Origin of the sequence: Flavitalea plasmicola, assembly GCF_030546645.1 — a bacterium.
GTDB lineage: Bacteria > Bacteroidota > Bacteroidia > Chitinophagales > Chitinophagaceae > Puia.
Genome location: NZ_JAUOTO010000003.1, coordinates 980,416 through 1,038,086 on the forward strand (window position 1 = coordinate 980,416; position 57,671 = coordinate 1,038,086).

49 protein-coding genes (2 of these 49 only partly in view) are annotated in these 57,671 nt (G+C 51.9%); 20 read left to right on the forward strand and 29 right to left on the reverse strand.

Annotation, left to right across the window (positions count from 1 at the left end; translation table 11 throughout):
• The 5 genes from Q4E93_RS13965 to Q4E93_RS13985 form a co-directional block, all read left to right on the forward strand.
• On the forward strand, positions 1 to 142 hold the 3' portion of the coding sequence (locus tag Q4E93_RS13965; RefSeq protein WP_303586142.1) for a GNAT family N-acetyltransferase. 383 nt of this gene lie to the left of the window's left edge; 142 of the gene's 525 nt are visible here — the last part of the coding sequence; its start codon lies beyond the left edge, outside the window; its stop codon occupies positions 140 to 142.
• Between the two features lie 67 nt (positions 143 to 209).
• Complete coding sequence (locus tag Q4E93_RS13970; protein ID WP_303586143.1) at positions 210 to 506, forward strand: hypothetical protein; 297 nt, start codon at positions 210 to 212, stop codon at positions 504 to 506.
• A gap of 3 nt (positions 507 to 509) precedes the next feature.
• Positions 510 to 1,301, forward strand: a complete 792-nt coding sequence (locus Q4E93_RS13975; RefSeq protein WP_303586144.1) for an NIPSNAP family protein — start codon at positions 510 to 512, stop codon at positions 1,299 to 1,301.
• A 6-nt stretch (positions 1,302 to 1,307) separates the two neighbouring features.
• Complete coding sequence (locus Q4E93_RS13980; protein WP_303586145.1) at positions 1,308 to 2,123, forward strand: N-acetylmuramoyl-L-alanine amidase; 816 nt, start codon at positions 1,308 to 1,310, stop codon at positions 2,121 to 2,123.
• Between the two features lie 44 nt (positions 2,124 to 2,167).
• Positions 2,168 to 2,704 carry an STM3941 family protein gene (locus tag Q4E93_RS13985; protein ID WP_303586147.1) on the forward strand — a complete coding sequence of 179 codons (537 nt, stop codon included), beginning with the start codon at positions 2,168 to 2,170 and terminating at the stop codon, positions 2,702 to 2,704.
• 16 nt (positions 2,705 to 2,720) lie between these two features.
• On the opposite strand, the gene Q4E93_RS13990 is transcribed toward Q4E93_RS13985, so the two are convergent.
• The 4 genes from Q4E93_RS13990 to Q4E93_RS14005 all read right to left on the reverse strand — a co-directional run bounded on the left by Q4E93_RS13990 (position 2,721) and on the right by Q4E93_RS14005 (position 5,611).
• Entirely contained in the window at positions 2,721 to 3,032 is a 312-nt protein-coding gene (locus Q4E93_RS13990) for an antibiotic biosynthesis monooxygenase (RefSeq protein ID WP_303586149.1), read from the reverse strand.
• Between the two features lie 45 nt (positions 3,033 to 3,077).
• Positions 3,078 to 3,368 carry a DUF1905 domain-containing protein gene (locus Q4E93_RS13995; RefSeq protein WP_303586151.1) on the reverse strand — a complete coding sequence of 97 codons (291 nt, stop codon included), beginning with the start codon at positions 3,366 to 3,368 and terminating at the stop codon, positions 3,078 to 3,080.
• Between the two features lie 83 nt (positions 3,369 to 3,451).
• Positions 3,452 to 4,192: a class I SAM-dependent methyltransferase gene (locus tag Q4E93_RS14000; protein WP_303586153.1), complete on the reverse strand. Its 741-nt coding sequence runs from the start codon at positions 4,190 to 4,192 to the stop codon at positions 3,452 to 3,454.
• A 12-nt stretch (positions 4,193 to 4,204) separates the two neighbouring features.
• On the reverse strand, positions 4,205 to 5,611 hold the full coding sequence (locus Q4E93_RS14005; RefSeq protein ID WP_303586155.1) for a glycine-rich domain-containing protein: 1,407 nt from the start codon (positions 5,609 to 5,611) through the stop codon (positions 4,205 to 4,207).
• A 121-nt stretch (positions 5,612 to 5,732) separates the two neighbouring features.
• On the opposite strand from Q4E93_RS14005, the gene Q4E93_RS14010 reads away from it, so the two are divergent.
• The gene (locus tag Q4E93_RS14010) at positions 5,733 to 6,905 is read left to right on the forward strand and encodes a TlpA disulfide reductase family protein (RefSeq protein WP_303586157.1); all 1,173 of its coding nucleotides are present in this window, start codon (positions 5,733 to 5,735) and stop codon (positions 6,903 to 6,905) included.
• A 13-nt stretch (positions 6,906 to 6,918) separates the two neighbouring features.
• On the opposite strand, the gene Q4E93_RS14015 is transcribed toward Q4E93_RS14010, so the two are convergent.
• The 11 genes from Q4E93_RS14015 to Q4E93_RS14065 all read right to left on the reverse strand — a co-directional run bounded on the left by Q4E93_RS14015 (position 6,919) and on the right by Q4E93_RS14065 (position 22,807).
• Positions 6,919 to 7,260: a hypothetical protein gene (locus tag Q4E93_RS14015; RefSeq protein ID WP_303586159.1), complete on the reverse strand. Its 342-nt coding sequence runs from the start codon at positions 7,258 to 7,260 to the stop codon at positions 6,919 to 6,921.
• A 358-nt stretch (positions 7,261 to 7,618) separates the two neighbouring features.
• Complete coding sequence (locus tag Q4E93_RS14020; RefSeq protein ID WP_303586161.1) at positions 7,619 to 9,133, reverse strand: SusD/RagB family nutrient-binding outer membrane lipoprotein; 1,515 nt, start codon at positions 9,131 to 9,133, stop codon at positions 7,619 to 7,621.
• Between the two features lie 12 nt (positions 9,134 to 9,145).
• Positions 9,146 to 12,640, reverse strand: coding sequence for a SusC/RagA family TonB-linked outer membrane protein (locus Q4E93_RS14025; protein ID WP_303586163.1), 3,495 nt, complete (start codon positions 12,638 to 12,640; stop codon positions 9,146 to 9,148).
• Positions 12,641 to 12,852: 212 nt separating this feature from the next.
• Entirely contained in the window at positions 12,853 to 13,851 is a 999-nt protein-coding gene (locus Q4E93_RS14030) for a FecR family protein (RefSeq protein WP_303586165.1), read from the reverse strand.
• 73 nt (positions 13,852 to 13,924) lie between these two features.
• Entirely contained in the window at positions 13,925 to 14,485 is a 561-nt protein-coding gene (locus tag Q4E93_RS14035) for an RNA polymerase sigma factor (RefSeq protein ID WP_303586167.1), read from the reverse strand.
• Positions 14,486 to 14,521: 36 nt separating this feature from the next.
• The gene (locus tag Q4E93_RS14040) at positions 14,522 to 15,214 is read right to left on the reverse strand and encodes a GNAT family N-acetyltransferase (protein WP_303586169.1); all 693 of its coding nucleotides are present in this window, start codon (positions 15,212 to 15,214) and stop codon (positions 14,522 to 14,524) included.
• Positions 15,215 to 15,235: 21 nt separating this feature from the next.
• A complete protein-coding gene (locus tag Q4E93_RS14045) occupies positions 15,236 to 17,617 on the reverse strand; it encodes an ABC transporter permease (protein WP_303586171.1) in 2,382 nt (793 codons plus the stop codon).
• 120 nt (positions 17,618 to 17,737) lie between these two features.
• Positions 17,738 to 19,894: an outer membrane protein assembly factor BamB family protein gene (locus Q4E93_RS14050; RefSeq protein ID WP_303586173.1), complete on the reverse strand. Its 2,157-nt coding sequence runs from the start codon at positions 19,892 to 19,894 to the stop codon at positions 17,738 to 17,740.
• 13 nt (positions 19,895 to 19,907) lie between these two features.
• Positions 19,908 to 21,125, reverse strand: coding sequence for a glycoside hydrolase family 172 protein (locus tag Q4E93_RS14055; RefSeq protein ID WP_303586175.1), 1,218 nt, complete (start codon positions 21,123 to 21,125; stop codon positions 19,908 to 19,910).
• Positions 21,126 to 21,222: 97 nt separating this feature from the next.
• Complete coding sequence (locus Q4E93_RS14060; protein ID WP_303586177.1) at positions 21,223 to 22,440, reverse strand: RNA polymerase sigma factor; 1,218 nt, start codon at positions 22,438 to 22,440, stop codon at positions 21,223 to 21,225.
• Positions 22,441 to 22,444: 4 nt separating this feature from the next.
• Entirely contained in the window at positions 22,445 to 22,807 is a 363-nt protein-coding gene (locus Q4E93_RS14065) for a YciI family protein (protein WP_303586179.1), read from the reverse strand.
• Positions 22,808 to 22,992: 185 nt separating this feature from the next.
• Between Q4E93_RS14065 and Q4E93_RS14070 the strand changes: the two genes are divergently transcribed.
• The 3 genes from Q4E93_RS14070 to Q4E93_RS14080 all read left to right on the forward strand — a co-directional run bounded on the left by Q4E93_RS14070 (position 22,993) and on the right by Q4E93_RS14080 (position 26,542).
• Positions 22,993 to 25,077 carry a hypothetical protein gene (locus tag Q4E93_RS14070; RefSeq protein WP_303586181.1) on the forward strand — a complete coding sequence of 695 codons (2,085 nt, stop codon included), beginning with the start codon at positions 22,993 to 22,995 and terminating at the stop codon, positions 25,075 to 25,077.
• Entirely contained in the window at positions 24,995 to 25,726 is a 732-nt protein-coding gene (locus Q4E93_RS14075; protein ID WP_303586183.1) for a Crp/Fnr family transcriptional regulator, read from the forward strand. The genes Q4E93_RS14070 and Q4E93_RS14075 overlap by 83 nt, the downstream gene beginning before the upstream one ends.
• Positions 25,727 to 25,807: 81 nt before the next feature.
• Positions 25,808 to 26,542 (forward strand): SDR family oxidoreductase, encoded by a 735-nt coding sequence (locus tag Q4E93_RS14080; RefSeq protein WP_303586185.1) that lies wholly within the window; start codon positions 25,808 to 25,810, stop codon positions 26,540 to 26,542.
• A 53-nt stretch (positions 26,543 to 26,595) separates the two neighbouring features.
• On the opposite strand, the gene Q4E93_RS14085 is transcribed toward Q4E93_RS14080, so the two are convergent.
• Together Q4E93_RS14085 and Q4E93_RS14090 are read right to left on the reverse strand one after the other, a co-directional pair.
• On the reverse strand, positions 26,596 to 26,964 hold the full coding sequence (locus Q4E93_RS14085; protein ID WP_303586187.1) for a nuclear transport factor 2 family protein: 369 nt from the start codon (positions 26,962 to 26,964) through the stop codon (positions 26,596 to 26,598).
• Between the two features lie 75 nt (positions 26,965 to 27,039).
• Entirely contained in the window at positions 27,040 to 27,795 is a 756-nt protein-coding gene (locus tag Q4E93_RS14090) for an alpha/beta hydrolase (RefSeq protein WP_303586190.1), read from the reverse strand.
• 392 nt (positions 27,796 to 28,187) lie between these two features.
• On the opposite strand from Q4E93_RS14090, the gene Q4E93_RS14095 reads away from it, so the two are divergent.
• Together Q4E93_RS14095 and Q4E93_RS14100 are read left to right on the forward strand one after the other, a co-directional pair.
• Positions 28,188 to 29,084 carry a PfkB family carbohydrate kinase gene (locus Q4E93_RS14095; protein ID WP_303586191.1) on the forward strand — a complete coding sequence of 299 codons (897 nt, stop codon included), beginning with the start codon at positions 28,188 to 28,190 and terminating at the stop codon, positions 29,082 to 29,084.
• A gap of 258 nt (positions 29,085 to 29,342) precedes the next feature.
• Positions 29,343 to 31,979: a sigma 54-interacting transcriptional regulator gene (locus tag Q4E93_RS14100; RefSeq protein ID WP_303586193.1), complete on the forward strand. Its 2,637-nt coding sequence runs from the start codon at positions 29,343 to 29,345 to the stop codon at positions 31,977 to 31,979.
• Between the two features lie 3 nt (positions 31,980 to 31,982).
• Here the strand turns inward: Q4E93_RS14100 and Q4E93_RS14105 are convergent, their stop codons facing one another.
• From Q4E93_RS14105 to Q4E93_RS14130, 6 genes are all read right to left on the reverse strand, one after another.
• Entirely contained in the window at positions 31,983 to 32,282 is a 300-nt protein-coding gene (locus tag Q4E93_RS14105) for a DUF3817 domain-containing protein (RefSeq protein WP_303586195.1), read from the reverse strand.
• A gap of 10 nt (positions 32,283 to 32,292) precedes the next feature.
• Complete coding sequence (locus Q4E93_RS14110) at positions 32,293 to 32,763, reverse strand: hypothetical protein (RefSeq protein WP_303586197.1); 471 nt, start codon at positions 32,761 to 32,763, stop codon at positions 32,293 to 32,295.
• Between the two features lie 55 nt (positions 32,764 to 32,818).
• Complete coding sequence (locus Q4E93_RS14115) at positions 32,819 to 33,727, reverse strand: helix-turn-helix domain-containing protein (protein WP_303586199.1); 909 nt, start codon at positions 33,725 to 33,727, stop codon at positions 32,819 to 32,821.
• Positions 33,728 to 33,751: 24 nt separating this feature from the next.
• Positions 33,752 to 34,156 carry a pentapeptide repeat-containing protein gene (locus Q4E93_RS14120; RefSeq protein WP_303586201.1) on the reverse strand — a complete coding sequence of 135 codons (405 nt, stop codon included), beginning with the start codon at positions 34,154 to 34,156 and terminating at the stop codon, positions 33,752 to 33,754.
• 71 nt (positions 34,157 to 34,227) lie between these two features.
• Positions 34,228 to 34,602, reverse strand: coding sequence for a DoxX family protein (locus tag Q4E93_RS14125; protein WP_303586203.1), 375 nt, complete (start codon positions 34,600 to 34,602; stop codon positions 34,228 to 34,230).
• Positions 34,603 to 34,670: 68 nt separating this feature from the next.
• Entirely contained in the window at positions 34,671 to 35,267 is a 597-nt protein-coding gene (locus Q4E93_RS14130) for a Crp/Fnr family transcriptional regulator (RefSeq protein WP_303586205.1), read from the reverse strand.
• Between the two features lie 135 nt (positions 35,268 to 35,402).
• Between Q4E93_RS14130 and Q4E93_RS14135 the strand changes: the two genes are divergently transcribed.
• The 5 genes from Q4E93_RS14135 to Q4E93_RS14155 all read left to right on the forward strand — a co-directional run bounded on the left by Q4E93_RS14135 (position 35,403) and on the right by Q4E93_RS14155 (position 44,773).
• The gene (locus Q4E93_RS14135; RefSeq protein WP_303586207.1) at positions 35,403 to 37,682 is read left to right on the forward strand and encodes a T9SS type A sorting domain-containing protein; all 2,280 of its coding nucleotides are present in this window, start codon (positions 35,403 to 35,405) and stop codon (positions 37,680 to 37,682) included.
• Positions 37,683 to 37,806: 124 nt separating this feature from the next.
• Positions 37,807 to 39,297 (forward strand): hypothetical protein, encoded by a 1,491-nt coding sequence (locus Q4E93_RS14140; protein ID WP_303586209.1) that lies wholly within the window; start codon positions 37,807 to 37,809, stop codon positions 39,295 to 39,297.
• A 16-nt stretch (positions 39,298 to 39,313) separates the two neighbouring features.
• Positions 39,314 to 40,147 (forward strand): glutaminyl-peptide cyclotransferase, encoded by an 834-nt coding sequence (locus Q4E93_RS14145; RefSeq protein ID WP_303586211.1) that lies wholly within the window; start codon positions 39,314 to 39,316, stop codon positions 40,145 to 40,147.
• Positions 40,148 to 40,263: 116 nt separating this feature from the next.
• Entirely contained in the window at positions 40,264 to 42,966 is a 2,703-nt protein-coding gene (locus Q4E93_RS14150) for a glycoside hydrolase family 127 protein (RefSeq protein WP_303586213.1), read from the forward strand.
• Positions 42,967 to 42,991: 25 nt separating this feature from the next.
• Positions 42,992 to 44,773 (forward strand): DUF885 family protein, encoded by a 1,782-nt coding sequence (locus tag Q4E93_RS14155; RefSeq protein WP_303586215.1) that lies wholly within the window; start codon positions 42,992 to 42,994, stop codon positions 44,771 to 44,773.
• Position 44,774: 1 nt separating this feature from the next.
• Here Q4E93_RS14155 and Q4E93_RS14160 read toward each other — a convergent pair whose 3' ends face one another.
• The 4 genes from Q4E93_RS14160 to dusB all read right to left on the reverse strand — a co-directional run bounded on the left by Q4E93_RS14160 (position 44,775) and on the right by dusB (position 50,922).
• Complete coding sequence (locus tag Q4E93_RS14160; protein WP_303586217.1) at positions 44,775 to 46,226, reverse strand: glycoside hydrolase family 30 protein; 1,452 nt, start codon at positions 46,224 to 46,226, stop codon at positions 44,775 to 44,777.
• Positions 46,223 to 47,638, reverse strand: coding sequence for a glycoside hydrolase family 30 protein (locus tag Q4E93_RS14165; RefSeq protein ID WP_303586219.1), 1,416 nt, complete (start codon positions 47,636 to 47,638; stop codon positions 46,223 to 46,225). Before Q4E93_RS14165 ends, Q4E93_RS14160 begins: the two co-directional genes overlap by 4 nt.
• Before the next feature lie 79 nt (positions 47,639 to 47,717).
• Positions 47,718 to 49,862 carry a S9 family peptidase gene (locus tag Q4E93_RS14170; RefSeq protein ID WP_303586221.1) on the reverse strand — a complete coding sequence of 715 codons (2,145 nt, stop codon included), beginning with the start codon at positions 49,860 to 49,862 and terminating at the stop codon, positions 47,718 to 47,720.
• Positions 49,863 to 49,887: 25 nt separating this feature from the next.
• Positions 49,888 to 50,922, reverse strand: coding sequence for a tRNA dihydrouridine synthase DusB (gene dusB, locus Q4E93_RS14175; protein ID WP_303586223.1), 1,035 nt, complete (start codon positions 50,920 to 50,922; stop codon positions 49,888 to 49,890).
• A gap of 156 nt (positions 50,923 to 51,078) precedes the next feature.
• Here dusB and Q4E93_RS14180 point away from each other — a divergent pair, with 156 nt between their 5' ends.
• The 4 genes from Q4E93_RS14180 (at position 51,079) to Q4E93_RS14195 (ending at position 55,527) form a co-directional block, all read left to right on the forward strand.
• The gene (locus Q4E93_RS14180) at positions 51,079 to 51,567 is read left to right on the forward strand and encodes a hypothetical protein (protein ID WP_303586225.1); all 489 of its coding nucleotides are present in this window, start codon (positions 51,079 to 51,081) and stop codon (positions 51,565 to 51,567) included.
• Between the two features lie 84 nt (positions 51,568 to 51,651).
• Entirely contained in the window at positions 51,652 to 52,755 is a 1,104-nt protein-coding gene (locus Q4E93_RS14185) for a DoxX family protein (RefSeq protein WP_303586226.1), read from the forward strand.
• Positions 52,756 to 52,846: 91 nt separating this feature from the next.
• Complete coding sequence (locus tag Q4E93_RS14190; RefSeq protein ID WP_303586228.1) at positions 52,847 to 53,038, forward strand: hypothetical protein; 192 nt, start codon at positions 52,847 to 52,849, stop codon at positions 53,036 to 53,038.
• A 110-nt stretch (positions 53,039 to 53,148) separates the two neighbouring features.
• Positions 53,149 to 55,527, forward strand: coding sequence for an ABC transporter permease (locus Q4E93_RS14195; protein WP_303586230.1), 2,379 nt, complete (start codon positions 53,149 to 53,151; stop codon positions 55,525 to 55,527).
• A 33-nt stretch (positions 55,528 to 55,560) separates the two neighbouring features.
• Here Q4E93_RS14195 and Q4E93_RS14200 read toward each other — a convergent pair whose 3' ends face one another.
• Positions 55,561 to 55,698 carry a hypothetical protein gene (locus Q4E93_RS14200; RefSeq protein ID WP_303586233.1) on the reverse strand — a complete coding sequence of 46 codons (138 nt, stop codon included), beginning with the start codon at positions 55,696 to 55,698 and terminating at the stop codon, positions 55,561 to 55,563.
• Positions 55,699 to 55,794: 96 nt separating this feature from the next.
• Positions 55,795 to 57,671, reverse strand: partial view of a GH92 family glycosyl hydrolase gene (locus tag Q4E93_RS14205; protein ID WP_303586235.1) — the 3' portion only. It continues 412 nt past the right edge of the window; only the last 1,877 of its 2,289 coding nucleotides appear in the window; the start codon falls outside the window, past its right edge — the gene reads right to left on this strand; it ends in the stop codon at positions 55,795 to 55,797.

A 57,671-nucleotide genomic window follows, 5' to 3' on the forward strand; every position in this document is an offset into this window, starting at 1 on the left:
CTTCGCCAGCCTTGAACTGGGCGCCACCCTGCCCGGCGTTCCACTATACATAGCGATGGGTTACCATCCCCTGCAAAGGATTGATGAGCTCCTGCCTGACGGCGAAGTGCTGGGGATCGTAAAAATGCAGAAAAAGATATAACTACCCTTTTTTTGCCTGAATAACCATTTCGGAATGGCGTCCCATGATTTTCATACATTTGTAACCTATGGCAAAAGAAAAGAACAAACCCGTCCCGGTGAGATTCGATCTGCGACTACTGGAAGTGCTGAAAGAGGAAGAGAAAATAGAAACGCCTCAACAGGCTTTGAACTTCCTGGCGAAGTTTTGGGAAGACCACCGGCCTGCCAAAGATGGCTTTGCAGGCGAGCTCAAAGAGATCGGTACGCCCGCTCCTGTCAGGAAAGGAAAGGAGCCTGCAGCGTTAGCCCACCCTTCCGGTCTGTCGGGCATCGATCTTGCCATCTGGAAAGCCGAACAAAAAGACAAAATCAAGAACAGCTAACCAATGGACAGACGCAAATTCGTACAGTCGGCATTACTTTCAGGCCCCCTGCTGACGGGATTGCTTCCATCTGAAAATGCCCCCGCTATGAGCAGTAAGGATCAGGAATGGTATGAGCTTCGGACCTATCTGTTTGCCAACGATGCCCAACGGCGGCTGACCGGTGCCTATCTTGAACAGGCCTATCTCCCTGCGCTGAATCGTGCCGGCATTGAAAATATTGGTGTTTTCTCCGAATGGCAGCCTCAGGCAACAGGTAAAATGTTCCTGCTGATCCCTTTCAAATCCATAGGGTCATTCACGGCGATCAATGGAAAGTTGGCTCATGATGAGGTGTACCTGCGTGCAGGAGAAGCCTATCTCTCCCCCGACCCTGCCCACCCTGCTTACGAGCGGATAGAGAGCTCCCTGCTAAAAGCATTCGTACAAATGCCCCGGATTGAACTGCCGGATAAAAAGCCGCGCCTGTTCGAATTACGCTGTTATGAGAGCCCTGGCGAGGCAGCAGGACAAAAGAAGATAGAGATGTTCAATGATGCCGGTGAGATCGCTGTCTTTAAAAAGATCGGGGCCCGGCCCGTGTTCTTCGGAGAGACCATTATTGGTCTGCGCAGACCCAACCTGACCTATATGCTTTGTTTCGATGATATGGCAGCGCATGACGCACGTTGGAAGGCATTCGGCAGCGATCCGGAATGGAAAAAGATCAGCGCGATGCCTGAGTATGCAGATGCCAGGCTGATCTCCAAGATCACCCGCACTTTCCTGGAGCCCGCCGTTTATTCACAGATCTAAGGATTTATGAGAAAATATATCATCTCTTTCAGCCTGTTCTTATTCCTGTTCCTGTCATGTAAGGTCAATCCCTATAAGACGACGAACAAAGACTATAAAAGGCAGTCACGGGCATATGCTCGTATACTTAGCCAGACACCCCTGGCCACTGACGCAGATTCAGTTCCTCTGTCCCCCTATTGGGTCGGAACGACTAATTTCAACATGCGCAGACCCAACTTTATCATTATCCATCATACTGCACAAAACAGCTGCCCCCAGACCTTGCAGACCTTCACCTTGCCCAGGACCCAGGTCAGCGCGCACTACGTTATTTGTAAGGACGGCACCATCTATCATATGCTGAATGACTACCTGCGGGCATGGCAGGCCGGCATCAGCAAATGGGGTAATATCACGGATGTCAATTCCATATCAGTAGGCATTGAGCTGGACAATAATGGCGCCGAATCATTTCCCGACGCACAGATCAATAGCCTGCTGCATCTGCTGGACACGTTGAAGCGTTCCTATAAGATACCCGCCGCCAACTTCATCGGGCACGGCGATATAGCACCCACCCGTAAGAACGATCCCAATGCCGCCTTCCCCTGGAAAGCGCTGGCAGATAAAGGATTTGGACTATGGTATGGCGATACCACAGGCATCTGTGTTCCCGAAAGCTTCAGCAGCCTGACCGCCTTGCGGGTCATCGGCTATGATATAAAGGATAGCAGTGCCGCAGTCCTTGCATTCAAGCGGCATTTTGAACAGGATACCACCCGCACCTGGGGTCTGCCAGAACAGAAGATCCTCTATACATTGTATAGGAAATACGAATAATTCACTTTTTCAATACTATTTTTAGACTCATTTCAATTTGCTCCATGACTGAACATGTGGAAATTCCTTTGAACAAAAAGAAATTGACTTTAATGCTCTTTGGGTCGCTCGGGTTCGTAATTATAGGTTGCTGGTTTATCATAAAGCCTCCCGTGATTGAAAATGCATTTTTGGGCGATCCGGCAGTCATAAGGGTTGCGGGCGTTCTGTCGGTTCTTTTTTTCGGAATTGTCGCTTTCACCCTTGTGAGAAAGTTGCCTGATAACAGACCTGGCCTGATCATTGACGATCAAGGGATCACGGACAATTCCAGCGGTGTTTCGGCCGGATTGGTCCTTTGGGAAGATGTACTGGAAATAAAAATAAGCACTGTGTATAAAAATAGGTTCATTATGATCGTAGTGCGCAACCCGGAAGAATATATCGACAGACAAACCAATCTGATAAAAAGGAAGGCAATGGCGCTTAATCATAGATCCTATGGTTCCCCCATCAGTATTTCTGCCAATGGATTGAATGCAAATTTTGATGAGCTGTATGGGATCATTCGAAGGCAATTCGGCAGTCGTGTTTCTCATTGAATCATTGTCCCGGGGATCACTTCTTCGTCACATCATAACTATCATAATGATAGACCTTCTGTTCAAATTCTAGTAAGACACCTTCGTCCTCAGGATAATACACCGCCTTTTCATAATCTTCTCCTGCAAAACGCTTCACTGCGTCCATGCTCTCCCATTCCGTAATGGTATAAAAATGACAGCAGTCCTGCTCTTTCCGCCTCCATACTTTTATAGACAGGTTGCCCGGCGTCTCCCGGTATTCTCTGGTGCCATCGTTCAGCAGAAAATCCAGGTAGCTATCCGCGTGCTGAAGGGACGTCCTTCCATGCCATATTCTGGTTATCATTTGCTGCATTTTTTATATATCCAGGATGGTTAAATTTATTGCCATCTATATTCTTTCCTCCAACTGCACAGTCACCAGGTCGCCCGCGTCCTTGCCAATGGTCTTACGCAGATCAGCCTTTATCGGCAACTTATGCCTTCCATCACCTAATGCCATGAAAGAGCTTTGGAATGGATGCCCATCCACCGTACCTCTTACCTTTACCAGCCCCCTGGTACCAAAAAACACTGCTGAATCAGGCCAGACCAGGTAAGTCCAGCCGCCTTTGTTGGGACTCTTTTGCAGTTCGGCAGTAAATCGTTTATTCAAGCTGCCCTTTGCAGGTGTTTGCTTCATAAAACAATATTTCTTACAAAGGTACCTTGTTCTCTAAAGAGCAGCAGGCGGCAATCACGACTTTTTAAGGGCTATTTACGTCATTATTTTTCAATCCTTGCCACCCTGAGCAGAATGGGGAACCTTCCTTTTATCGTCTTATCGTTCCCCCAGCTTGCTTTCAACGTATCACGCACCAGGTCGATCGGATCATGACCCTTTTCCTTTTCATAATGCTTTACGGCCGACCAGGTCCCGATGTATCCGACCAGGTGCTCGAACGACCATTCAACGCTATGCTCAAAGGCAGGGGCATTGATCTCCCGGTAAGGGAAGGGAATGGTCTTGTAATCTTCATCGATATATCTCCTTTCCTTATCCCAGTACGGTCCTACGATAGTACGGTAGAAGCCGCCAATGATCTTGTCGATAGCAGGATTGGTTCGTATAAGTCCATACCCGATGACGGCCAGCACACCCCCTGACCTGATCGTTCTGTGCACTTCCTTATAGAAAGCGTCGAAGTCGAACCAATGAATAGCCTGCGCCACCGCGATCAGGTCGAAGGTGTCATCAGGGAAAGTAGTCTTTTCCGCACGCTGCACTGAATATTCGATGTGCTCGTGCCTGACAGCATGATCTATCTGCTGTTGACTGATGTCAGTCGCCATCACCCTGTCAAAATACTCCGCCAGCACCCCGGCCACTTGTCCATTGCCCGTTCCACAGTCCCATGCGTTTTCTCTGCCTGGAACAATAGACAGCAAATAATCAAACATTCCCTTGGGGTACGTCGGCCGGAACCTGGCATATTTATCTGATTGGCTTGAAAAATTATCTTTCATAAAGGACATCTTTTAATCGCCACCCCCACACCCGCCGCATCCACCACCACCTCCTCCTCCACAGCTCCCGCCACCGCAGCTGCTTCCCCCGCTGCAGCTGCTCCCACCGTTTGAAGAGCCCCAGGAACTTACGGGCGTATAACTTGCAAATATCCCTGTGAGCAACACGCCTTCCGTTAGGCCGTTTATGGCCGGAATACCTTCCAGGGCAAACTTTGACACTAACTCCGCATCTTTACTCACCAGCCTTTCAAGCCTTTCTTTAACTCTCGCGCGGACCAGCGAAGATTTCGAGAAAGATCTCAATGCCACGAAAAACAAAACGGACAGTACGGCCGCTTCCAGCAACAGCAAAACAAAAGGCCGGTCGTTCATCATGGCCTGGATACACCTGACCAATAGCATCATGTAAAAAGCGAAATGAAAAAGATATGCCCGGGCAAAGGATTCCGGACGACGCCCAAATTTATTCAGGGCCTCCAGCGCAGGGTGGGAAAATTTCCCCCGCGTATACCATTTGTCATAAAGTTCGTCATAGGCATGTATGCTGCCATCCTCTGCTTCTGCATAAGCAGTGATCAGAGGATTCTCTTCCTTCGGGAAAGTCCGGTACTTTGCTTTCTTCACCTGGAAGAAATTATCCTTGGTCACTTCGATCAGCTCCCTTCTTGTCAGATCGATGATGCTTGCCTGCAAAGCCCGATGCCTGCCATATAAAAGGTCAGCCATCTGGAAGGTGGAGACATCGGTTGGAAAATAGTCCGCGACCACCCCGTCAATACTTCGCTTCACCTGCCAGCGGTAGATGACGTAGGAAAAAAACAGTGCGGCCCCATACAAAGGAAAGAATACGAGAAAATGTGGACCTCCGAGTGTAAAAGGTGATAAGGTATGATACACGCCATCTATGAATAAGAAGGGAGAGAGCAGCAGGATCACGACTGACGCAACAGCCGATCTGTTCCAGGTAACACGAGGTTCTTCCGGTATGCTGACACCCGGTTCGGGGGGTGGCCAGACATCGGATGGAGGATCGACGTCAAATAGAGAGCGATATTGTGCAAGGGTTTCCTTATACCATTCCTGGTGTTTGTGGTCCTCCTGGTCGCCACCGGAGGAAGGATGGTGATGGATGTCTTTACCCAGGGTGTCACGGCAGAGGTCTTTCCAGTAAGATTGCGTGTAGGTCAGATGCAGATGCCATACTTCATCCACCGTCCGAGAGGGAGAAGCTCCCTTTTCGGAAATACAGCACAGCAGGATGAACTTCCTGTATTCTTCGATGGCTCTATGTGTAAATTCGATCGACCATTTTTGTGTGGCGGCAAGTTTGGCAGAGAAAGGAACCACCGCCGTTCCATCATCGATAGGAAAGCTTTGAATTTTGTCCCAGAGTGGCAGGTGTTCTTGCGGTACCATTTGGATACCCAAAGCTAAAACAAAGTTCTAATTAATGCAATACCCTGATATTTATTCAATGTTATCCTTCGCCGCACACGGATTGCAGCCAACATACATATATTTAAGCACAAATTTTCTCATGAAACCTTTATCCATCCTCCTTCTGCTGGCCTTGCTCTCCTGCAATGGCGTCGGCAAAAAGGAGGCCGACTATACACGTGCTTACACGCTCACCGGTAAGATCGCAGGTCTCGATGAAGGACAGGTCTACATATGCCACAGACAGAAAGAAAATAAATTTGATACCGCGGATATTCACGATGGTGTTTTCGAATTCACCGGCCGTGCAGATACCCCCGAATTCTGCAACCTGGGATTTTTCAACCAGGGCAATATGGACTTCCGGTTCGGGTTTTTCCTGCAGAATGGTAAGCTGGAGCTCACCGCCCGTATAGATTCATTACAGGACGACGCAGTAATGATCACTGGAGCCCCGGCCCAGGATGATTTCAGTGTATTAAGCAAGGCGCTCGTGCCGGTCCATACCGTTGCACAAAGCCTGGACAGTCTTTTTAAGATTGCATCCGATGCGAACAACAAAAAATTGCAGGATAGTCTCGTTAATGTTGCGAAGATCATTGGACAACAGGAAAAGGATCTGATAAAGAAGTTTGTATGGCAACATCCTTCGTCCTATGTCTCCGCATTTGAGCTTTCTACGGCCTTTGCCACGAACCCGGATGGAAAGGAATTAGACAGTCTCTACGAGCGGTTGGACGCACCTGTTCGGGCGTCCTACTATGGCCAGAAAGTAAAAGAGGTCCGGGACAAGGCCCTCCTCACCGATGTGGGCCAGCCCGCTCCGGACTTTACCCTGAACAGTTCCGAAGGCAAGCCCATCTCTCTCTCTTCCTTCAAAGGTAAATATGTATTGATAGATTTCTGGGCCAGCTGGTGCGGGCCCTGTCGCAGGGAAAACCCCGCCATCGTTGCTGCCTGGCAACGCTACCATCCCAAGGGGTTCAATATCCTCGGCGTGTCGTTGGATGATAAGAAGGACAAATGGCTGGAAGCTATCAAAAAGGATCAGCTGCCCTGGACGCACGTGGCCGATCTCAACGGATGGCGGAGCAGCGCTGCCGTACTCTATGGTATAAGAGGCATACCTATGAATTTCCTGCTGGATAAGGACGGAAGGATCATCGCCAAAAACCTTCGGGGAGAAGCGCTGGAGCAGGAGTTGTCAACACTTTTTCAGGACAAGACACACAAAAAAACAAAACCCCCGTATCACGGGGGCTTCATTCACTAACTTCGGAACTATATTAAAATGTTCCCTGATCTTTTGGCACGATGCGCGCAACAGCCCAACCGGAACTGCGCGTAGCAGAAAGCGAAATGATCTGGTCTGCATTTTCGACCGTGATGTGATAAGAGATCTTGCCGCTGGCCTCTTCCTTGCTTAGAGCCGTGATCCAATAATCCTTGTATTCCTTTTTAATGCTTGCTAAAAGCTTCGAGGGTAATTTGTCGGAGAGAATATTCCGTACCACGGTGTTGCTCTTCTTGGAGCGCTCACCTTCATTGTTAAAATTACCGTTATTAGCGTGAGCATGCACAGTTCCAAGGGTCAGACATAGGACGATCGGAAAAATGGACTTTTTCATGAGGGTATGTGTTTTTTACTTTTTGCCCGCTTATAACGGGATTCAAAGACTTAAAGTATTTCCCGGACGGAAAATTTTCTCCATTTTTACTTACCGTTATATATAATTGCTAATGGCATGCATAACTGCTTATAAAACAGTTGCTATAATAGTCCCTATAGATGAGGACCTTTTAGATGGATGGAGTAGCCAGGAAAAAACAGGCGATCCACGCGATCAACTCAACAAGGCCTATTATATAAAGTATATATTTCATAATCCTTCCCCCTTCGTATTACTTTTAGCAAATCGTATGCCCTGCCCAAAAAAAGAGGACCGCCCCAGCAGGAGCGGTCCATTTCCCATTGTTGACTGTCTATTAAGGTTTATCCCACCATACTCTGCCCGTCAGGTCGTCCTTCCCTCCCAAACCGGGCTGTGTCTGTACCGCCGCATTATAATTGGCGGTGTTGATATTCGGTTCGCTGCTGGGGTATGCCTGCCTCCTGGGAATGGGAATATTATTGTTATCAGGCGCTGGTGTGAGCGCAGGATATCCCGTACGTCTCCATTCCGCCCAGGCCTCATACCCATTCATATATAAATGCACCCAGCGCTGGTACCCGATCTGACGTAAAGCATTGGCCGCATCATACACTATTTCCGGCCGCGCCAGATAAGCACCCAGGCCGGTGGTATCGCCTTCGTCGGTTCGGGAATAGGGGGTTCTTTCCACATCATCCACCGCGCCAGATTTAAAACTATTCCGGTTCCATTGGCGTACCGAGGCTTCAATAGCTGCCTTGTATTTCAACGCAGCATCTGCATCGCCTCCGGACAGCCATCCCAACTTATCCGCCTCGGCTTCTGCCAGCAACATCTGAGCGTAGGTGACGATATAACAGGGTGCGTTCTGGGCGCGTACATGCACTCCCATAAAAGAGACCTGCGAAGATTGGATGGCCGAAATGTCATTGCCATCCAAACCATAGGGCACTCCGGCATAGTCGCCTGTGGCGGGAGCCGGATCGGCGAATATGGGCAGGCGGGGATCCTGCAGCGGATTCATATAATCCGTCATGGTCTTGCTGATCCAGTACCAGGGGCGGTTTTGCACATCGGCTACGTAATACCAGTAATTCTGGTTCGTGGGATCCGACAGGTGCACGTACACCGCATTTCCGCTGTTATTGGTAATAAACCCGCCTGCTATTGCATCGGCAAATTCCACCTTGCCTTTGTCGGGGTCTATCTTCGACAAACGCAAAGCCATCAGGGCCCGCATGGAATTCGCAAGCCTTCGCCATTTATCCATTTGGGTGTTAGGGTCATCGCCATATAACAGGTCCCCCGCCACCCCATTCCCGTCATCTATCTGAGCCGCCGCTTCTTTCAGTTCTTTCAGCAAGTCGGCATAGATGTCCTTCTGTGCATCGTATTTTGGCGCAAAGTTGTCCTTTGCTTTCAAAGCCTGAGAATACGGAATATCTCCCCAGCGGTCAGTCATATGCCAATAGAAATAGGCGCGCAGGATGCGGGCTACGGCCAGCTGGTTGTTCTTCGAACCCTCACTTGCATTGAACGTCTTGCCGTCTATGATGGTTTGAAGGTTTTCCAGCGGACCACTGTAAATGCCATAGAAATTGAAATTCACTGAAATATACCTCGAATCATCCGTATACGGCTTTTCCGCCCATTGCTGCGTATACAGCGCTCCGGAGATCCCTTCGATGATCACGGGTATATAATTGATCGAGGAAGTGAGCAATTGAGCATTGGAAGCGATGGTAGGGCTATTGGGACTGACGTTGATATCGGAGGGAAACTTCTTGCATCCGGGTGCAGCCCCCCACACTGTTATAATTGCTGCTATTATTAAGAATTTGGTTCTCATGATCATGATTTTTTAAAAAGAAATTGTCAGGTTAAGACCGTAGGAACGTGCAGTGGCGAGTTGACCGGTTTCCAGCCAGTTAAGGGTAGAAGCTCCCGTGGCCAGTTCGGCAGGGTTCACTCCCTTGGGCGCTTTCTGCCAGATCATCCAGACATTCCGTGCAATAAAAGCCAGATTCATGCTTCTGAAAGGCAGGGAAGGAATTTTTGTCTTGCTGAAAGAGTAGCCCAGTCTTGCTTCCCGCAACCGAATATAAGAGGCATCTTCCGTCCACGCTTCATACACCTTTGTCCCGATGGTCTTTCTGTAATAATCCCTTGCCTTTACGTAGGCGGTTACGGGCTGCCCGGTAACCGAGGAAATACCCGAAACTTTTACTCCGCCTCCGGCGGCTATGTCATCTCTGATATTCTTTCCCTTATCGTTCATCGCAGCCGTCTCGGCCGCCTGCCCGCTTTTTACTGCCAGCATCTTCGTCCAGCTGATGAACTTCCCTCCATCCTGGAAGTCGACGGCGGCGGACAGATCGAAATTCTTCCAGGTCACTGTATTTTGCCAGCCGCCTGTAAACTTGGGCAATACGTTACCCAGTTCGTGTCCTGACTCATACATGGGCAGATTGGCAGCGTCCAGCAGGATCTTCCCCGTTTTTTGATCCCGTTTGTAACCATTGCCCACGATCGTTCCGAAAGGTTCTCCCTCCTTGGCCAGCAAATACATATCCACACTGGCATACCGGTTGTTATCCAACTGGTAGGTATGAAGACCAGGATACAGCGCTTTGACCATGCTCGTATTATGGCTGACATTAAATGTGCTGGTCCAGCTGAAATGCTTCGTCATCACCGGTGTGGCATTGATGGTGACCTCAATGCCATGGTTTTCTATATTGCCCGCATTGATCACCGAAGTGGTATAACCGCTGGCGCCCGACACATCCAGGGGCAGTACGGCGTCCTTATTATTCTGGTGATAATAAGTGGTACTGAATCCTATCCGACCCTGCAGGAATTTCATGTCCAGTCCCGCTTCGTACGCCGTGCCCAGCGAAGGCTTCAGGTTGGGATTGTTCAAAGTATCCGGCACTTCCATGGGGAAGCTGCCATTATAAGGCTGGCCCAGGTTGAAGTAACCGGTGGTCAGATAAGGAGGGATGTCCGAACCTGCCTGTGCAAAGCTTAATCTCAGTTTGCCATAAGACAGCGGCCGCCATTTGAGCAGTTCGCTGAAGACCATGCTCGCAGAGACGGATGGATACAGGTAAGAATTGTTGTTCTGTGGAAGAGTGGAAGAAATATCGTTACGCAGACTGGCATCCAGGAAGTAGGTATTCTTATATCCCAGGGTTACCGACCCATAAGCGCTCCTTACCTGTTTTTTCCTCAGGAAATTAACTACGGATGGCCTTTCCAATGAGTTGGCGATGTTGTAAAAACCCGGCGTGACGAATCCTCCTTGCGTTTCCTCCTGAAGGTAATCATAACGTTGGGTGAGTATATTTCCGCCCAAATTGGCGTTTAAGGAGATGTCCCCCCATTCCTTGTTGTATTGGGCCAGCAATTCATAGTTCATTTCCTTGGACTGGTATTTGCCTATCCAGAACGAAGGGGTGCCCCTTCCGCCCGGTGCATTGCGGCCGTCCAGGTTTTGAGTAAAGCCGTCCTGTCTTGCAAATCCAGTCACCGAAAGGCCGGGAAGGATCGTCCAACGGAGTCCAACGTCCCCGAAGAAACGGTCGCGTCCATCATGCGCAGGGTTCTCATAGGCATCGAAATAGGGATTATTCCAGTCAATGGGTGTCGCGTCCGTATACACGCCTTCCGGACTTGGATCTCCTACATTCCATTGATAGAATGTCCCGTCCGGATATTTATACTGTTTCAGCTTTTTCATATCCAGGTTGCGCTGGAACCATTGATACATATTCCGGGAACCCAGGGACTGGTAGCCTTGTGAGGGACGTTGCCCTTTATTTTGGGCATAGTTCAGGTTGACCGTGGCCACCAGGGCGGACGTAATATTCAAAGATCCGCTGAAACTGAGATTATTCCGTTTGAGATAGGTGTTCGGCTCGATGCCTGTAATATCGGTGTTGTTATACGAGAGGCGGAAAGTAGTGTTCTGACCGCCTCCGGTGAGAGAAAGACTGTTATTCAGCGTGCGTCCCGTCACAAAATATTCTTTGATATTATCCGGATGGGGTACGAACGGGGTAGCCTTGCCGAAGTCAGGGTCCGCACGATAAAAGCTGTACTGGTGGCGGACCAGCGTTCCATCCATTTTTGGCCCCCAGCTTTCATCCCAGGTGCCGTCCACATACTTGGTGTCGACCCCATTGATGGGGACGGTCTCAAAATTCAGGGAGAAGCCTGCACCATAAGTGTTCTGCAGGGGCATGAAATTACCTGCTTTCTCTATCGAGGCGGCAGAGCTAAATACCACAGTGGGCTTGCTGTTCCTGCTTCCTTTTTTAGTAGTGATGAGGATTACGCCAAACTGGCCCCGTAAGCCATAGAGGGCGGAAGCCGCCGGGCCTTTCAATACATTCACCGACTCAATGTCCTCAGGGTTGATATCCTGCGCCAGGTTGCCGAAATCCCGCCCGTTCTTACTTGCATAATTGGAGTTGGAGATAGGAGTATTGTCTACCACGATCAATGGCTCTCCATCGCCAGTGACGGAATTGACGCCCCTGATCTGGATCTTTTGGGTGCCCCCCATACTGGCGGCGGAAGACCCCGACACCTGCACTCCGGCTATTTTACCTCCCAATGACCCGATGACATTCTGCTCCTTGGCAACGGTGAGATTACTGCCGCTGATCTGCTGGGTAGAATAACCCACCGACCGCTCTTTCCGGGTGATACCCAGCGCCGTAACAACCACTTCATCCAGCTTACTGCTTCCCTGCTGCATGACAAATGTATAGGTCGCGATCTCGTTGTCCGACACCCGGACATCCCTGGTGACCGTCTCGAAGCCGACGGCCGAAACCTTTAATTTATAGCTGCCCGCTCTCAGACCCGTGAGCATAAACTCCCCGCTGTTGTCGGCAGCAATGGCTCTGTTCGTACCTTCCACCGTTATCGTGGCATTAGGCAAGGGTTCTCCCGTCGCCGTGGTGATCTTCCCTTTAATACCTCCGTCCAATACGACATTGACGTTTGGCCGGGCCACCACCAACGGATTTACCCTTATTTTTTTAATGATGATATTGCTGTTGACCTGTTCATATTCCAGGCCCGTATTACGCAGCAGCGCGTCCAGCACGCGGGAGACAGGGATATCAGTCCCCTGGTAATTGATATTATTGTACCCGACTATGTCGTTTGTCTTATAGGTGAAGGGCAGGTTGGTAAGCGTTTCTATTTTCCGCAAAGCATGCTTCAACGAGACATTCTTCAGCTGGATGGACAGCGTCATTTTATCCAGATCCTGGCCACTGCTGTCACGTGCCACCAGCAATCCGCCTGAAATGAGCAGTATGCCCAGGAAAAATGCTCTCATAATTAGACCTTTGTTTTTTGATAACAGGGCATGCGGATGCAGGCATGATACATGCAAATTCATATATTTGATGAGTTTTAAGTAATTCGTAACAGGGTTATATTAAAACTTCGGACCGCCCCAGTCGCAACCTGGGAGCGGTCTCTTTTTTTAATAAAGTTATGTTGGCGGGGATATGTTCATAAGCATATAGTTGAATGTTGGTTTGAATCCTATTGAATGATCCATACGCCGTCGGCCTGACGCAGCATCGTATCGGTCAGCCTGCACAATACCTGTAACGCCTGCTCTATCCCTATCTCCCTTCTGAATGACGTGGAAACCTTCAGGTTCAGAATGGTGGCATTGTCGATCCTGATCTTTACATTGTAAAGCCTTTCGAGGTCCGCGATGATATCCTCCAGCGTCTCATCCTCATACGACATATTGCCCTGCTGCCATGCAGCCACGGCAGCCGGAGCGATCTTTTTTTCGACCACCGGGTCAGCCTGGCTGCCGACTTTCACCAGCTGTCCCTTCACCAGGGTCGCTACTGCGACATTGTCGTAGCTTACCCTTACTTTTCCCGCACTCACGGAAACAATGATATTTTTTCTGTCCGGATAAGCTTTGATGTTAAAAGCCGTACCCAGGACGGTGGTAGAGATCCTGCCGGTATGAATGATGAACGGGGCTTTCTCAACATGCTTTACGTCGAAATAGGCTTCGCCGGACAATGTCACCTCCCTTTTGCCGTCCTTAAAATGCGCGGGGAATTCAAGTGAGCTGGAAGCATTCAGCCACACCTGCGTGCTATCGGGTAACAGAACATATTTATATTCGCTTCGTTCGGTGATCGTCCTGGTGAGGGTGGCCGCCGCCGGCGTAACGGGGGCCCGGCCTGTGCTATGGAGCAGCCAGGTGATAGCTACGATCGTCAGCAGGCCGGCAAGGACTATGATGCCCGTCACCGGCTGCTTCCGGTGACGTTTCTTCAGCTGCGTAACATCGGTGACCTTTGCTTTGTCCGTCAGGACGAGGTCTCCCAATTCATTTACATACGTCAGAGAGGAAGGGGCCTGCGCTTTCTCCTCGTATAGGCTTTTGATCAGCCTTCTCAACGCCTCATCCTGTCCGGACGCCCGGATGTATGAAAAGAACTCTTCCAGCTCTTCCCGGGTACACTTATTCTCCAGATATTGCCTGAACAGGTATTTTAGTCTTTCTTCCATTAGAAAAGGTATTAACCTCCTATGGAAGACGAAGCAGCCGGCAACTATTCCTACCCGGTGAAAAAAAATAATTCTAGAAGAAAAAGAACCCGGAATTACGGGCTACGAAGTTGCGGATGGACTTGATGGCGGCGGACAGCTGGTTTTTGACAGTATGACGGGAAATAGATAATTCCTCCGCTATTTGGGCGTGATCCAGGCCTTCTTTCTTGTGTAGACAATAAATGCGCTTGCGCTGGGGAGGCAGCAGATCGATGGCCTGCTGGATGATCCGGTTGTATTCCTTCGCCTCCATCCATTCATCCGTATCGTTGCGGGCCTGCGAAATATTATTCCAGATCGTGTCCTTCAGACGGCTGTCGGCAGCAGCTTTGCGGAGAAAATCGATCACCTTGTTCTCCGTCACCCGGTAGAGCCATGCTTCTATATTATGAATTTCCTGCAGGTGATGTCGGTGCTCCCATAACTTCAGGAACACCTCCTGGATAATATCCTTCACATGCAGCTCCGATTTGACCAGGCATAGCGCCAGCATGTATAGCCGGTGTTCGTATTGCTGGAAGACATCCGCGAAGAACATCTCCAACGCACGCTCGTCTCCATCGCCATTTATGGGGTGCAGGTAGCCGGTCATGATTAAAATTAAACAAAAAATAACAAACGAGCTTCCTCATGCAATCCTCTTTTTCAACTTCCAGAAACTGATCATCCTCCTTGCCTTAAATCCCAGGTATGCATAAATGCCGATCGCCCGCTGGTTGCTCTGCAGCACATGCAGGTAGGGCGTACGCCCCTTTTTCAGGTTGGACCTGCATACATGTGCCGTCAGTTGCCGCGCATATCCCCTTCCCGTGTATGCGGGGTCTGTACAAATAGCGCTGATCTCCATCAGCCCTTCCGGCCGCATACGCTCCCCCGCAATAGCCACCAGCGCGCCCTCCTGCCGGATACCGAAATAATTTCCCAGCAGATGCGTATCAGGTTGATAATAGCCCGGCTGAACCTTATTAATTAAGTTGAACATGTCGTCCTTGTCTGCTGCCGTAAGTGGGAGGATAGATGTATCCGTTGCAATGTCCAACAGCTCCGGCAGTACCATCTGTAGACAAGGTAATTCCTTTATCACCTCCCAATGAGGAGGCAGGGGCGGAAGACCCCCGATGAGGAAAAAAACTTCATCCGGCAGCAACCATTCATCCAGCGCCAGGATCTTTTCCGGCGAGGCATGATCATAAGCGGCGAAAGGCAGTATCCCTCTTCGAAAACGTTTTACGGCAGCAGTGCCGGTGGCGAAAGCTCTTTGATCGCTTGTCAATGCCGACCAGGCAGGATTGTCTAATTGCAGGAGGTGCTCGTGGTTCATATGCAAATGTAAGCCGCCCCTCTATTCCGCCCGCAAGCTATCTGCCGGGTTGACCACGGCTGCTTTTATGGATTGATAGCTGACTGTCGCCAACATAAGTATTGCCAGCGATAGCCCCGCCAGGGCGAAGATCTCCCATCCTATATCGATCCGGTAAGCAAATCCCGCCAACCAGGTGTGCATGAGCCACCAGGTCAGTGGGAAAGCAATCAGCATAGCCAACGCCATCAGGCCGACGAAGCTCCTGGAAAGCAACAATGTCACATTTCCAACGGAGGCGCCCAGTACTTTGCGGATACCGATCTCGCGGGTCCTGGATTCTGCGTTGTAGGCTGCCAGCCCTGACAGTCCAAGACAGGAGATCAGGATGGCCAGGGCGGCAAAATAGCGGGAAAGCAGCGATACCCTTTGTTCCGAAACATATAAGGACTGATAGGCCTGGTCGAGGAAATTATATTCGAATACATAGCCCGGGTTAAAACGCTTGTAAAGGCTCGTCAATCCGGCCAGCGTTTCCCTTTCCCGCCCCGCTGCCATTCGCACCATCACCATCGAGGTATGCGCGGGATTAAAATAGAACACCATCGGCATGATCGTCTCATGCAGTGAAGTGACATGGAAATCCTTCACCACTCCGATGATCGTCATATCCCGGTCCCACATCCGGATGGTAGTGCCGACAGGATGCTGCAACCCCATGGCCCTGATGGCCGTTTCATTGCAGATCAATTTTGAAGAGTCCGCCCCATAGGCCGGCGAAAAATCCCGCCCCTCTTTCAGGCGGATCCCCATGGTCTGTAAGAGACCGTAATCTAAGGCCCTTACCCCAAAATTGATCTGCGCATCTTTTGGTTTTCCCGGCCAGGAGATACCGTAAGTGGCGGAACCAAGATCACCCTGCACGATATTTTGCTCCATGGTCGAAGCGCTGACGATGCCCGGCACTTTCCGGAGTTCCGCAAGGAAAGCCTTCGGGTCTTGCGCCAATGCTCCTTCCTTATCAAAATAGACCACATGGTCCCTGTCGTAACCTAAATTTTTGGATTGTATATAGGCCACCTGCCGGTAGATAACGATCATCGAGACGATCAGCACCAGGGAGATAGTGAACTGAAAAACAACCAGCCCTTTCCTGGTCAGCAGCTCCAGCACGGAGTTACGCAGCTTGCCTTTCAGCACGAGGATCGGTTTGAAACCCGATAGATAGAAGGCCGGATAGCTACCGGCAAGGATTCCCGTCAATAAGGTGATCCCTAACATGGAGGCCAGCACGGGTGGCGTGAACGCCACATCCAGTTGCTTGCCTGTCACCTGGCTGAATACAGGCAGCAGTAAGGAGACAAGCAAGAATGCCCCCAGCAGGGAAAGCATGGCCGTCAGCCCGGCCTCTGCCAGGAACTGGAAGATCAGGGCCTGTCTGGAAGAGCCCATCACTTTCTTGATGCCGACTTCTTTTGCCCTGCGCGAGGCCTTTGCCGTGGAAAGGTTCATGAAATTGATACAAGCGATCAGCAGTATGATGATGGCTACCACCGAGAATATACGCACGTACTCGATCCTGCCCCCTACCACGACGCCATTTTCATATCTCCCGTACAGATAGGCGCTGGAATAAGGCCGGACAAAGAGCGTGTAGCGCGTTTGTCCATTGTATCGTTTCACGAAATCCACGATCTTCTTATCAAAAGCCGCGACATTCGTCCCCGGCTTCAATAGCAGGTAAGTGAATGGTCCTTCATTCCACCATTTCTGTCCATTGGTCCAGATGTCATTGATCAACAGGTCATGAGTAAGAATGAAGTCGAAGGTCATGGAACTATTTGAAGGCAGGCGGGCAAGGACCCCGGTGACTACGGACTGCTGTTTTTTTCCAAACATATCCCAGGAGATCGTACGGCCCATGGCCTGGCTCGCACCGCCGAAAAGCTTACCGGCCATCTCTTCGGAGAGGACAATGCTGTTCTTATCTGTAAGCACCTGCTCCCCCTTTCCCTGGAGAAATGGAAAAGAAAAAAGACGGAAGAAATCCTTGCCGGCAAAGATGCCCGCAGATTTTACTACTTTATCGACCGTCCGCATTTGCAGGTACACCCCCACTTTCTTCAGGTCCATGACAGCCGTAGCCGCTGCCACTTCCGGCAGGTCCGTCTGCATTGCAGACGCCAGCAACCCCTGGGTCCCCTCGTGAACCTGGATCTCTCCATTCACCTTGTTTTCCTCCATCACCTGGTATAGCCGGCTATCATTGGCATGGAACTTATCAAATCTCCATTCGTCATGTACCCACAGGTAAATGAGGAAAGTGCATGCCAGTCCCGTGGACAACCCGATCCAGTTGATGAAAAAAGAACTCTTATGACGACGGAGATTGCGGATGGCGATAAGCAGGTAGTGGTGCAGCATGTTCTCAAGTTTGGTAATTCGGAGCACACGGGATGCCGGGCTTTTAAATAGCTGATAACCAAATGTATGAATCGGAGGATCCACTTCGACATTGTCCATTTTCGAACACTGGTCGTCCGTTTATCTGTTCCCCAGGGCAAAAGCAATATAGCTATCGCCGGACGGCGTATTCAGCTTTCCCCCTCCACAGGCGATGACAACGTATTGCCTGCCTTCCAGCTCATACACGGCCGGGGTGGCATACGCAGGCACCGGGAGTGTATACTCCCACAATAATTTACCTGTGCGCTTGTTGAATGCCCTGAGCTTTCCATCCTTTGCGGCTGCGATGAAGAGCAAACCTCCCGCTGTGACCACACCAGCTCCATAATTCTCCACGCCGGTTGGTTCCTTTGCCTGCGGAAAAGCAGGATCACTGCCTAAGGCTGTCTTCCAGACATAGGCGCCTGTATTGAGATCGATGGCATTCAGCGTACCCCATGGTGGAGAAATGGCAGGGTAACCTTCCTTGCTTAAGAATTTATTATAGCCCATCATGGCATAAGGCAATTTCGCAGGATCATCTTTTATGGCAGCACTGTCCACAAAAGCATTTTTTTGCTCCCTACCAATGTTCAGCACAAAGCTGGCCAGCGCCTTTCTCTCCCCTCCTGTGAGTTGCCTGAATGCCGGCATCATCCTTCGGCCGCTCTGTACCAACGTATCAAAAGCAGCAGGCGAATACTTTTGCTGAATATTCTCCAGGGACGGGATGGCGCCCCCTCCTTTCCGCTGCTGTCCATGACAGCTCATACAATTGGCCTGGTAGAGGCGGAGGCCCGCCTGGAGGTTGTTCTCATGTCCCGCTGGTGTCATCTCCACCCGCTTTGCCTGCATGATCCAGGCCATTTCATTGGCATTGACATACAAGATCCCCGTTGCCGGGTCAAAGGTAGGGCCGCCCCATTCCGCACCGCCGTCCAGTCCCGGGAACTCCACCGTACCTTCCATGGAGGGCGGGTTGAATAAATGATCTTTTTTGTAGCCCTGGAATCTTTTTTTCACTTCTGCGAAGGACGAGTCTGACAGGTAAGGGTTGATATCCTTCTCCGTCATCAGCTGCCGCATAAAAGGCGCCGGCGCCGTAGGATACGGCTGCATGGGTGATAGCTTCTCCCCTTCCAGCTCACTGATGGCCGGCACAGGTTGCTCTACGACGTCATACACTGGCTTGCCCGTCACACGGTCGAAAATATACAGGAATCCCATCTTGGTGGTCAATGCCAGGGCCTCTGTCTTTTTTCCGCCCCTGTTGATCGTGACCAATGCGGGAGGCGAGCTGCAGTCCCTGTCCCACACATCATGATGAATGACCTGGTAATGCCATGCCAGCTTTCCCGTCGCCGCATCGATGGCCAGCACGCTGTTGCCAAAAAGATTATTGCCTTTTCTTCTGCCGCCGTAAAAATCATAGGAGGCCGAACCCGTTGCCGCGAATAGCAGCCCCCTTGCCTCATCCAGGCTAAAGCCACTCCAGGCATTGGCGCCCCCGATGAACCGGTAGGCCGTAGTATCGTCCCAGGTCTCAAAACCTGCCTCTCCAGGCTGTGGGATGGTATGAAAGATCCACACCTGTCTGCCGGTGCGCACATCATAAGCCCTTATGTGACCCGGCGCCGCCGAAGGGCCTTCATCCACCCGGGAGCCCATGATCAGCAGATCCCGGTAGATCGTGGGGGGCGAAGTGGCCGTGATGAACAGGTTGCTCACATCCCTGCCCAGGCCTTCATGCAGATCGATCTTTCCCTGATGACCAAAATCCTGCACCAGATGCCCATTCAGGGCATTGACGGCATAGAGGTTCGAGCCGGCGGTATAATAGATCCTTTTATCGTCCGCTCCATCAGTCCAATAGGTGACACCCCTGCAATTATTCAGGATAAAGAACATTTTTTTATCGCTGCCAAGCGAATCGAATGGATTGAACTCCCATTTCCGCTGTCCCGTCCTGGCATCGATGGCAAAAAGCTTCATCCCGGGAGACGTGCCGTATAGCAGCCCGTCCACGATGATGGGATTACATTGTATCTGGGAATGATGAGCCGTGTCGACATCTCCGGAATGGTATTCCCAGGCGACCCTTAATTGCGAAACATTGCCCGTATCCACCTGTGTCAGCGAAGAATAATGAATGCATTCATCCGAGCCTTTGTATTTTGTCCAGCCGGCATATGCTCTGTGAGATGACGAACGGCAGGCGCATAACAAGAGAAGTACGCCTGGAATGATTTTTCTCATGGCAATCAGTTGATTATTTTTTGGCCTTGTAAGTCCGGATCGTGACGGCCTGAAGAGCCGGTAATTCGTTTGACGGTTTGTCCAGGTAAAAATAAGATGTTGCCGACACATCGTCGCTCCGGTAGAACATAACATAACCGTCCGGCAATGAAGGGTCGCTAAGGTCCGTTATTTTTCCCGGAGTGTACAAGGGTTTCACCGGCCCCTGCTGGTCGTCGATAGTGACAGGTATCAACGGCACCCCTTTTGCCTGCAGCTGCGCCACCAGCTTCTTCTCATTGCTTCCCATTTCCGGCAACACCACCTTACAATCCTTTTTGAAATAGATAGGGTCCGGTATATGCCATCTGTAAAAGGCCCACCCCCTTCCATCCTTATTAGCCGAAAGACAACCAGCATAATCATTGTAGAATTCGCCTTCTCCCCAGCCGGAACCTATATAATCCTCCGTGCCCGTGCCTGATAAAGTGGGATATTGTCTGTCCCCATCCAGGTACATCTTCACCTCGCCCTCTCCCCACCAATGCTTTTCATAAACAGGATTTTCCACCACTCCCACATTGACGCCCAGGAATCTTCCTTTGCCCGAAACCCGGGGCAGCACCTGAAAATCCTCCCCCAGCCGGGTGGCGGTATCCCTGTGCCACCAGGCATGAAAATAAAGATTGCTTTCTTTCCACTGGGTCACCTGCTGGAAATCGATATCGTAAAAAAGATGACTTAGCCTTATACTGCTTTCATTGGTCACCTGTATCCGGGCGCCCCTGCGAAAAGGCATGGGGATATAGCAGACAAATGATCTCCCTTCCGGGTTGGCGAAAAGTGCGTTGTGGAATACGGTTGTTCGTCCCAGGCCCATGCCAAAGAAGTCCCCCAGCGGCGCCGATACCGCAGGCCTGACAGCGTCATCCCAGAACATCTCGATCTTCAGGCTGCGCAGCATTTCTGGACTACGGTCATCAATCGTTATCCAGATCCTGTTAATGATCCCTGCACCTTTTACTTTCAGCAGCTGTTTCGTCTCTCCCGGTGCCAGGTCATCGGAAGGATAACCTTTCGCTCCGTTGTTTCGCGTGGCGCCCTTGCCTTTCTCCGCACCCGGATTTTCAAAGCTGGCCCAACGAGGGCTACTGGTGCTGTCAAATTCGAAAAGGACTTTTCCCCCGAGCGCCTGACCGGTCACCATAGAACATAGTAATAGCAAAGAAATGAGCAGGAATGGAATTCTCATATAATATCAATCGTTAAATGTCCTGGCTATGAAAGGTACATTTATTTTTCAAAACAGTGCGTTCGTATATGCGATACATCTGGCAATGCCATTGCTGTTAATTATTGCTCAATTTCTTTTCAAGTACTGCCCTCTCCGCCTCCGATCCGGCCAACGCCAGCGCCTGTACAAAATGCTGCCTGGCCTTCTCCCTATCGACACCCGTATACAGTTCGCCCAGCAGCGAATGATAGAATAGATTACCCGTCAGCTGCAGCCCCTCCGCTTCCACTATCGCCTTTTCTTTTCCATAAACCCTAAAAAAAGCATACGCCCTGTTCAACGCAGCAATAGGAGAATACTCCAGGATCAACAACTGATTATACAGACGCAGAATGTTTTCCCACTTCTCCTGCTCCGCCACCTGATGTGTATGCCACCAGGCAATCGCCGCCTCTACATGATACTTCGATATCTCTCCCCTTCCAGATGCCTGCACAAAAAAATGGCTCCCCCTGTCGATCAGCTCCTGGTCCCAACGGCTGGTATCCTGTTCTTCATATAACACCAGCTCCCCGCTGTCGTCGATCCTGGCATCAAAACGGGATGCCTGAAAACACATGAGGGCCATCAGCGCATACACTTTGGGTTTGCCGGTGGGTGGATGGCCCAGGAGCAGGTAAGTCAGCCGCATGGCCTCTAAACAAAAATCTTTCCTCAATACCTTGTCAACGCTGGCCGAATAATATCCTTCATTGAACAGTAAATAAAGGTATACCAGCACCGTATCCAGCCGGGCGCTTATTGCACCGCCTTCGGGAAAGGCTATTTCCACCTCCTCTGCCCTCAGCTTTTCCTTTGCCCGGAACAACCGCTTGTTTATATTTCCTTTGGATGTAAGCAGGGCCTGCGCGATCTCGTCGATGGTGAAACCGCAAAGAACGCGCAGGGCCATACTTACCTGGGCTTCTACAGGTATGGAAGGGTGGCAGATGGCAAACAGCATCTGCAGCTGGCTGTCAGTAATATTCTGGCCTGAAAGGTCGATATCCATTTCAAAGCTGCGCTCGCCGCCTTGTATCAGATCCTTCCTGACCCGCTTTTCAAACACCTTGTCATGTTTCAGATAATTCAGCGCATTGTTCCTTGCTACAGCATACAACCAGGCTACGGGATTGGAGGGCACCCCCTTCATGCCCCAGGTCTCGGCTGCGGATAAAAAAGTGTCACTGACGATGTCTTCCGCAATGTCCATATATGCCATCCCAAAACGGCTGCATAACACTGTCACCATCTTGCCATATTCCTTTCTGTAAAGGTCCGGTATCAGGTCCATGGCTCTACGAATTATCATCCGGTGCGACCAGCGGCCTTACCTCCACCTTGCCACCCCCGAAAAGCATCGGGCAGGCCTTGGCTATTTCGACAGCCTCTTCGACGGATGGGGTCTTTACCACAATGTAGCCGTTGATAAACTCTTTTACTTCTGTGTACGGACCGTCAGTGACCACATTGCCTGGCGCCACAGTCTTCGATTCTCTTATTCCAAGCCGGTGGCCGCCGTCGGCCAACATATCCCTGGCGGCAATGCCGCCCATCCAATTACTCCAGCTGGTCATCATTTCCTGCAATTGGGCAGGGGTCAGCTGAGGCGCAGGTTCAGTAGGAGTACTTGTTCGGAAGATCAATGCAAACTCTTTCATTTTAATACATTTTAAGGTTATTGTATATCCTATAGACAACCCACCTTTTCCGGTTAGGACAAATAGAGGAAATATTTATTTTTCCCACCCGGCATGCTTATCGTAATATCAAAAAGTATAAAAAATAGATCAAATCTATCCCATTTCCCCATCCCGTCTGCGTTTACTTGCACCCAAACTGTAGTATGAATAAACCGGGCCTCCTGCTTTGCATCGTCCTGTCCATTGCCTTATCCCTCCGGGCACAGTCAAACATCTCCATCACAGCAGACGGCTCTTCTGTTACCTATGCCTTTGCAGTAAAGGAGCTCACCTGTTTCCTGGGATCTACTTCCCTGCATATTCACCTCTCCACTGACGCCACCTTGTCGGCAGGCAGCTTTTTCATCGACAACGATTCTGCACGCAAACGTATCCTCCTTACCGGCAGTAACGAAACATCCATGCTGCACGCGGTATATACTTTTCTCGAACAATTGGGCTTCCGTTTTGAGATCACCGGCCCTGTCTACCCTTCCCGGCTCAACCCCGAAAAATTAAGGGCTGGCCGCACATTCATTCAACCCTTTGTCCTTCAAAGAGGTATCCGCCAGCACCTCAACTTTCCCATGGATATCTCCTCCTACCCGCTGGAAGAGGCCCAAACATATATAAAGAACCTGGCCAGGCTCCGTTTTAACTGCATTACTTTTCACAGCTATCCCGGACAATGGTACGAGGTTCGCAGAAAAGATACTACCGAGTGGGCCGGCAATTTTTTTTATGGTCAGCAATATAACATTCCGGCACTGTCTTCCATAAAGGAAAAAGTGCGCAACCGTACCGTTTACTGCATCCCGGCCATCGAACCCTTTTATAATGACACGCCCGTCAAAAGCAAAATGGCCATCTACTGGCTGCAGGAGGTCATGCGGGAGTGCAAAAGGACAGGTTTGACCATCCGTTTCTCCTTCGAGGCCCGCAGTGCGGCCACCGATGTATCCCGCACGCTGGAGACAGCCCGCGCCATCCTTACCGAATATCCCCTTATTGACGAGCTGGAGCTAATGACTGAAGAGACAGGCGGATGGGAACCACCCGCCACCCGCGTCCATACGGAAGAGATGCTCACCACGCATTTCGGACAGGACGCGTTGAATGATCGCACTATCACAGCGCCTGTCCGGGATGGACAACCGGGGCTTGATTATCTCTTTGGCCAGATCGGACATAATATCCGGGCATTAAAGACCATCACCGATACCCTTCTGCGTCCGAAAGGTATCAAAGGATGCCTGGGCCTGTATGTCGCCATCCCGGAATACCTTCCCGCCACCTGGCGTTTGCTACAGAAATACGCTCCCGGTCAAAATTATTCCATCATGCCGGCACATGGCGCGCGAAAGACATCGCTGCAGCTTCCCCTGACCGGTATAAATAAAAAGGACTGGAATAATACCATGATCTATTCCTGGATAGAGTTCGACGGTATCATGTACCTGCAGCAAAACGCCGTTCGCGGCATCCGCCGCCTGCTGGAATATGCGCAGGACCTCAATGGTCCGGGCATTCCCATCGGGTCGATGTGTTTCAACCACTGGCGGACGGCGGAGAACAGGGTGACGGCACGATACGCCGCCCTGGCAACCTTGTATGGCCCCGCAGACGAAGGAGATTTCTACCGGGAATATGCACAAGGCCTGGGCATCGGTCAGGTCAACTCATTTACTTCGGCTATGAAGATCATCGACGATGCAGATTGGTTTGCCACCACCAGTCTCACCAATGTGGGATTTTGTTTTGCCGGCGCCTGGGGAAAAGGTTTCGCCGGCTTCGGCAGGCTTAATAAAGACCACCTGAAGAAAGGCCGGGAAATGTATCAGCAGGCCCTGGACCTGATCCAGCATTGCGCCCCCGGTACTACCAGCAAGGCAGGCCGTGGCTTCCTCGCCTTCCTGGACAATCGCCTGCGCGCCACCATCGTTTATTTCAAGGCTTATGAAAAAGGCGCAACACTGCAGGCCTTTAATAAGATCTCCGGACGCTTTCCTGAAACTAAAAATCAAATAGCAGCCATCTGCGATGAAGCCGCTCTGCTGTTTCGCCAGTACATTCAACTACAATCTATGCTGTTGCCTGACAGGGGCAGTGAAGGTACCCTTGTCAGCGCTTATTATACGCCCATTGCTATCCTCCAGCGGATCCGGTATGAATACGCGGGTATTCCTTACAACGACCCGCCGGCCACAGGCAAGCCGGCAGACGCCCCGCCTCCGCCTATTACCTTTTGAGCTTTTCCCCTCCCTGGTAATTCATGCGACGGAATATGGAGAGAGGGGCGCCTGCTTCTCTTTAATTATCTTTGCGGACATGGACAACCCATTGATCAACTACCTGCAGCTTTTCACACCCTTGCCGGAAGAAGACAAGGTGCTGCTGACGGATGCATTTGAGCCCCATAGTTTTAAAGAAGGCGAAGCCCTCTTTCGCGGCGGCGCCATCTGCCGGGAAATGTTCTTCATCTGTAAGGGTGTGCTTCGCATCCTCGCTTCCAACGCAAAAGGCGCCGAGGTGACCCATTATTTCCTCAGCGAAAACACATTCTGTACCATTCTCAACAGTTTCAACAACAATGTTCCAGCCGAAGAGACCATTGAAGCCGCCTGCGGGACGGAAGTGCTGGTGATCGCTAAGACAAGGCTGCTCTCCCTTTATAATAAGATCACCTACCTGCAGGCGCTGGTCAACCAAATCACCCAGCAGAAGCTGCTGGACAAGATACAGACGCGCAATGCCTACCTGGGGCAGGACGCATTGACCCGGTATAGATTGTTCATGATGCGGCAACCCGATATCGCCTTGCGGGTACCGCTGAAGGATGTGGCATCTTACCTGGAGATCACACCACAGTCGCTCAGCCGCATCCGGAAAAAGGTGTAGTCCTGCGCTCCTCTATTTCTTACCAATTGGTAACTTCCTTCTCCACACTCCTGCTGAACTTTGTGCCTGAAAAAAAATATTATGGCACAGCACAACAACACACTCAAAGACAAAAAAGTACTCCTTTTCGGCGGTAGTTCCGGCCTGGGCCTTGCCACTGCCAGAGCCGCAGCTGCAGAAGGAGCCATCGTCACCATCGTATCCAGCAACCAGCAACGCATCGGCCTGGCCTTACAACTTCTGCCTGCCAACGCCACAGGGCAAGCCATCGACCTCAGCCAGGAAAAGAACATACAGCAATTTTTCGCAGCAGCCGCCCAATTCGATCACTTCGTATATACTGCAGGCGAGAACCTCAGGCTCACTAACATCAGCGACACGGATATTGACACCGCCCGCAGTTTTTTCAATCTTCGCTACTGGTGTGCCTTCGCTGCCGTCAAATACGGCGCATCCCATATCAATCCCGGCGGCTCCATTAGTCTCACTGGTGGCATCGCGGGGGCAAGACCCGGCAAGGGATGGTCCGTTGCGTCCAGCATCTGCGGCATGATGGAAGGTTTCACCCGCGCCATGGCTGTGGAGCTGGCGCCCATACGCGTCAATTGTGTCGTCCCCGGCGTGATCAGGACGGATTTATGGAGCAGCATGCCGGAAGCAGACAGGGAGCAGCTGTATGCCAGCGTTGGCAGTAGCTCACTGTTGCAACGGGTAGGCGAAGCAGAAGACATCGCTCAAACCTATTGCTATCTCATGAAACAAACCTTCGGCACCGGTCAATGTCTGACGGTGGACGGCGGTGCCGTTTTGATATAAAAAATAAACACCCGGTGAATGACCCACCGGGTGTTTATTATGAAACGTTCTCTTTATGACTGCTGCTCCAGTAATGGCCTGGGATCGAACACCACCTTCAGATGGCTGATCTTTCCACGTTGCAGATGGTACCATCCGCATCCGAAGATCGTTTTTCCCGAGATCTCCAGGTCGTACAAGAGGCAAACATCATCTCCGTCCTCGAATGCTTTCCTGATATGATATTTCAAACGCATTTTCTCCATATCCTGAAAATAAGCATCCGCGCCATGACGTGCGCCCAGGACTCCATCGAATTCCATGTCATCGTTGACACATGACCTTGCGGCCTTAAGATCGCCGGCGTTCAAGGCTTTAATACAGGTCAACACCACTTCTTTCGCACTGGTCCGGGACAGTGCGGCTGACTTTTCTTTTATCATAACCTCATTTTCATGCGGCCAAAGAAATTATTGTGCCAGCCCGTTGTCCCTTCTTCCAGTGTAGTACATTTCTTATCATTTAGCAACGGCCCCTCTGGCGGCAGCCTCGATCACGGCAGCTACGGCCCCTGGCTGGGAAACAAATACCACATGACTTGCCTTGATCTCCGTGACAACGGAACCGGCGCGTTTGGACATCTGCCGCTCCGTGTCGGGATTGATCGCCTTATCCTCTGTTGCGACAATGGCCCAGCTGGGTTTGGACTTCCAGGCTGCCGCCGTCAAAGGCGTGACAGCGCATTTTGCGTTCCATGCCCCTTGCGAAGCATACATGAACGCTGCCTTGTCCGCGGGCAGGTCGGCACAAAATCCTGCATGAAATTTTGCCTTGTCAAAATAAATGTATCCCTTTTCATCAGGCGGCAAAGCACCATTCTCCGGAGCAGGCGGAGCGGCCGTAGCCCATTTCAGCACATTCTCGCCGGCATCCGGCAGGAAAGCGGCCACGTACACGAGACCCACCACTTTTGAGGAGGCGCCGGCCTGGGATATAACGGCCCCTCCGTAAGAATGCCCTACCAGGATGACGGGTCCCTCCAGCTTGTCCAGGACCCGGTCTACTGATGCCACATCGTCTTCCAATGAGCTCAGTGGATTCTGTACGGCGATGACGTTGTATCCCTTTGCCGATAATAGCTTATACACCGCCTCCCAACCGGAGGCATCGGCAAAAGCGCCGTGCACCAATACAATGTTTTTTACGGGTCCTGAGGATTGGGCCATCGCTCCAAAGGATAGCAAGGCCCCTAATAAAACCGCAGCATACTTCATGGTTGATAATTTACCACAATGGTACGGCAGCCTGGTTTTTCAGGCAATTGCCAAATGAGCGTTTCTGTTGTACGAATGATGGGTATATTTAACGCTTCGCGTAAGATTCTTTTAAGCGCTTTTTAATGTATACTTTGGGAAATTCGCGCTTACTTTTGACCAGGCGATAGCGGTATTGATTCCCCTAAAAATAATCACAATGCATTAAACCATGCTCCGGCGCCCCGGTCACATGGCCGCGTCCTTATCGATCCGTTGACCATCCGGAAAACCGGGCCCGCTTTTTGCGCTTGCTGGCGAACATTTTATAAAGTAAATTTGTAATTGGTTCAATAATAGGATGTAACCGATAGGCTTGGCATAATTAATTAGCATACAATAATTTAAGAAGCATGTACGACATTTGTTGCGTAGGACATATCACTCTGGATAAAGTGGTGACTCCCAAAGCCACCGTTTATATGGCAGGCGGCACTTCCTTCTATTTTTCCAATGCCATCAGCAATATGGACCTGAGCTATACCCTGGTGACTGCCCTTGCCGAAAAGGACAAGGACATCGTAGAAGAACTCCGGTCTAAAGGCATCGAGGTCATCGCCCTTCCCAGCGTTTATACTGTTTATTTCGAAAATATCTATACCAGGGACCAGGACCACCGTGTACAGCGGGTTTCACAGAAAGCAGACCCCTTTACGGCGGATCAGCTGCTGGCCGTCGATGCACGGATCTTTCACCTGGGCCCCCTGCTGGCCGATGACATTCCCTGGGAACTGATCAGGCCCCTTTCAGAAAAAGGCATAGTGTCCCTTGATGTACAGGGCTATCTTCGGGAAGTCCGCAACAAGAATGTACACGCCATTGACTGGCCTGCTAAGAAGGAAGCCCTTCGACACGTGCATGTTCTGAAAGCGAATGAGTCGGAAATGATGGTGCTGACAGGAGAGAATGACGTTCGCAAAGGCGCCAGGATCCTGTTCGAATGGGGCGTGAAGGAAGTGGTCATCACCCTGGGCAGCAAGGGCAGCGTTATCTACAACGGCCGCAATTTCTATATCATCCCTGCCTATAGCCCCACTACTTCCGTCGTCGATGCAACAGGTTGCGGCGACACCTACATGGCAGGGTACCTCTATTGCCGGGCAAAAGGGAAGGGTCTGCAGGAATCCGGCGAGTTCGCCGCCGCCATGGCTACGCTTAAAATAGAATCCTCCGGCCCTTTCACTGGCACGGAAGATGACGTGATGGCTTTGCTCGCCAACAACAAGCGGAGAGTATTCCTGGAAGTCTGACCCAACGTCTACCCCTAACGGCATTTCCGGTGCCCGGGTGCGTTTGAATGCCGAAAAATTGACGCCCGTCTGTCAGTGGCCTGAGCTCAAAATGGCCCTTGAATAAATACTTGTTTAGTTGCAATGACTTAATAATCAATCAGGTAGAAGCTGGTGGTCCTCCCTGCAGGTACGAATTTTCGTATTTTTGTTAAGCCGGATACGAAATTTCGTATATTGTCCATAATTCTGTGCTAAAAACCATTAACACCCTTATAAATGAAAGACCCCCTCTCCTTATCGGCCTTGATCTCGGCTTTTGGCAACGATCTGGCCGGCGTTGGTGATAGGGAAAGCCTGCTCCGCGTGGTTGCCAGGCATTTTAACGAGCAACTAACCTTCAGCGATATACTCCTTTCCATTGTCAATGAAGACAAGCAGACGCATAGTGTCACCCTCTACCATACTGATCCCTCCCGCCAGGAAAAGAGCGAATATGCCTCTCTGTCACATGAAAAATTCAGGATAGAGGACGGCGTTTGTAATATCACCATGGCCTCTCCCTCCCCTCTTGTCGTAGACATAGCCAGTATCCTTCTTCGGCCAGCCCCCCCTCGTTATATAGCCCGATGGTACCGTCCTGCCATCAGCAGGATGATCGCCGTTCGCCTGCGAAGCCACAATCAGCTGCTGGGTGCCCTCTTTTTCTTTTTCGAAAAAGCGCACATCGGCATCGATGACCTGGGGGTGGTGCAGCATTTTTCCTATATGATCGCGCCAGCTTTGAAGAACATCCTGACCGAGGAAAGGACCTCCCGGCAACAACAGGACAACGAAACCCTGCTTTCCCTCAGCACCGACTTTGTCAAGGTCCGGGATAAAGAAGACCTGTTCCGGCAGCTGAACATCCGTCTGCGGCAGCTCTTTGTATTTGATCATAGCTGTATAGCCCTCGTCGACAAAGAGAAAAAGATCTTCAGGGCCAGCTTCCTTCACCAGCCTGCTGCCGGCCCTTTCGACGACGACTATGTCCGCAAAGCAAATGAAGGTATTCCCTATGACGGGGGACTGGTCGAAGCCACACTAGCCACCGACCAGCCCCTGATCTTCGACCTCGACGAATACATGTCCCCCGAAGCGCCTGAATTTATCCGTCATAGCCATGACAGGGGTATCAAAGAAGTCGTTATGATGGCCCTGCGGAAAGAAGGAGAAAGCTTCGGCTTCCTTATCCTTTTCTCTACATCAAAGGGCTGGTTCACCTCCCGTCACCTGGATATCATCCGCCCACTCTCCCACCAGCTGTCCATCGCCTTTACGAATATACTTGCCCACGAGGCCATCCTGGAGAGTGCGCATGACAAAACGCTGATATTGTCGCTTGGCAAGGACCTCGCTTCCACCCGTAATAAAAAGGATTTTCCAACTGTCATCCAACGGACCTTACGCCCTATCCTGCCATACGATGAGCTGACGATCTCCCGCCTCAATCCTGACAACGAAACACATAGCGTTTATTTGGACGATCTTTCAGCCGCATCAAAAAGCCACCCGGATTATATCACGCGCGTTGCCCGGAAATATCCCGTGCAGGATGGCGTATATGAAGTCCTGCTCCAATCGGGGGCCCCCCTGGTCTATGACATGGACCAGCTCATCCGGAATGAGGTTGTTCCGCCTTACGTCACTTTTTTTCATGGGATCGGTATGCGGGAAATGCTGGCCATCCCGCTAAAGGAAAATGATAAAGGGATCGGCGGTGTCTTCGTCTACCTGAAGGAAAAAGGAAAGCTCAGTCATCTTAGCTTCAGCCTGCTGCAGGGCCTCTCCGCGCAGATCTCCATTGGCCTCACCAACATCCGGGCTTATGAAGAGATCGAAAGCCAGCTGGAGGAGATCCATCATTATAAGTCCCGGCTGGAAGAAGAGAACTACTACCTCCAGGAACAGGTCAGGACGGCGCATGGGTTCACCGAAATGGTCGGCGCTGGCAGCGCCATGCAGAAGCTCTTTCAGTTGGTGTCCATCGTCAGCCCCTCCGACAGCACCGTGCTCATTGTCGGTGAGGCCGGGACGGGCAAAGAGCTGGTGGCAAAAGCCATCCACAACGCCTCTCTCCGCAAAGGCAAATGTATGATCAAGGTCAACTGCGCCGACCTGCCCGCCAACCTGGTGGAAAGCGAGCTGTTCGGCCATGAGAAAGGCAGCTTCCCGGGCGCAGTGGAAAGACGCATCGGAAAATTTGAGCTCGCCAATGGCAGCACCTTGTTCCTGGATGAGATGGGAGAAATGCCGCTGGAGCTGCAAGGCAAGCTGCTGCGCGCCATGCAGGAGGGCGAGATCGAACGCATGGGGGGGGAAAGTGTCATCAAGACCAATGTACGCATCATCGCTGCCACCAATCGTGACCTGCGAAAAGAAGTGGAAGCAGGAAAGTTCCGCAGCGATCTTTTCCACCGGCTCAACGTATTCCCCATCCACCTTCCTCCTTTGCGTGATAGAAAAGAAGATCTTCCCATGCTGGCTTCTCATTTCATCAGCCAGCAGGCCCAACGCTCCGGCAAGAAAATTACCAATATCTCCCGGCGGGTGCTCGAGAACCTCATGCGCTATGACTGGCCCGGCAATGTCCGTGAGCTCGGGCAGCTCATCGAACGCAGCGTACTGATGACCACGGGGTCCACGATCAGGGAGATCCCTCTGCCCACCGACCTGCATACAGGCCCCTCCGACCCTGCCCATGGGAACTCTTTAAAAACACTCGATGAATTGGAAAGAGATCATATTCTGGCGGTATTGAAAAAATGCGGCCATAAGATCGGCGGTCCGGGCGGTGCAGCCGAGCTCCTCCGCCTGCCCGCCACCACCCTTCATTCCAAGATCAAAAAATTAGGCATTAAGAAGAAATTGGAATGACCCTTACTTTTCCCTGTTCATAGGCGCCAGTATCTTCCGGTCTATATAAAAAGTCCCAAACGGCACCACGCAAGCCACCAACACTTTCCAGGTCGTGGTCCCAAACTTCCAGCCATGCTCCACACCGACGCTCAGTGTGTGGACGACAAACAACAAAAAAAGCAGTCCATGCACAGGCCCAATGACGCGCACCCAATAAGGGTCGCCCAAAATGTATTTCACCGGTACTGCAACACCCACCAGCGCCAACAGGGATATCCCCTCCAGAAAAGCGATGATCCTTAATCTTTTGATCCTTGCCATATTTCAATTATTAAAAAGTTCTGAAAAGAGGTCGCCTGGCAAAAGGAGAAAATGGCCAGGGAACTGCCAGCAGGATGACCGCCAGTGCCGCCAGGTACCACAAGGTCATGGTCCTGAATTTCCCGACGTCCGTTGTCTTTCGTTTGGCGGCAGCCGATCCGACAGTGATCAGGATAATCGCCAGCGTCATCAGCAGGATATGGATCAGGCCAAAGAAAAACACCGGCAGCTGTCGCATTGCTTCCTTATAATGTCCCCTGAACCATTGCACCAGCGGGCTGTTGAAATACAGGCAATACCCGATCACCAGCTGCACATGAGCCAATGTCGCCGTAATATGCCGCACTTTATTGTCTGTTGGTGAAAAAACATTCCGGCCGGACCATCCGCGAATACCCCGCCACAAGGCATACACTAATCCCGACAACACCAGCCAGCGAAATAGGGAGTGGAAGAACAACAGCAGTGAATATGCTTTCATAAGATGCAAAGCTCCGCACCTGGTGCAATCACTCTTAGCACTTTTAAATCAACTTTTAGGATTTTTCAATCCCTTCTCTAAAACTACTGGGTGTCACCCCCTCATACTTGCGAAAAAGACGGGCAAAGTAAGACTGATCCGTAAATCCTACTTCCAGGGCCACCGCACTGATGGATAGTGAAGTCTGTCGTAAAAGGACCTTGGCTTCCGCAAGGATCATCTCATCGATCCACTGCGTGGGGGATTTTCCCGTAAAAGCCTTTATATTTTTATTGAGATGGTTGGGCGTAACATGCAGTAAGGAAGCATAGTCCGTCACAAGGCGTTTTGTCCTGAAATGCGTATACACCAGCTTCCTGAATTCCTCGAACATGGCGCCCATCCCCGGGCGATGTCCCTGACGCTCGAATCGGCTCACCTGGTTGATCTCGCAAAGCAACACCAGCAGGTAAGGCTGGATAATATCCATCCGCTCCAGGCCATAAGTGGAATATTCGAAGAACAATCTTTTGAACAGCTGCAGGATGAATTGTGAAGATTGCCGGTCGGAACGTATATGATAAGGGAATCCCCAGGAGCTAAGGAATCCGAAATCCCGGATGAGCTCATTCTTCCCATAGATACCCTGCAACAGCGCATCCTGGAAGTGACATAAATAACCCTTATTGACATCTCCTTGCCCGAAAGAGAACACCTGGCCCGCAGGGACCAGCAACAGCTCTCCCCGCCGGGTTTTGTATCGCCTGCTGCCGATGGTCATGATGGCTTCCCCTTCTGTAATATAAATAAATGTGTGACCGGTGCTCCGCGAGGCGGGGACGGCCTCACGCACCAGACGGTACATATCCTCCACCCGAACGATAAAGAACTGGCTGAAATCACCCTTCATCAGCTGCCCCAGCTCCGGCGAAGCCATATACCGTTCAGTAAACCCACGGCTATCATATACCTTTATTTTCGGCATGCCCAAATATAGGGCGAAACCCTTTTATTTTTTCCGGTGCTCGTTCAGCAGCTCGCCGATATCCACCCCGTCAATTTTCAGTCCCTTTATATTGCAATCCTTCAGCTCTACGCCGCTGAGATTGCAGTTCTCCAGCACACTGCCTTCCAGGTGGCAGTTCTCAAACTTCAATGGGCGCATCTTCGCCTGCGGATCATACATCGGATGGCCTTTCGGCGGCATACCAATATTGTGGATATAGGCGCCGCCCAATTGAGCGCCCTCGATCTCCAGGTCGCTGAGATTGGCATCCAAGATCCGTGTGCCCGCCATCATCACGTCCTGAAAAAGGCAGTCTTTCAGCATCGCCTTGACAAACTTTGATCCATTGACGACTGCCTCGCTGACATCCAGCTGCATTTGTGCGTTCCGTATCTTCGTCGGTTCCATCAGTTTTTTTCCAAAGCTAACTTAGAAAAAGAGTATTTACGGAGTGCAAAAAGGTCAATCCCAGGGGGTGATCATGACAGCTCTGCCAATCTGAAGTATGCAATAAATATTGAAATAACCAATGCTATTAGATTGGTAACCACATTTTTTGGTTCATGAAGTCTGTAATGTATGCGTGCCGCAAAAACCATAATCACTGCAAAACATATTGCTGTCAGCGGTGTCAGCACCGCCGCAACTCCCAGCAGCCAGGGCAGGATGATCCCCACGGCTCCCAGCATCTCCGAAATGCCAATAAACCTGATAAAGGCGCCAGGCAGACCCGCCACCCCCGTCTGCCCTTTCTTCTCTACCAATACTCTTTCAGAATAGATGGATTTGCAAAAGCCTGAATAGCCAAACAACAATGCCAGCAAGGCCTGGCAGGACCATAATATCGTGTTCATAGCTTTGTTATTTTATACTACAAAGCTCGAACACCCCGACGGCAATCCTTTTGACAATTGTCAAAAACCTAATGCTGCGCCCGTATCCGGCTCAATGTCTCCTGCGTGATGCCCAGATAGCTGGCGATCATACCCAGCGGAACCCGCTGAATAAATGTAGGATTATTCTCCATCAACGTCTGGTATCGTTGTGCCGCCGTCGCAAAATGCAGCTCATCAAAACGCTGCTGTAATTGTATCAGGCCAAAGCTGACCAGCAGCCTCCCCAGCCGCTCGATATCATGATATTGCTTGTATAGCAGCTCCAGCTCATCATGATGCAACCCCCATAGCACGGAATCTTCCAGCAGCACGATCCCTCTTCTATCAGGCTTGCGGGTCAGGAAACTGATGATGGAAGATGCAAACATGTCCTCCGCGCTCAACCAGTCAGTGACATCCTTGCCATCTTTATAATAAAAGGTCCGGGTGAGCCCCCGCTCTATGAAATAAACAAAATGACACACAGAATCCTGCTTCACCAGCAAATGGTCCTTTGGCAACTCCACCTTCCGGAGGATCGATGCCAGCGCATCCCTGCCTTCCTTTGTCAACTGGACGAATTGTCCTACCCTGTTGAAAAATTTTTCCATATTGATGCTGTCGGTAATACAGATGTAGGTCATTAAAGGTAGAAGGTTTTTCGTAACAACCATATTTTCTCTGGCCCGACAATTGCAGGAAAACACTTACCAAATCCCACGTACTCACTGCAAACTTGCATGATCTCTTCCCGCCTTATGACGTAAATCTTATCAATTATGAATAATCTTTACTCTTGCCGCAGGACAGCTGCTTTGCTGGTCTTGTCCTTCGTGACCCTTCTTTCCAGTGTTTTCCCTTCCTTTTCCCAGCCTGTCGGCGGATGGGGGAAGATCACCGACAGCGGCTTCAGCCCCATCACCTTTCCCGGCTTTCTGGGAGGTTTTAATGTCAGGGGTATGATCGCCTTTGACATCGATGGGGATGGCAGAAAGGATGCCGTCGTCGTAAATGCCTCTCCCGTGAATGCCATCACTGTTCTGCAGAACCTGAGCGCCCCCGGCGTCCCGGATTTTGAGGACGCGGCTTCCCCGGCCGCCGGCAACTCTCCCGGGTCGATCGCTTATGGCGACCTGGATGGAGATGGCAAACCAGATCTGCTGGTGGCCAATCTGGGCGACCATAATATTTCGATATTCCGGAACAACAGCACCCCCGGCCATCTGTCCTTTGACACAGCGGTTAAAGTGGGTAATGTCACTTTCCTCGGCAGCCTGCTCATCCAGGACTTTGATCACGATGGCAAGCCGGACATTGCTTTCCCGGCTATTCCTGAGGACAACACGCATGGATACAACGGGTTTGCCATCTTTCGCAACACCAGCTCCCCAGGAACTTTTTCTTTCCAGCCCAGGGTCGACTTCACTACCGTGGCCTTTCCAGAGGCCGTATCTTCAGGCGACCTCACGGGAGACAGCTTACCTGAACTGATCTATTGCCCTGACTTGTCTAATAAGTTTTCCATTCTGGTGAATACCAGCACGCCTGGTGTCCTATCCTTCGATACGGCGGTCAGCTGGCCCATCGGCAACTATCCCATCGGCTCAGCCATAGGCGACTTTGATGGAGACGGCCTGCCTGATATAGCCGTGTCCGTCAGCCATTATAACACGTTGTCCCTGTTCAGGAATACCCGTACAGGCACCGGACTTTCCTTTGACCAGACAGAACTCACTGTCGGAGACACCCTCCACCCTTATCCCGGAGGCGTTAGCATCAGTGACCTTAATATGGACGGAAAACCCGACCTGTTCATCCGGTGTAATAATAGCAGAGGCGGCGCCCTGCTGCAGAATGAGACGGCCGCACCCGGATCGTTTGCTTTTGCTCCCCAAAGATTTATTTCGATCCTGCCCGATACGTCCATCGTACAAGATCCCTTCGGCGAAGGCGCCGCCGATGGACTGGCCATCGACGACTTTGACGGAGACGGCAGGCCCGATCTCCTGATGACCGACTACCGACCGCAGTTTACTATCGTTTACAACACACTGAATATCCGTCTGAACAGGATCGGCGCTCCCCTGGTCGCCCCTTCCGGCGCTTCGCCGGTATCCGATACCATTGCCACTTATATCACCATCGATACCACCGTGCAGACTCATAACGGGACCCCCTATTTGCAAAGACATTTTGATATCGAGCCGGCCAGCAACCCTGCCACTTCGACGGCCACCGTCACGTTGTATTACAACCAGCAGGACTTTGATAATTTCAACGCACTGGCGGCTCATGGGGACGATCTGCCCACCGCCGCCTCCGACACCGCGGACAAAGCGCATATTCTGATCTTCCAGTACCATGGCACCAGCGCCACCCGGCGGCCTGGAAGCTACTCCGGCAGCAGCCAGCTGATCAATCCCGATGACAGCAAGATCGTTTGGAACAACTCCTCCTCCCGTTGGGAGATTACTTTCGACGTTACAGGCTTCAGCGGCTTCTTCCTGGGAACCTCCGGTACTGTGCTGCCGCTTACCCTGCTCTCGTTCGACGGCCACCGGCAAGGCGCCGACGCCCTCCTGGACTGGACCGCCACCGATGAGATCGATGTCAGCCGCTTTGAAGTACAGCGCAGCCCCAACGGCGGCAGCTTCACCTCCATCGGCGTAGTCCCCGCAACAGCCGACATGCATCGCTATTCCTATATAGACGCCGCCACGCAGAATAAGGCTTATTTCTACCGGCTAAAGATCGTCGACCTTGACGGAAAATATAGCTATAGCAGGATCGTCAGCATAGCTGGAAGCAATAGCCTGTACGGCCTGAACCTTTTTCCCAACCCTGCCCATGGCCTTGTCACCATTCAACACCCGGCGGTCACAGGCGGCACCGCACAAATTCAGCTCCTTGACCTGTCCGGGCGTGTACTCCGTACCATTAAAGTTGCTCCCGGCAGCGCCCAGATCACCCTTAACCTGGATGGACTGGCCGCCGGCATTTACCAGGTGCAGTGGTCAGATGGCAGTCATAAGGTCAGCTGCCCGTTGCTGGTAAAATAAATGCGGACGACCCGTGTGCCATAACCGGGCACTTTTTATTGCGCTGTAAATCCAATGGCATGATTCTCATATGATTGGAATATTGGCATTTTAATGGCAGTCCTTTCGCCAAACGTTTTCGTATATGCGTCCAGTCTTCTGCGTTTGCGTCCTGCTGACATTATTTGGTCTGCTTTCGCCTTCATGCACAAACGCCCAAAACTTTGAAAAGATCGTCTTCAATGCCAATGACAGCGCCAGCGACTATTACTTGGCCATTCCACCTTCCGTACCAGCAAAAGCCGCCCTTATCATTCTCACCAGCATGCGTCCCCCGGAATCCGTCCTGCCAGAAACGATGCTGCACAATGCCGCTTACGCCAATGGTATGCTTACCATTGTAGCTTCCATGGGCGACAATCTTTTTGCCGACACGGCCACCGTGACCCGTATCAATACCATCTTTCGGCATATCCTCACCCGCTTTCCCATTGATAGCTCCCGGGTAGCCCTGGCCGGCTATTCCTTTGCCGGCAATATCGCGCTCCGCTATGCGGAATTAACCAATGAATATCCCGCAAGATTTCTCCTTCATCCCCGTGCCGTATTCACCGTGGACAGTCCCGTCGATTGCTTTGCGCTCTGGCAATGGTGCGAAAGGGCCATCAAAAAGAACTACTATCCCGGCAGCGTAGGCGATGGAAAATTCTTATTGGATGTCATGACAAAGAACTATGGCTCTATCCAGGAACACCCGGAAGTTTACAAACAGCTTACTCCCTTCAACCACGCATCGGACCAACCCGGTAATGAACAGTATCTGCAGCACACCGCCGTCCGGTTGTACTACGACACGGACATTGAATGGCAGCTGAAGTACCGGCGCAACAGCTACTACGATACCTATATGCCCGATGCGTCGGAAATGATCAGCAGGCTCCTGCTGGGGGGCAATGACAAAGCTGAGTTTGTGGCCGCCCGGTCCGGAAGGCGAAGCAACGGGATTCGCAGTCCCAATGCTTTTTCCATCGTAGATGAGGCGGCATGCATGCAATGGCTGAAAACAACCTTGGATGTCTTCGACCCCAATTCCTGGGCGCCGCCATACAAGCTGCCGATCCCGTCCGGCTGGACCACCGAACGCTTCTTCTTCCCATTTGACTTTGCACCGCAGATCCCATATAAAGGAGCAGAAGAGCTGAGGTTTGCTCCCGGCTGGGCAGACGGCGCCAGCGATGAGCACTGGGCCTATGCCTTTTTATGGTGGCTGGAAGGGCATCCCCAGCTGACTGCGGAGAAACTACAGACCCACCTGCAGGATTATTACAGTGGTCTCGTCGGACAAAATATAGTGCCCCGTAAAATACCCAGGGATCGGCTGATCCCCGCAAAAGCAAACATTAAAGCAACCACCACGGCCCCCGGCGACAAAGCAACATTTGCAGGCACCGTCGTGATGCTGGATTATCTCACTCAAACCCCTATGACACTCAATGTGCTTATTCACTGGAAAGATCTGCAGCTGCCGGACAGGTCAGCCGTCTTTTTTGAAATATCCCCGCGCCCGCTGGGGCACCGGATATGGACGCAGCTAAATACGCTGAACAAGGAGCTGGATTTGCCGAAAGCCCATTAAAATGTTAGCTTAGATCATGCGTTCCAAACCCGGCTTATTCCTGTTGGCTTCCTGCTTCCTGTCCATTGCGTGCAATAACGAGACAGATACTTCCCATGTTCCGGCGACAGCTGTATCTGCTCAGCCTGCTGCCATACCCGTCATCAATTACTCCGTCACAGCCTATCTGCCTCATGACACGGCCCTGTTCACGGAAGGTTTCCTTGTACACAACGGACAGCTCTTCGAAAGCACTGGCTCCCCGGAAGAATTTCCCGATGCAGAATCCCTGGTAGGCATCATCGACCCCCACACAGGAAAGCTGGATCAGAAGATCAGGCTGGATAAAGAAGAATATTTCGGCGAAGGCATTGCCTTCCTGAAAGACAAACTCTACCAGCTGACCTACCTCAACCAAAAAGGCTTTATCTATGACGCCGTCACCTTTAAAAAGACCGGTGAGTTCACCTTCGCAAGCAAACAGGGATGGGGACTTACCACTGACGGCGCTCACCTCATCATGGATGACAGCTCCGACGTCCTTACTTTTCTTGATCCCTCGACGCTCAAAGCCGTAAAGACCCTGAAAGTGACAATGAGCGGTATTGCCCGCGACAGTCTCAATGAATTGGAATTTATAAAAGGATACATCTATGCCAATGTCTGGTATACCAATTATATCCTGAAGATCGACCCTGCCACCGGCAAGGTGATAGCACGACTGGACCTGTCCTCCATCGTTGCTGACGCGCGTAATAAGAATCCCCGCGCCAACGTACTCAACGGCATTGCATATGACCCCGCATCCGACAAGATCTACGTTGTAGGTAAACGATGGCCGAATATCTATCAGATAGATTTTCCACATTGACCGGGATGCATCCACCCGTTCGTGTATAGGGGAAAATCCGTAAGGTTTAAGTTAATAATTGAATAGCCCCCCATCCTGCTGTGTCGTAGTTTTAGCCAACTACCAACAACGATCCCATGTCAATATTGCGCACTGTAACCTTTACCTGCCTCCTGCTATTGAGCCTGGCCCCTGCCGCAAAAGCCCAATCCGATGAAACCACGCCCAGATATGGCAACCTCGCCACCATCGCCATTGCTTCCGGCAGCGGCCGCCCATCCTCCTCACTGGATGGACTGAATGACGGCTTGACTCCTACCCCTCCGGGTGACCGCCGTTATGCCCCGACCCGGCCGCGCCTGGGAACGCAATGGCTTCAATACGAATGGCGTCAGCCCGTTCATATCAATAGGATCGAGCTGTTCTTCTGGAATTATGGCAACCTGGTCCGCCTGCCCCAGGCCTATCATATCACTTATTGGGACGGTCACCAGTTCTCTCCGGTAAAAGCGCCTGCCGGTCTGGGACTGACCAATAACCAATATAATGCTACCACTTTTGAGGCCATCTCCACCACCCGCCTCCGGCTGGAGCTGGATTCCGTCGATCGCTGGACTGCCACCCTGGTGGAATGGAAAGTCCCCCAGCCCGCCGGAGCGCCCGATTATCCCCCCATCGTCAATGCCGGTCCGGACCGCGATATGGTGACTGGCGGGAAAACATGGCTGGCGGGCAGCACCCGGTCTGTCAGCCCCATCACGTCTACCTCCTGGAGCCAGGCCTCCGGCCCGGGCAAAGCGCAATTCGCCGATGCTCTCTCCGCCCACACCACCGCCACCTTTACCAGCCCGGGTGACTACACCCTCCAATTTACAGCCAGTCAGGGTAGTCTCTCCACCACTTCCTCGTTAGTAGTCAAAGTACGGCCCCGCCCAAAAGATAAAAGACTCGACGTCGTATATACCAGACATTACAGCATCGATAGCAAGCTGTGGAACGACCGTGTCAAAAATATCATCGTCAACTGGATACCCTTATGTATCGACCAGATCGAACGAACGGACCTTACGACAGGGGAAGGCGGCCTGGATAATTTCATCGAGGCGGCCAAAGCTCTCCGCGGGGAGCCCCACGGCGTCCACAAAGGTTATGTCTTCTCCAATGCCTGGGTCCACCAGACTGTAGAATCCATCTGCGAAGCCCTCATGGTCGACGCCAAAGGAGATACGGCGATCCTCGCCGCACAGGAAAAAATGAAGGCTACCCTGGAAAAATGGATCCCCATCATCCTTGCGGCCCAGGAACCGGATGGCTATTTGCAGACAGCCTATACCCTCCGTGACACAAGCCGCTGGCATACACGCTGGTCCCCCGAAGGCCGGGGTAACCATGAAGGATATGTTTCCGGCTATTTCATAGAGTCGGCTATCAACCACTATACTTTGACGGAAGGAAAGGACCGCCGGCTGTACAATGCCGCCAAAAGGCTGGCAGACTGCTGGGTGGCCAGCATCGGCCCGGGAAAGATAGCCTGGTATGACGGCCACCAGGAGATGGAGCAGGCCCTGGTACGTTTCGGCCGCTTCGTCAACGATATGGAAGGCGGCGGCCATGGCGACAGCTATATACAGCTGGCTAAATTCCTGCTGGACAACCGCAACCATGGCAGCGAATATGATCAAAGCCATGTCCCTGTCCAACAACAATATGAAGCCGTAGGACATGCGGTCCGCGCTACCTATACCTACTCCGGCATGGCCGACGTGGCGGCGGAAACCAGGGACCCGGATTATCAAAGCGCCGTCCTATCCCTCTGGGACAATATGGTCAATAAAAAATACTATCTGACAGGCGGCATTGGCAGCGGAGAGACCTCCGAAGGATTTGGTCCGGACTATTCTCTTCGCAACAACGCCTACTGCGAATCCTGCTCCAGCTGCGGCCTGATCTTCTTCCAGTACAAGATGAACCTGGCTTATCATGACGCCCGGTATGCCGACCTTTACGAAGAGACCATGTACAATGCCCTGCTGGGATCGCTCTCCCTGGACGGCAAAGACTTTTATTACACCAACGCGCTGTCCTCCTCCCAGCCCCGCTATCAGTGGCATGTCTGCCCGTGCTGCGTAGGCAATATTCCCCGCACCCTGCTGATGATGCCCACCTGGACCTACGTGCGGGGCGACGACGGCTTATATGTCAACATGTACATCGGCAGCACCATCCGTGTAGAAAAGGTTGCCGGCACAGACATTCTCATGACCCAGCAGACCGACTACCCCTGGAATGGACATATCATCCTTACGGTCGATCCACAACAGCCGGCAACGCAGCCATTTACCGTCTATCTCCGTATTCCTGACCGTACCACCAGCGCCCTTTATTCGCCTGTCCCCGAAGTGAAAGGCTACCGGTCCGTCACTGTCAACGGTCAGGCCCAAACGCCCGCCATCACCAACGGTTACATAGCCATCCGGCGGACCTGGAAGAAAGGGGATAAGATCGTGCTGGACCTGCCCATGACCATCCAGCAGATCACCGCCGACGAAAAAATAGAGGCCGACCGTGGACGTATTGCCCTCCGTTATGGTCCACTGCTGTACAATGTAGAAACAGCCGACAACCAGGATATCAACAAAGCGCTCGGCACAGGTCCTCTTTCCCTGGAATGGAAGGACAGCCTGCTCCATGGCATCATGGCCATCAAAGGCACATGGGCCGATGGCATGCCACTGCTGGCGATTCCGAATTACACCCGGCTGAATCGCGTCGCTCCCACTCCTTTTCCGTTGCAAACGCCCGACAAAACACCTGCATCAATTATCTGGATAAAGAAATAACTTAGCGATCATAATTCACCCATACATGAGAAAACAACTGCTTTTATTTATCGTATGCTGCATCGCCTTTCTTGGGAACCCTGCCTATGCCCAACTGGCTCCCGGCGAATACGCCCCCTGCCAGGAAATGCCCAGTCTCATCACCCGTTTTGAGGCAGATCACAGTGCCTTAGAGCGGTTTTATACTACCCCCGCCAATGCCAGCGGCTTCGGTCGCGGCGGCGGAGATCAGGAAAGCGGAGGCGCCTCACCGGAAAAACGCGCCCGGCTGGAAACGCTCTGCCATGACTACCTGAAAAAGCTGGAGCAAATAGACTTTAAAAGCCTCCCACAGGAATGCAAGGTCGATTATATCCTCTTCAGGCGCGACCTCGATGCCAGGTTGCAGGTGTCCGCGAATGAGAGGGCCGGCTACGAAAAAATAAAGAAATGGTTCCCTTTCTCCGACTCTATTTACGCTGTGGAAAAGCTCCGCCGCCGCGGCCACCAGCCCGACGCGCAAGCCACGGCCAAAAACTGGTTTGACTTTTCCGAACAGATAAAACAGCTGAAGAACCGCCTGAAAACAGACAGCTCGGTTACCATGGACCAGATCTACCAGGCCGGCCTGGTCATCAACGACCTGAAAAGGTCCATCGCCTCCGTCTATAATTTTTTCAACGGCTATGACCCGCTCTTCACCTGGTGGATGCCGAAACCATACAAGGAGCTCGACGATGCGCTCGCTTCCTATGCCGACGTATTTTCCGATAAGAAAAAAGCCTTTACCCCGCCCGACAACAGCGGCATCGTCGGCAAACCCGCTGGCCGGGAAGAGCTGCTGCGGCAGCTGAAATACGAAATGATCCCCTACTCGCCGGAAGAGCTGATCGACATCGCCAATAAGGAATTCGCCTGGTGCGACGCGGAAATGCTGAAAGCTTCCAAAGAAATGGGCTTCGGCGACAACTGGAAAGCCGCCCTGGAGAAAGTAAAGAATACGTATGTACCAGCCGGTAAGCAACCGGAAATGATCCTCGACCTCTTTTCCCAATCGGTGGATTTCCTGAAAAAAAACGACCTCATCACTGTTCCGCCACTGGCCGAAGAGACCTTCGGCATGATGATGATGACGCCGGAACGGCAGCTGGTCAACCCCTTCTTCCTGGGAGGCAATGATATCATCATCTCCTATCCCACCAATACCATGGATGAGGACGACAGATTGATGAGTATGCGGGGAAATAACCCCCATTTCTCCCGCGCCACCGTTCACCATGAATTGATTGCAGGGCATAACCTTGAATTTTACTCAAACGCCCGCTACCGCACCTACCGCAACTTCGAAACCCCTTTCTGGATAGAAGGCTGGTCGCTGTATTGGGAGCTGCTGCTCTGGGACCTGAAGTTTCCCAGGGGACCCGAAGACAGGATGGGCATGCTATTCTGGCATATGCACCGCTGCGCCCGCATCATCTTCTCCCTCAACTACCACCTGGGCAAATGGACGCCCCAGCAATGCATCGACTTTCTCGTCGACCGGGTTGGTCATGAAAGGGCCAATGCCGCCGGAGAGGTCCGCAGATCCTTCGTGGATCACTATCCCCCATTGTACCAGCTGGCTTATCTCACAGGAGGACGGCAGTTCTACGCTTTAAAAAAGGAATTGGTGGACAGTGGCAAGATGACCTATAAGCAATACCATGACGCCGTGATGCACCTGAATGCCATGCCGGTGGAAATGGTACGGGCCATCCTGACCAAACAGCCGCTGGAAAAGGATTTTGCCACCAAATGGAGATTTTACGATCTCGGTGGTGTGAAGTAGCTCACCACACGTAGGTCGCCACTGCCCCTGCGCCCAGGGTCTGCTTTGCCGTACCTTTATTGTCCTGGACAGTAAAAGAAAGTGTGCTATCGCTCTTATTCAGCACGATCAACACCGTCTTGCCCGCAGGCGTACGGAAAGCCACATTTGGCAGAACTCCGCCGTCGGCCACGGCAGCAGATCCTGCTGGCCCGTCAGTCCGCAGTTCCGAAGCGATCCTCACTGATCCGGGCCTTACGAATTTGGCGGCGTGTGCGATGATGTAGTAGGCAGGATTGTGCGTCACCCTGTCTCCGTCGATGGTCACCGCCCCCAGGCAGCGATCACACCCGCCCCTATCCGTATGCGGGTTGTTGCCGGAGTCGGCAGCCAGGTTCCATTCGATGACATTTTTGCTCCAGTTACGGGTGGCGCCGATGATGAGATTTTCTATATGCTCAGGTATATCCCTGGAAAAATCTCCCGGCGCGCCCACCCACAGCTCTGTGAAATAAAGGTTCTTCGACGGATAGGCGTCGTGGACCTTCGACATGGCCTCTATCTTTCCGCCATACAGGTGAAAAGCCGATCCATCCACGTATTTCCGGGCTTCGGGGTCATCCAGAATGCTAATGGGATACTCCGGCTTATCGCAGTTGTGATCGTAGATGATGATCCTGGTTTTTATGCCTGCCTGTTTGAATGCAGGTCCCAGGAAATTCTTCACGAATACAGCCTGTTCGGGCGCCGGCATATACATACTGGGATTATTGCCCGGATGCAGGGGCTCGTTCTGTACCGTTATGGCATCCAGCCGGATACCTTCCTTCGCCATGGCCTGGATATACTTTACAAAATAACGGGCATAGGTAGCGTAATACTCCGGCTTAAGGCTCCCTCCTTTTGTATCGTCGATCGTTTTCATCCAGGTAGGCGCGCTCCAGGGAGAACCTACTATCTTTAGTGAAGGAAAGATGGTCAATATTTCCCTCACGACCGGGATGACATCCTTCCTGTCGGGCCCCAGGTCAAAATGAACCAGGGACGAATCGGTCTGCCCTGCAGGCAGGTCGTCATAAGAAAAAACGTGATCGTTGAGGTCGGATGCGCCGATGCTGATGCGCAGATAGCTGCCGCCGATGTGGTCGTCCTTCGCGGAGAAAAGATCTTTCAGCAGGGCTGCCCGCGCCGAAGCGCTCATGTGGATGATATGTTGTGCGCTGCCACCTGTGAGGGCCCACCCATATCCATCGATGGACTGGTAGGTTTGCCTGGCGTCCACCCGGATGAGAAAGTCTGCCCTGGTCGCAATCGAATCCTGCCCCGGGTTCCAGGGGACTGCTGGCGCCGGTGGTTGTTTGGTAAAAAATATCTGCCTTGCAGGATCCGTCAGCCAGCACGTCGCTTTCAATTGCGCCCGCACCTGTAGCAGGCCGCACATCAAAAATCCCAGGAAAATGGCCCTCGTGATCATTGGATGATAAGCGTAGAGATAGAGTGAGGCAGACTTTCTGCAGCCGTCTCCTTCCCTTTCAGGATAAGCCGGTAAGGCAGCTGCTCGCCGGTGGTATTCAGCACGACCACCGCAATGCTCCCATCTGTGTTGAGGAAAGCGGTCGTCTGCAGCTGCGCCCTGTTGGTGGAAGCTGCGATCCGCTTTGCGCCGGGCCGCACGAATTTCGAAAAATGACCGATATAATAATATGCATTGGTATAGATCAGGTTCCCTGTGCGGGTGTCGGCATGCACAGGCGCAAAACAAAAATTGCCTACATGGTTTGGACCGCCCTTTTCGTCCAGCAGTATATTCCAGTCTGTCCAGCCCACGCATCCATTGTTGAAATCATTGACCATGGAGTAACCATACTTCTCGCCCAGCGACCAGCTTTTAAGACTGTCAAAATTAAATTTTTCCTGGCAGCCTTCCGTGAATATGAGATGCGCATCCGGAAACGCTTTCGTCACCAGCTTCATGTTCTCGAATTGCATCGGTCCCCCCGTCCAGGTCTCATACCAGTGATACCCGATGCCCCAGATATATTTTGCCGCACCCGGGTCTTCCAGGATCGTGCTGGCACGCTGGTACAGCAGGTCCCGGTTGTGATCCCAGGCGATCAACTTCTTGTTGCTCATGCCGGAGGATTGCAGGATGGGCCCGAGATAGTTCTTTATAAAATCCCTTTCTTCGGCTGCCGTATATATACAGGACTCCCATTTCTGCTTGGCCATCGGCTCATTCTGCACCGTCAGTCCCCAGATAGGAATGCCCTTTTCTTCATAGGCCCTGATAAATTTTATGTAGAAGTTGGCCCAGCTGCGGGCATATTCGGCCTTCAGATGCCCGCCTCCGATGACGCTCCCATTGTCCTTCATCCAGCCCGGAGGGCTCCAGGGAGAGACAAAGAGCGGGAGACTGCCGCCGGCAGCTGCGATGGCCTGCCTGATCAGCGGTATCCTGTATTGTTCGTCATGCGCAACGCTGAAGCTGGTCAGCGCCGTATCATTGTCCTTTATGTAGGAATAGCTCCCGCTGGAAAAATCGCAGCTTTGTATTTGCGTCCGGGCCAATGTGTAACCAATGCCGTTCTGTGGATCATAATAAGCCCGCAGCAGCGCTGACTGCTGCGCCTTGGGGATCTTCGAGAAAGTTTCAGCCGAGGCGTCCGTCAGCGCTCCCCCAATGCCAATGATGGTCTGGAAGGCGGACTGCGGGTCCACCAGTATAAAAGGTTCTGTTTCGAGGGGCTGCCGCGAATCCGTAAAGTTGAGCTTCCCGCCCTGTGCCAGTCGCAATGGGGATTTTTCCGCTGTCGTGTAGATCGAGCCCGATTGGGCATAAGCGCCGCCGCCGGCGAGCACCAGAAAGATGGCAAGGATCTTGTTCATCGACTAAAGATAACCAATATTTCAATTTAGCTATGCCGCCGGCTGGGTAATGCTCTACGTCAAAACCACTGCAACGGCCTTACCTTCGTATCCAACGCTCGAAGAACTCATATGTCCTCAACATCTGATCCATCCGTTGCCGGTTGTCCCCGCTGCGGGTAAGCTCATGCGTTCCTCCCGGATGCCGGACATACTCCACCGGCCGTCCCAGCACCTTCAGGCTTCTGTACAGCATCTCACCCTGTACAAACCCCGTCCGCCTGTCATTCTCTCCATGGAAAATGATCAGCGGTGTCGTAATGTTGGCCACATAGGTGATGGGCGACTCCCTTTCCAGCACTGCCCTGGTATGCGCTTCCCAGGGATAGCCGCCGAAGTAGTTGGGTACGAGCCGCCAGGCGTTGCCTTCTCCGAAAAAGGTCGCCAGGTCATAAACACCCCGTTGGGCGCAGGCGGCTTTGAATCGATGGTCGTGGCCTACGATCCAGGCCACCAGGTATCCGGCATATGACCCTCCGCTCACCACCAGCCTGGAAGTATCGGCCCATCCTTCCGCTACCGTCTTGTCAAGGGCCGTCAGTACATCGCTCGTCGGACCAGTCCCCCAATCCTCCACATTGGCCCGCAGAAATTCCAATCCATAACCTCCGGACCCCCGCGGATTGCTGTACACCACTCCATAGCCCTTGCTGCAAAAGAACTGGAATTCATGCCACATGCTGGTCTCTCCCGGTCCCCACATGGCCGAAGGACCCCCATGGATATCCAGCAACAACGGATATTTCTTACCCGGCATATAGTCCGCAGGCTTCATCACCCAAAACTCTACGGTGAGCCCCCTGTCGTTCGTAAAGCTGTGCTTCTCCGGCAGCGACAGCCGCTTACGCTGCACCCAATCATAATTGAATGCAGTGATGCGGCGCACCTGCTGCAGGGCCGGATCGGCAGTGTACAGGTCGAATGGATCATTCACCTCCGAACGGACAAACACGACCTTCCCGCTGCCCACGGCAAAACTGCCCGTGCCGCTGTCATAGTCCGACAACTGCTCCGTCCGCTGCGTGCTGACATTCACACGATACAGCGGCGCACCTCCGTTGGAAGCCGCCGTAAAATAGATCCACTTCTCATCGGGACTCCAGGTATAGCCGCCCTTGCTGCGGTCGAAAGGCAGATCGATCGGGCTGCCGCCCTGAAGGGAGACGATCGCCAGCTGCGGTACGGTGACAAAAGATGTATTGCTGTGTTGAAAGGCCAGCCATTTGCCCGAGGGAGAAAGCACTACGTTGGAATAAACTTTTCCTTTCTCCCCTAACAGCAGCCGCAGGTGAGCCCCATCCCTGTCGGCGAGGTAAACGCTGCTTTCCAGGCTCCTGTCCGGATGCTGCGTGGAGTCCATATTACCCGTAATGACCAGGTGCTGTCCGTCGGGCGTGAAGTCCACGTCGGCGTAACGATAAAACCCGTGGGTCACCGGCACCGGTAACGCGCCCGGCCGCAATTCCTGTGTATAAAAATGATTAAAGCTCATCTCCGCATTCACCACCATCTCGTCCTGGAAATTCAGCCGGCTCACCACCTTCGCTTTCTTATCCGCGACATCGTTTTCCAGATAAGCCCGTATCTCCTCCGGATTTCCGTCCGGGTCGGGCCTCGCCCGGGCCACAGAGAGGTTTTCATTCTTGTCGAAACCCGCCTGCTCAAAAGGCCATGAGGGCAGTGTATGACCGCCGTTGAGCACCGTATCGCGGATCAGCTCACCCATCCGTATATTCGAAGAGAATAAAATGGCTTTCCCGTCCGGCGACCATTTGGGGGTACCTGCTCCATATTTGCAATGTGTGAACTGCACCGGCTCCCCTCCATCCATCGACAGGATGAAAACCTGCGGCTTGCCGTCGACCGCCCGCACAAAAGCCAGCTGCTTTCCATCAGGGCTCCAGGCTGGCTGGGACGCTCCTTCTTTCACCGTCAGCTCCCTCGGCGCCCCGCCTTCGGGCGATACGACATAGATGTGATTGACATATTTATAATCTGCTTTCGAATCGGGATCCGCCTCGATCTTCGTCACCGTGAACGCCGCCTGACGGCCGTCCTTGCTCAGCGTGACCATGCTGAGGGACTGGACCTTCAGCATGTCCGTAACCTTCACCGGCTCTCTTCCGGCTTGTCCATATACTAAAAAGGAAAAGAATGCCAGGACGGCAGTCAGGTATTTTCTCATGTAATAAATTTAGCAGAATTCTCCCTCACAAAGTGCACCGCTCATGATAATTCACCAGCCTAATCGGCTCCCAATCCATCTCCAGGCCCCGGTAATCCCTTCCGATGGCATCCAGCGCAGCTTCCACCTCCTCGATGGATGCCAATGCTACCAGCTTCCTGCGATGCTCCGCCAATCCCGGCAGCCCCTTCAGGTACTGGGCATACCGGCCCCGCATTTCACGCAGACCAATGGACCCGTGCCAGGCCACCGCCTTTTGCAGGTGCAGCTTGCAGACCAGCAACCTTTCTTCCAGCGTCGGCGGCGGATGCAGCTCGCCCGTCTCTCTTAAATGCCGCACCTCCCGGAAGATCCAGGGATATCCAATGGCCGCACGGCCTATCATAATGCCGTCCACCCCATAACGATTACCATATTCCAGCGCCTTTTGCGGACTATCGATATCTCCATTGCCAAAAACGGGGATCTTTATCCGGGGATTGTTCTTCACCTTTCCGATCAGCGTCCAATCCGCCTCCCCTTTATACAATTGGCTACGCGTCCTGCCATGGATGGTCAATGCCGCTATACCGGCATCCTGCAACCGTTCTGCCACCTCTTCGATATTCTTAGTCGCTTCATCCCACCCTAACCTTGTTTTGACGGTGACGGGCAAACGCGTTGATCGTACGCACGCTTCCGTCAGCCGCACCATCCGCTCAACATCCTTCAACACCCCCGCACCGGCGCCCCTGCCGACAATGCCTTTCACCGGGCAGCCGAAATTAATGTCCAGCAGGTCAGGCCCCACCGCCTCAACGATCTGCGCTGCCAGCGCCAGCCGCTCTTCATCACCTCCAAAGATCTGGATACCCACGGGCCGCTCGTCCTCGAAAATATCCAGCTTCCGACGGCAGGCAATGGCATCCTTGATCAACCCCTCGCTGGAAATGAACTCCGTGAAAAGGAGATCCGCCCCATGTTGCTTGCAGACGGCCCGGAATGGTGGATCGCTCACGTCTTCCATGGGCGCCAGCAGCAGCGGAAAGTCCTCCAGCGCTATTTTCCCGATTTTCACCATATTTTCAGTTCAGCGGCAAAAGTAGGCCATCCTCCCCATATCTGGTCCTCCCGGGATACAGGCAGCGATGAAATGCTTTATTCGGGTATAATAAAAATATGATATATGTCGTTTGGAGGGATGTAGAACTGATCTGAAACCGCTTCAAAACTAAAGATGAAAATACGCACTGTCCTCACTTTCGCGTGCACATTCGCCGCGCTCGTCTCCACAGGTTGTAAAAAAAACAACAATACCAACCATGCCAATATCAACAGCATCTCTGCGACCTTGAACGGCGTCAACTGGCAATCACAATATACCGCGGGGATCGCACCCACCAGCAACAGCTTTATTTTCCTCTATGGCTATTTTGTCAATCCAGGCGATACCTCAGTGATTGAGCTGGATATTCCTGACAGCATTCAAGTAAATGATCCTGATCCTTTCTATGGCTCCACTGCCTCCTATACCAAAAGTGATGGGACTTTCTACTTAGTCGATAACTTTTTTGGGGGCCACGGTACCATCACCGTAACCTTGAAGGACACGAATATTCATAGGATCGCAGGTACCTTCAGCGGCGTGTTTTACAATACGGAGAATGGTAAGGACAGTATCCAGATCGGTAATGGTCGCTTCAATACCAGCTACTTCGCAGAATAGTAAATTCCAAAATATCAATTAAAATGCCGGGCCAGTCCTTCTGATCCGGCATTTTTGTATTTTGCCTATGCTAAATCCTGACAAATGACTTTTCGTTTAAAAGACCTTGGCTTCAAGACCTTTTTCCTCCACTTTCCTGCCGTCATGGTATACATTCTCCTCACTGACAGCGACGGCTGTGGCGACCTTCCCCGGGACTTTCGCTTCTTCCCGATCGCGGGAGCCTCCGCACTCCTGCTGGCTATCATCTGGAGCCTCATAGACAAACAACGCCGGGACTATAACAAGCTCCAATACCTGCTGCAAATAACCCTCCGCTTCTTCCTCGCCTATACCATCATGCAGTATGGCGCCGCCAAAGTGCTCGACGTGCAATTTAATTCCAGCATCTCCTCTCTTGACACCAAAGTAGTGGACATGCAACCCATGAGCGTTGCCTGGTCCTTTTTCGGCTACTCCTTCCCCTATGAGTTCTTCATCGGTTGCAGCCAGATCGCCGCAGCTCTCCTCCTCCTCTTCCGCCGGACAACAACCCTGGGCGCCATCGTTATGGTGACCATCATGAGCAATATCGTCTTCGTAAATTTTGCCTTTGACGTATGCGTAAAGTTCTTTTCCTCTTCCTACCTGGCCATGTCCCTTTACCTGTTGGTAGACGATGCCGGGCGCCTTACCAACGTGCTGCTCCTCAACAGGGCGGTGGAAAAAAGGACCTGGCCCCAGCTGTTCCGAAAGAAGATCATGAAAAAGGTCGCCGGCCTCACCGGTATACTGCTGGGCTTTTTTGCAATTGCCTATCCCATGTATGACACCGTGCGCATGAGAGAAAAATACGGCGTCGGAAAACATACGGCGCTCTATGGCGTCTGGTCTGTCGACAGTCTTCATCATTCCCGGGACTCCATGGACCGGGCCCTGCATGCCGATGTAAGCGGCTGGAGGCAGATCATCTTCGAAGATTATGACAACGCCTCCATCAAATCATGGACATCTACCCTGGATTACCTGGGCTATGGAGTGGATACTGCTAAACACACGCTTCACATGAATCGTACTTACCCGGATACCCTGCTGGCGATCAACTCAACCTATCGCCTGGATAAGGATACCCTCTATCTGAGGGGGAAACATGGAGAAGATTCGTTATATGTTCGCCTTCATCTGCGGCGAAAATACTTTCGTCGTTAAGAAAACATCCGCAAAGAGACTATAAAGTACTAAAATACTCTTAGGCGCCGTTCATTAAAATAGGAGAAATCCGTCTTCAAATCCAATTCATATGATGAAGTCTCAGGCCGTCGCTTTCCTGTTAGGGTTCGCCCTTACCTCCATTGTGTTGCTTTTTATTCCAGGGATCTATAAAAACAACAACAGCAGTAAGAAAAGCAATGCCAGCGTCACCAGGACCACCGGTGACACCACCGTCCCCAACGGACATTTTTCCAACAATACCGCTATCGTCTCTCACTAGCGCGAACACTCATTGTATCATCAACGGACAGTCATCCCGTCACCGATCCTCATAATCGATTGATTAGCATGATCGTTTAAACCCGGCACTTGTTTAGTTGCCCGGTAGCTATGATAAAGAGCTACCTCACGATCGCATGGCGCAACCTTACAAACAATAAGGTCTACAGCGCCCTTAACATCCTGGGCCTCGCAATAGGCATGGCCGTTGCCTTGCTGATCGGCCTGTGGGTGTATTATCAATCTACCTACGACCGCTTCCTTCCCGGTTACCAGCAGGTTTGCCAGGTAAGATACCGGGTCGAAAGCAACGGGCAGGCAAGTACTTACAATTCCGTCAGCTACCCCCTGGCTGAAGTCCTGAAAAAAGACATTCCCGGTATTCAATATGTCGCGCAGACAGACTGGATCACCGATCACGGTCTCGTGGCTGGTGAAAAAAAGCTCATCCTCAATGGCATCATGGCTGGAGAGGACTTTTTAAAGATCTTCCAATACCCATTGCTGAAAGGAAATCCCGGCGACGTATTGAAGGACATGTACTCCATCGTACTTACGCAGTCCACGGCAAGATCATTGTTCGGTGACGAAAATCCTTTGAACAGGACCGTCCGCATCGACAACTCCCATGACCTGAAGGTCACGGGTATTATGGAGGACATTCCTGAGAATTCTTCTATCCGCTTCCACTACATCATACCTTACTCCTATTTCGTAGCTACGGAGAACTGGGGTAGAAAATGGTGGAATAACAACCTGCAGACATTCGTTTCTCTCCAGCCCAATGTTGCCTATGAAGAAGTTGAGCCACAGTTGAGAACGATCTTAAAAAAGTATAGCATTGAAGAATATAAGACAACGAAAGCAGAGGTCTTCTTTCACCCGCTAACGAAACTGCATCTGTTTACCGAGTTCAAAAATGGAGTGGCTTCCGGCGGCTTTGTCGAATATGTCCACCTCTTCGGCATCATTGGACTGTTGGTGCTGCTCATCGCCTGCATCAATTTCATGAATCTGTACACCGCCCGATCCGAAAGGAGGGCCAGAGAGGTCGGCATCCGAAAGGCCATGGGCTCAATTCGTAAAAGCCTTATTCTGCAATTCCTCCTTGAATCCGCCTTCATCACTTCCATCGCATTCATCATTTCATTGCTCATCGTGCAGATCACTCTGCCTGCATTCAGCACGCTTACGGGGACAAACCTCCGTGTTCCTTATAGCAACGGCTACTTCTGGCTGATCATGATCGGATATGTGCTGCTCACCGCCCTGTTGGCTGGCAGCAGACCCGCCTTTTATCTCTCCTCCTTCAAACCCATAAAGGTTTTGAAAGGCTCCGTTCATATGGGACCAGGCGCCTCGCTTCCCAGGAAAATACTGGTGACCGTACAATTCACCGCCTCCATTGCTCTGATCATAATCACGATTATCGTATACCAGCAGATTCAGTATGGCAAGGACAGGTCCATTGGGTATGATGCGCGCCGGCTGGTGATGACAGGCGCCAGCCCGGACATCACGCGCAATTATGATGCTTTGAAAAACGAGCTGCTGCAAAGCGGCGTCGTCTCCAGCGTTACCAAATCCTCCAGCCCCGTCACGGCCATCTGGGTAGTCAACGGCGTAGACGATTGGGAAGGACGGCAGCCCAACGACAACCTCGGCCTGGGCACCATTGCCGTCTCCGATGCCGATTATTTCAGGACCATGGGCATGGAGATAAAAGAAGGAAGGGATTTTACGGGGAACAGGGGTACAGACTCCTTCGCCGTGATCTTAAATGAAGCAGCAGCCAAACGCCTGGGATATACGGCTGCCCTGGGCAAGTCCATGCTGATGAAATGGTATAACCCAAAGCCGGTGAAGGTCGTGGCGGTAGTAAAGGATGCCCTGATGGAATCCCCTTTTTCACCGGTGAAGCCAACCCTGTTCGTCTACGACCCGGGATGGTCCAATATCGTCACTTACCGGCTGTCGCCCTCCATAACTACCAGCCAGGCCATCGGGAGGCTAACGTCGATCTTTAATAAATATAACCCCTCCTACCCTTTCACTTACGACTTCGTGGACCAAAGCTATGCTGCCAAATTTGGCTTTGAAACCCTTATCAACAAACTGGCCGGGCTATTCTCGATCCTGGCTATTTTCATTTGTTGCCTCGGTTTGTTTGGCCTCGCCGCTTACACAGCCGAACAACGAACCAAAGAGATCGGTATCCGCAAGGTCCTTGGCGCTTCCATTGGACAGGTGTGGATATTGCTGTCAAAAGATTTTCTCCTGCTCGTCGCCATCAGCTGTATGATGGCAGCACCCATCGCATTCTATTATTTACACCACTGGCTGCAGCAATATGAATACAGGATCACCATCCAGCCATTGGTATTCGTTGTGGCCGGTGCTTCGGCTATAACCCTTACGCTGCTCACCGTCAGCTTCCAGGCAATAAAAGCCGCGCTGGCAAACCCAGTGAAGAGCTTACGCACAGAATAAAAAAGACCGTCGTGTGACGGTCTTCTAAATCATTTACTTTGAGGTGGCGTTTATAAAGACATACGATAGGAACAAGACCAGGCTAAGAAAGGCTATTGCCAATACGATCGTCACGGCTGTGTTATGGACGGCTGCACCCTTGGATGCATGTGTCCCTGCTTCGGGTTTCATATGACTGGATTTTGATGAGCAAATGCAAATTCGTTATTAGTAAAATATAACATATTTGCTGTATTTCCAACCGTAAAAACCCTATTTCTGCCTAATCTAATGCTTTTCACTCATATAAAACACCAGCTTTCCCCCAGCCAGGATCTCCTGGTGGGTGATAAAGCGCCGGTTGAGCGGCTGGCCATTCAGCACGACTTTCTTTACATACACGTTCTTCTCGCTTTGGCCCTGTGCTTCTATCACGAGCTCCTTTCCGTTCTCCAGGTGTAGCACCGCGCCATTGACAGCCGGGCTACCCAAAGCATATTGGTCGGAACCGGGGGCTACAGGATAAAAACCCAGCGCGCTGAAAATATACCAGGCGCTCATCTGCCCGCAGTCATCATTGCCTCCCAGGCCGTCGGGCGCATTGCGGTATTGCTTCTTCATGATCATCCGCACCCGCTCCTGCGTCTTCCAGGGTTGATCCGTCCAGTTGTACAGGTAGGCCACATGATGCGAAGGCTCATTACCATGTACGTAATTGCCGATGATGCCATCCCTTGTGATGTCCTCCGTCTCCGCAAAGAACTTATCCGGCAGCTCCATGGTGAACAAAGAATCCAGGTGCCGGACAAAACGCTGCTTACCCCCCATCATCGCGATCAATGCGGCCGGATCATGCGGAACGTACAAAGAGTAATTCCAGGCATTCCCCTCGATAAAGCCCTGATCATTGGTGCTGAGCACATCGAACTCTTTTTTGAAGCTGCCATCGGCCATCCGGGGACGCATATATCCTATGGAGGCGTCCCAGACGTTCTTATAGTTCTCCGACCGTTTCATATAAGCTGCATACACATCTCTTCTTCCCAGCTTCTCCGCCGCCTGGGCAATGCTCCAGTCATCATACGCATATTCAAGCGTGTTGGACACGGAAGTGCCGCTGCCTTCCGCAGGGACATAGCCCTTGTCGATATAGGCGCCCAGACCCATAAAATCCCGGTGCTGCGAAGTGGCGATACAGGCATCCAGCGCCTTGTTCGCATCAAATGGCGCATTCCCCTTCACAATGGCGTCAGCCACCACCGACACACTGTGGTAGCCGGACATGCACCAGTTCTCATTGGCATAATGGGACCAGATGGGCAGCATATGCTGTGTGCTTTGATCATAATGCACCAGCATGCTCCGGACCATATCGGCATTCCGCGCCGGCTCCAGGATATTGAACAAAGGATGCAGCGCCCTGTGCGTATCCCATAAGGAGAATGTCGTGTAATTGGTAAATCCTTCTGCCTTATGATTCACCTGGTCCAGTCCCCGGTAGGAGCCGTCCACGTCCATATAAACCGTGGGGTTGATAAAAGCATGATACAGGGAGGTATAGAAGTTCTCCTTCTCATCCTTTCCTGCTTCGATCCGCGCCTTACCCAGCTCGCGGTTCCACCAGGCTTGTCCCTCCTGCTTCACCCGCTGAAAATCCCAGCCTGGCACTTCTGTCCGTAAATTCAACAAGGCGCCTTCGGTGCTGACCGAAGACAACGCCATCTTCAGCTTGATCTGTTCGCCCTCTTTCGTATGGAAGTCGAAATACATGCGGATCTGCCTGCCGGCGATATCCGGGAAATTATGGTTCTGGTCAAACTTACCCCAGAACCCCCGGTACACCTGTTTCCTACTATAGTTCCTGCCACCATACTGCACAAAGGGTTTGGAAAAGCTCAACGCAAAATATTCCGTTCTTGTCCTGCCCCAGCCATTGGTCTGCCGCCACCCTGTCACCAGTGTATCATTCTCCACCCGGACAAAGGTCCAGACATTCTTATCTTCATAATTATAGATGCCGCTCATCAGGTCCAGGATAATATGCGCCTGTTCCGTGGCAGGAAAAGTATACTGGTGCATGCCCACCCGGGCGCTGGTGGTTAGTTCCGCCAGCACGTTATAATCCTCCAGCTTCACCTTGTAGTAATCGGCCTCCGCCACTTCCG

What these genes read in the sequence shown, in the direction of transcription:
- Q4E93_RS13970 (WP_303586143.1), top strand. Translation starts at nt 210, where the DNA reads ATGGCAAAAGAAAAGAACAAACCCGTCCCGGTGAGATTCGATCTGCGA.
- Q4E93_RS13975 (WP_303586144.1), top strand. Translation starts at nt 510, where the DNA reads ATGGACAGACGCAAATTCGTACAGTCGGCATTACTTTCAGGCCCCCTG.
- Q4E93_RS13980 (WP_303586145.1), top strand. Translation starts at nt 1,308, where the DNA reads ATGAGAAAATATATCATCTCTTTCAGCCTGTTCTTATTCCTGTTCCTG.
- Q4E93_RS13985 (WP_303586147.1), top strand. Translation starts at nt 2,168, where the DNA reads ATGACTGAACATGTGGAAATTCCTTTGAACAAAAAGAAATTGACTTTA.
- Q4E93_RS13990 (WP_303586149.1), bottom strand. Translation starts at nt 3,032, where the DNA reads ATGATAACCAGAATATGGCATGGAAGGACGTCCCTTCAGCACGCGGAT.
- Q4E93_RS13995 (WP_303586151.1), bottom strand. Translation starts at nt 3,368, where the DNA reads ATGAAGCAAACACCTGCAAAGGGCAGCTTGAATAAACGATTTACTGCC.
- Q4E93_RS14000 (WP_303586153.1), bottom strand. Translation starts at nt 4,192, where the DNA reads ATGAAAGATAATTTTTCAAGCCAATCAGATAAATATGCCAGGTTCCGG.
- Q4E93_RS14005 (WP_303586155.1), bottom strand. Translation starts at nt 5,611, where the DNA reads ATGGTACCGCAAGAACACCTGCCACTCTGGGACAAAATTCAAAGCTTT.
- Q4E93_RS14010 (WP_303586157.1), top strand. Translation starts at nt 5,733, where the DNA reads ATGAAACCTTTATCCATCCTCCTTCTGCTGGCCTTGCTCTCCTGCAAT.
- Q4E93_RS14015 (WP_303586159.1), bottom strand. Translation starts at nt 7,260, where the DNA reads ATGAAAAAGTCCATTTTTCCGATCGTCCTATGTCTGACCCTTGGAACT.
- Q4E93_RS14020 (WP_303586161.1), bottom strand. Translation starts at nt 9,133, where the DNA reads ATGAGAACCAAATTCTTAATAATAGCAGCAATTATAACAGTGTGGGGG.
- Q4E93_RS14025 (WP_303586163.1), bottom strand. Translation starts at nt 12,640, where the DNA reads ATGAGAGCATTTTTCCTGGGCATACTGCTCATTTCAGGCGGATTGCTG.
- Q4E93_RS14030 (WP_303586165.1), bottom strand. Translation starts at nt 13,851, where the DNA reads ATGGAAGAAAGACTAAAATACCTGTTCAGGCAATATCTGGAGAATAAG.
- Q4E93_RS14035 (WP_303586167.1), bottom strand. Translation starts at nt 14,485, where the DNA reads ATGACCGGCTACCTGCACCCCATAAATGGCGATGGAGACGAGCGTGCG.
- Q4E93_RS14040 (WP_303586169.1), bottom strand. Translation starts at nt 15,214, where the DNA reads ATGAACCACGAGCACCTCCTGCAATTAGACAATCCTGCCTGGTCGGCA.
- Q4E93_RS14045 (WP_303586171.1), bottom strand. Translation starts at nt 17,617, where the DNA reads ATGCTGCACCACTACCTGCTTATCGCCATCCGCAATCTCCGTCGTCAT.
- Q4E93_RS14050 (WP_303586173.1), bottom strand. Translation starts at nt 19,894, where the DNA reads ATGAGAAAAATCATTCCAGGCGTACTTCTCTTGTTATGCGCCTGCCGT.
- Q4E93_RS14055 (WP_303586175.1), bottom strand. Translation starts at nt 21,125, where the DNA reads ATGAGAATTCCATTCCTGCTCATTTCTTTGCTATTACTATGTTCTATG.
- Q4E93_RS14060 (WP_303586177.1), bottom strand. Translation starts at nt 22,440, where the DNA reads ATGGACCTGATACCGGACCTTTACAGAAAGGAATATGGCAAGATGGTG.
- Q4E93_RS14065 (WP_303586179.1), bottom strand. Translation starts at nt 22,807, where the DNA reads ATGAAAGAGTTTGCATTGATCTTCCGAACAAGTACTCCTACTGAACCT.
- Q4E93_RS14070 (WP_303586181.1), top strand. Translation starts at nt 22,993, where the DNA reads ATGAATAAACCGGGCCTCCTGCTTTGCATCGTCCTGTCCATTGCCTTA.
- Q4E93_RS14075 (WP_303586183.1), top strand. Translation starts at nt 24,995, where the DNA reads ATGAATACGCGGGTATTCCTTACAACGACCCGCCGGCCACAGGCAAGC.
- Q4E93_RS14080 (WP_303586185.1), top strand. Translation starts at nt 25,808, where the DNA reads ATGGCACAGCACAACAACACACTCAAAGACAAAAAAGTACTCCTTTTC.
- Q4E93_RS14085 (WP_303586187.1), bottom strand. Translation starts at nt 26,964, where the DNA reads ATGATAAAAGAAAAGTCAGCCGCACTGTCCCGGACCAGTGCGAAAGAA.
- Q4E93_RS14090 (WP_303586190.1), bottom strand. Translation starts at nt 27,795, where the DNA reads ATGAAGTATGCTGCGGTTTTATTAGGGGCCTTGCTATCCTTTGGAGCG.
- Q4E93_RS14095 (WP_303586191.1), top strand. Translation starts at nt 28,188, where the DNA reads ATGTACGACATTTGTTGCGTAGGACATATCACTCTGGATAAAGTGGTG.
- Q4E93_RS14100 (WP_303586193.1), top strand. Translation starts at nt 29,343, where the DNA reads ATGAAAGACCCCCTCTCCTTATCGGCCTTGATCTCGGCTTTTGGCAAC.
- Q4E93_RS14105 (WP_303586195.1), bottom strand. Translation starts at nt 32,282, where the DNA reads ATGGCAAGGATCAAAAGATTAAGGATCATCGCTTTTCTGGAGGGGATA.
- Q4E93_RS14110 (WP_303586197.1), bottom strand. Translation starts at nt 32,763, where the DNA reads ATGAAAGCATATTCACTGCTGTTGTTCTTCCACTCCCTATTTCGCTGG.
- Q4E93_RS14115 (WP_303586199.1), bottom strand. Translation starts at nt 33,727, where the DNA reads ATGCCGAAAATAAAGGTATATGATAGCCGTGGGTTTACTGAACGGTAT.
- Q4E93_RS14120 (WP_303586201.1), bottom strand. Translation starts at nt 34,156, where the DNA reads ATGGAACCGACGAAGATACGGAACGCACAAATGCAGCTGGATGTCAGC.
- Q4E93_RS14125 (WP_303586203.1), bottom strand. Translation starts at nt 34,602, where the DNA reads ATGAACACGATATTATGGTCCTGCCAGGCCTTGCTGGCATTGTTGTTT.
- Q4E93_RS14130 (WP_303586205.1), bottom strand. Translation starts at nt 35,267, where the DNA reads ATGACCTACATCTGTATTACCGACAGCATCAATATGGAAAAATTTTTC.
- Q4E93_RS14135 (WP_303586207.1), top strand. Translation starts at nt 35,403, where the DNA reads ATGAATAATCTTTACTCTTGCCGCAGGACAGCTGCTTTGCTGGTCTTG.
- Q4E93_RS14140 (WP_303586209.1), top strand. Translation starts at nt 37,807, where the DNA reads ATGCGTCCAGTCTTCTGCGTTTGCGTCCTGCTGACATTATTTGGTCTG.
- Q4E93_RS14145 (WP_303586211.1), top strand. Translation starts at nt 39,314, where the DNA reads ATGCGTTCCAAACCCGGCTTATTCCTGTTGGCTTCCTGCTTCCTGTCC.
- Q4E93_RS14150 (WP_303586213.1), top strand. Translation starts at nt 40,264, where the DNA reads ATGTCAATATTGCGCACTGTAACCTTTACCTGCCTCCTGCTATTGAGC.
- Q4E93_RS14155 (WP_303586215.1), top strand. Translation starts at nt 42,992, where the DNA reads ATGAGAAAACAACTGCTTTTATTTATCGTATGCTGCATCGCCTTTCTT.
- Q4E93_RS14160 (WP_303586217.1), bottom strand. Translation starts at nt 46,226, where the DNA reads ATGATCACGAGGGCCATTTTCCTGGGATTTTTGATGTGCGGCCTGCTA.
- Q4E93_RS14165 (WP_303586219.1), bottom strand. Translation starts at nt 47,638, where the DNA reads ATGAACAAGATCCTTGCCATCTTTCTGGTGCTCGCCGGCGGCGGCGCT.
- Q4E93_RS14170 (WP_303586221.1), bottom strand. Translation starts at nt 49,862, where the DNA reads ATGAGAAAATACCTGACTGCCGTCCTGGCATTCTTTTCCTTTTTAGTA.
- dusB (WP_303586223.1), bottom strand. Translation starts at nt 50,922, where the DNA reads ATGGTGAAAATCGGGAAAATAGCGCTGGAGGACTTTCCGCTGCTGCTG.
- Q4E93_RS14180 (WP_303586225.1), top strand. Translation starts at nt 51,079, where the DNA reads ATGAAAATACGCACTGTCCTCACTTTCGCGTGCACATTCGCCGCGCTC.
- Q4E93_RS14185 (WP_303586226.1), top strand. Translation starts at nt 51,652, where the DNA reads ATGACTTTTCGTTTAAAAGACCTTGGCTTCAAGACCTTTTTCCTCCAC.
- Q4E93_RS14190 (WP_303586228.1), top strand. Translation starts at nt 52,847, where the DNA reads ATGATGAAGTCTCAGGCCGTCGCTTTCCTGTTAGGGTTCGCCCTTACC.
- Q4E93_RS14195 (WP_303586230.1), top strand. Translation starts at nt 53,149, where the DNA reads ATGATAAAGAGCTACCTCACGATCGCATGGCGCAACCTTACAAACAAT.
- Q4E93_RS14200 (WP_303586233.1), bottom strand. Translation starts at nt 55,698, where the DNA reads ATGAAACCCGAAGCAGGGACACATGCATCCAAGGGTGCAGCCGTCCAT.